The following is a 57,671-nucleotide window of genomic DNA, read 5'->3' as shown; positions in this document are numbered from 1 at the left end:
TTCGGGTTGCTCGATTTTTATCTTGATTCGGCCTTCTTTGGTTTGTACCCAGCGCAATGTCATTTCTAACGTTATGGTTACGGAGGCACTCAACATGACGAAAATAGCCAGCATAATTACTAACTGGTATTTAATCGCAACCATCGGGCTCGCGCCACCTAGAATTTGACCGGTCATCATACCCGGTAAGGTAACCAGTCCTGTAGTGGCCATAGAAGCTAAAGTCGGGGCAAGGGACTTTCTAAGAGCCTCTTGAATGAAGGGGAAGGATGCGTAGCGAGGAGAGGCTCCAAGTGAGATTGCAGCCTCATATTCTGCTTGTCTCTGCTCAAAAGCCGTAAACAAATTCTGAAGAGCGATGATATTACTACTCAAGCTGTTACCCAATAACATACCAGCAAGTGGGATCATGTACTGCGCATTGTAAATAGGGGATGGTTGCACTAGGCCTGCTGTAATTGCTATCAGAAGTGGTATTAGACCACAGGTAAGGCCCGTTAGTAGCGGAAGCATAAGTGGCTTTTTAGGTAAGTGAGCTTTTCCCGCAATTGAGCTGGCACCAATCAGTAGCATGATGGCAAGCCAAAGTATATTGACAAGTAAGCTGTTTAATTGAAAAAGATATTCTAAATACACGCCAATCAATATGAGCTGAAGTGTCATTCGGATAACACTGATTATGGTGTCTTTTGCTATCCCTAATTTGTAGCGGGCATTGATAAAGAAGGGGACCAATAAAATCAAACCAAACAGTGCCAGTTTGACCCAGCTTATATCCACCACGTTATCCATAATCGCTCCTTGAAAATACGCGAATAATTGTATCTAAGCCTCCCCTTTATATGAACCACTATGTGCACTTTTTGCTGTTCTTAAAGTAAACCTTGAGTGCTATTTTAGACATTAATACGCAGCATTCTGTTTACAAGTGGATATCTTTTTCGGAGTTTTTAAGTCGATTTATGGCATGGTAATTACGATTTAAATGTGATCGATGTTTCTTAAATGTTGGTTATTTAACAACTCCTTAAAAGACTTATTTTGTCACATCTGTTCATGTTTTTTAATAAATAACATCAATCCATCATATCTCTGGATGAGCTCAAAAAAGTGTTGAATTACAAGGTCTGAGGTCGCTTATTTGATTGAACCCTACTATTAGTATGGTCTAACATTTTCCATTAGAGATTGTAAAAAACTTAAGCTTGGTTACGCGGGCTTTTCAATAACACTAGATACAAAATAGGCAAATGTATGAGTGATGTTAATAAAATTGAGAGTGGTGAAAAACGCTCCCTGGAGTGGAAGTCGTTCCTCTTCATTGCAGTTGTTCTCTTCCCAATTCTGAGTGTGGCCTTTGTTGGCGGCTACGGGTTCATCGTTTGGATGTTGCAAGTCTTCTTCTTTGGGCCTCCAGGCGCGCACGGCATGTAAGCCAGTGAGCTCATAACCACACTTTTGAAAAGATTTTAAGAGAGCAAATAATGAAATCATTAATCATTAAACTGTGGCGTACCATGACGCGCCCAGCTGTACATATCAGCCTAGGTGTGCTGACTATGGGCGGCTTTATTGCTGGTGTTATCTTTTGGGGTGGCTTTAACACCGCTCTAGAAGCAACCAACACAGAAGAATTCTGTATTAGTTGTCACACAATGCGTGACAACGTGTACGTTGAGCTACAAGAAACGGTGCACTGGAAAAACCACTCTGGTGTTCGTGCTACCTGTCCTGATTGTCACGTTCCACATAACTGGACAGATAAGATCGCTCGTAAGATGCAAGCTTCTAAAGAAGTATTTGCACAAGTATTTGGCAACTACGACGAACCGGGTGTGTTCGAAGAGCGTCGTATCGAACTTGCTAAACACGAATGGGATCGTTTCTCGGCAAACAAATCTCTGGAGTGTAAAAACTGTCACAACTACGAATCGATGGATTTCGAGCAAATGTCTCCTACGGCTCGTATCCAAATGAAGCAAGCCGCTGAGAAAGATCAAAGCTGTGTTGACTGTCACAAGGGTATTGCGCACAACCTACCAGCAGGCATGGACAGCATTGGCGGTATCGTGGGTGATCTAGAGGGTATGACTTCTAACACAGATTACGGCGTTGGTCAGCAACTCGTGAGCGTTCGTCACCTACCAATTTACTTTGATGCGCAAGGCAGTAAAGAAGCTGGTCTTCTTAATCCAGCATCGACCGTTAAAGTTCTTGAAGACAAAGGCGAGTTTGTTGAGATCGAAATTGACGGTTGGCGCAAAGCAAAAGGTTTTGGTCGTGTAATTCAAGAAGACTTCGGTAAGAACATTGCGACTGCGTCTCTGATGAAAGAAGCAGCAACAGACAGCAGCATTGTGACGACTGGTGAGAAAAAAGTGGATGAGTTAACAGGCCTTCCTTGGGAAAAAGTAGCGGCGAAAGTATGGATTAAGAAAGAGTCTATGCTGAACGACATCAATCCTGTTTGGGAAAAATCTCGTGAAGCCTACAAGACCAATTGTTCTGTATGTCACACTCAACCTGCGGAAGCGCACTTCGACGCGAACACCTGGCCAGGTATGTTCGACGGTATGTTGGCGTTCGTTAACCTAGATACAGACAGTGAAGCACTGATCTTGAAGTATCTACAGAAACACTCTTCAGATTATGCTGAAGGTCACCACTAATAAGCGTCGGATTGGAGTAATTTTAAATGGCTATTACACGAAGAAGTTTTCTTAAAGGTGTAGCAACCACAAGTGCAGCGTCAGTAATTGGTCCTAGCTTATTGGCGTCCGCCTCTGCAAATGCCGTTGAGACGACAGGTACTTGGAAAGTAACCGGTTCTCACTGGGGCGCGTTCCGCGCCCACATCTACGCGGGTAAAGTTCAAGAGATCAAGCCGCTAGAGCTAGACAAAAACCCAACAGAAATGTTGAACGGCATTAAGGGTATTATCTACAGCCCTTCACGTGTTCGTTACCCAATGGTTCGTCTAGATTGGTTGAAGAAACATAAATACAGCGCAGATACTCGCGGTAACAACCGTTTCATCCGAGTAACTTGGGATGAAGCGCTAGATTTGTTTTATCGCGAACTAGAACGTATTCAAAAAGACTACGGCCCATGGGCGCTGCATGCAGGTCAAACAGGTTGGAACCAAACGGGTTCATTTAACAACTGTACTGCGCACATGCAACGTGCAGTAGGTATGCATGGCAACTTCATCACTAAAGTAGGTGACTACTCGACGGGTGCAGGTCAAACCATTATGCCGTACGTGCTAGGCTCAACCGAAGTTTATGCACAAGGTACGTCTTGGTCTGAGATCCTAGAAAACTCTGACAACATCGTTCTTTGGGCTAACGACCCAGTGAAAAACCTTCAAGTAGGTTGGAACTGTGAAACGCATGAGTCGTTTAAGTACCTTGCACAACTAAAAGAAAAAGTGGCAAAAGGTGAGATCAACGTTCTATCTGTAGACCCAGTGAAGAACAAAACTCAGCGCTACTTAGAGAACGATCACTTGTACATCAACCCGCTGACAGACGTAGCGTTCATGCTCGCTGTGGCACACGTGTTGTACAACGAAAACCTGTACGATAAGAAATTCATTGATACTTACTGTCTAGGCTTTGAAGAGTTCATTCAATACGTTCAAGGTAAGACAAAAGACAAAGTAGAGAAGACGCCCGAATGGGCAGCAGCGATTTGTGGCGTGAAAGCGGACAAGATCCGTGAATTCGCACGCATGCTAGTCAGCGGTCGTACACAGATCCTGATGGGTTGGTGTATCCAGCGTCAAGAGCACGGTGAGCAGCCATACTGGGCAGCGGCTGTGGTTGCTGCAATGGTTGGTCAAATCGGTCTACCTGGCGGTGGTATCTCTTACGGTCACCACTATTCAAGTATCGGTGTGCCTTCTACTGGTTTCGCGGGCCCTGGTGGTTTCCCTCGTAACCTTGACCAAGGTATGAAACCGAAGTGGGACAACAACGACTTTAACGGCTACAGTCGTACTATCCCAGTTGCACGTTGGATCGACTGTCTGCTAGAACCTGGCAAAGAGATCAACTACAACGGCGGTAAAGTGAAACTGCCAGACTTCAAGATGATGGTTATCTCGGGTTGTAACCCATGGCACCACCATCAAGATCGTAACCGCATGAAGAAAGCGTTCCGCAAACTTCAAACGGTTGTAACGATCGAGTTTGCTTGGACTGCGACATGTCGTTTCTCAGATATCGTTCTACCGGCGTGTACGCAATGGGAACGTAACGACATCGACGTATACGGTTCATACTCGAACAAAGGTCTGATTGCGATGCATCGCCTCGTTGATCCATTGTTCCAATCTAAGCCTGATTTCCAAATCATGAGTGAACTTACTCAGCGTTTTGGTCGCCGCGAAGAATACACTCGTGGTATGAGCGAGATGGAATGGATCGAAAGCCTTTACAACGATTGTAAAAAAGCGAACGAAGGTAAGTTCGAAATGCCAGAGTTCAATGAGTTCTGGGAGAAGAGCGTACTAGACTTCGGTGAAGGTAAACCTTGGGTTCGTCATGCGGACTTCCGTAAAGACCCTGAGCTTAACCCACTAGGTACGCCGTCTGGCTTCATCGAGATCACGTCTCGTAAGATCGGCCGTTACGGTTACGAACACTGTCAAGAGCACCCAATGTGGTTCGAAAAATCAGAGCGTTCACACGGTGGTCCTGGTTCAGATAAATACCCATTCTGGTTGCAGTCTTGCCACCCAGATAAGCGTCTTCACTCTCAAATGTGTGAGTCTGAAGAGTTCCGCGCGACTTACGCGGTACAAGGTCGTGAGCCGGTTTACATCAACCCAGCGGATGCCAAAGCAAAAGGCATCAAAGATGGTGATTTGGTACGTGTATTCAACGGTCGTGGTCAGCTGTTAGCTGGTGCTGTTTTGACTGACAGCTACCCACGTGGCGTTATTCGTATCGAAGAAGGTGCATGGTACGGTCCTCTAAACGAGAAAGAGGGCGCAATCTGTACCTACGGTGATCCTAACACGCTAACGCAAGACATCGGTTCTTCTGAGCTTGCACAGGCGACTTCTGCGAACACATGTATCGTAGACTTCGAGAAGTTCACAGGTAAAGTGCCACCAGTCACTTCATTTGGTGGTCCGATCGAAGTTGCTTAATTAGTGCAGTTTGCATAAATCGAAATACCAGCCTCAGGGCTGGTATTTTTTTATCAAAATTTCAGTGAGCGTTGTCTCAATAGTAACTTCATAACGTTAAACGAGACTGGTATTCGTGATGATGGTAACGAATTGGGTGAGACAAGCAGGAGATAATGCGCCAAGCTAAACAATAATAATTAAGTGAGTAGACCCATTATGGCTCAGAGCATTCAATTAGCAAATCACACTGAGATCACTGTGAATAACAATGACTTCCAAGTTGAAGTCGAGGGTAATCAATTACATTTTTCTTTTGCTGGTCTTCACAATAAAACCTTTACCGACCGTGAAGTGTTATTCGAAATGTCGTTTTTGTACGAGCACGAGGCCAACGTAATTGGGGATGGTTTTCAAATGTTGGCGCAAACGGCGGGAACGATCAATCACCCCGTTGATATTGGTCGCTGCCCAGACAATAATCCTTCTTATCGAATCTACCCTAAAGATGCCCCTAAGCGTTATTACAACTATTTAGTGGTGGAAGGTTCAGCGGGCTACACATTATTTGGCTTCACATCATGTCATCGCTTTGCAGGCTATTTTGATGTTGTGCTGCGTGATGGGCATTGGGTTTTATCAGCCGCAATTGATGGTGAGTTGACTCAAGTGGCGGATTGGGAAAGTAATCAACTTGAGTCCGTGGCGGTACTCTGCGGTCAATCACTGTCCGAGCTTTATCAAACCTATGGCGAGATGATTGCTGAGCATCATCCTGTTCGCCAAGGTGTGACACAAGATGCGCCTGTTGGTTGGTGTTCGTGGTACGCGTACTACGCAGACGTGACAGAGCAAAACATCATGCAGAACGTAGATTGTATGCAAGATAAGCTCGAAGACCTAGAGTGGGTACTTCTGGATGATGGTTATCAAGCCTTTATGGGCGATTGGTTAACCCCATCAGATAAGTTTTCTGGTGGCGTAAAAGAGCTCATTCATAACATCCGTGCAAAAGGAAAAAAGCCGGCAATTTGGATGGCGCCTTTCATTGCACAGCCTGAGTCGGAGATCTTCAAACAGCATCCAGAGTGGTTTGTTCGCCACAAGGATGGTGGCTTACTTAAAGCAGAAGATGTCACATACGGTGGTTGGCGATGCACGCCTTGGTACATACTCGATACCTCAAACCCAGAAGTACAAGACCATCTGACGAATGTAGTCTCTGTCATGAGACAAGAGTGGGGCGTTGAGTTGTTCAAGCTAGACGCGAACTATTGGGGCACCTTAAAAGGTGTTCGCAAACAATCTGGTATTACAGGCGTTGAGGCGTATCGCTTAGGAATAGAAGCGATTGCTAAAGGCGCTGGTGATGCGTGGCTTTTAGGTTGCAACGCGCCAATGTGGCCATCTCTGGGACTTGTGGATGCAATGCGTGTTTCTGACGATGTAGAGCGTCATAGTCGTCGATTCGAACAGATAGCCAAAGAAACCTTTTACCGTAGTTGGCAGCACCGAAAACTGTGGCAAATTGACCCGGATTGCGCGACATTCACTTCATTAGCTAATCAAGCCGCATCCAGAGAAGAGTATGAATTTCATCGCACGGTGTTATTAGCTAGTGGTGGTTTGCTGCTGTCTGGTGACCCGCTCCCTGAGATTACACCGTTTGCTAAGAAGACACTGTCTAAGCTCATGTTACGTCAACAACGTAACCAACAATCTGCAAAGTTTACCGCTTTGAGTTTAAATCACGCGTTTTTAAAACTAACGACGAAGAATGACCTCCATTGTTTGTTTAATTATGCGAGTTACGGAGCGATGGAATTTACGCTGACGTCTGATCAACCGGTGGACTGGTATGATTACTGGACAGGGGAAAAGCTAAACCAAGAACCTTGCCAGTTGTTAATGGTGAGCGTGGATAAAGGGCTCAATGCGAAAGCGATCGTTACAGCATAGCGTGAAGTAAATCGCCCAATACCGAGATCAAGAAAGGAGCCTATTGCGGCTCCTTTCTCGTTTTGATGCTCTGGGCGTTAGAACTCGAATAAAAAGTAATACCCGTATCCAACAATAAACGCAGGAATGGACGAATAAATTGTCGCGACCAAAGCAGCTTTCGGTGCCATTGCAATGGCGGGGAATAGGGCGTCACCATCGTTAGAAATCGCATTGGCCAGTTGCGCAGAAAGTGGCGCTGCACCAGAAATGTATAGGCTAGTGACTAAAATTTGCGGTCCGCAACCAGGCAACATACCAATGGCTAGGCCAGCTAATGGCATCCAAATTCCCCAATGAGAAAAGGTTTCTACAAGGTCGAGTCCAGAAAAATAGGTTGTCAGCTCAAACGCCAGAAAAGCAACGATCACCCAAGCACTGACGAAATTCGTATCTTGTGCTGCTTTTTGAATCGGATGTGAGTCCACGATTTTTTCATCTTCAGAGACCGTTGACTGATAATCGCCGAGCTCTTTTGTCATCGCCCATAATGACATTGTGATCACCGCGAAGATAGCGCCTAGCCATTCAATGGTATTGGTCTGCAAAGACAACAGCTGATTAATATCTATTTGGAAAGACATTAACACAGCAACGACACTAGCAGGCACAATAAGCCATTTCCAAAATGCGCCTTGTAGATTGATTGCACGTTGTTCAAGGGGTGTGTGTCGGTCTGTCTGGTGTTGGCAACAAGCATGTGTCTGAGGTGCTTCTTTTGGTTCTGGTCGCAGAAAGTTATCAGCATGAAAAGCATTAACGACTAACCCTGAAAGAGTACCCACGATAATGCCTAATCCAACCACGCCTAATCCAACACTTGGCTTGGCGGCCAGAAGTAAAAAGGCAGCGTCACCCATTGTTGAAGTAAGTACCGCGACAATCGCACCAAATCCCACTCGGCCACTAATAAATTGCGTTGTCACAACAATAGCGCCACCACAGCCAGGCAAAGCACCCAATAAAGAAGCAAAGAAAACCTGATGATTACGCGAGCGATGATATAGCTCGGTAATTCGATTGGTTTTCGACATAAAGTTTGAAAGATAATGATAAATAGCCAATGTGGCAGCAACATAGCATGACACTGCCCAGAATGAGTCGGATAGCGTCTGTACGGCTACGTCACGTGTATTTTCATTGCCTAGCAAAATGAGCATGACGATAGGGATCAGCAATCGCTTATAAGCTAAACGAAACTGAGTAGGCTGAAACAACTGTTGTGCAGAGTGTAATAATTGGGTCGCGTTCATCGTTTACTCAAATGCAAATAGGAATAATTATCATTATATGTAAATGAGATTTATTCGCAATAGCATTGTGAACTTTTCTTCGTGTCAAACTCTCTGAAATCAGGTAAAGTATCGGCCTTTGTGAGCAAACACGCCCTAATTAACTGTATTAGGCGGCGTATAAAATTGACTTGAATAGGAAGAAACATGATTCTAGTTGTAGGTCATAAGAACCCAGACAGTGACAGTATTTGTAGTGCACTCGTTGCAACTGAACTTCTAAAAGCGCGTGGCGTTGAAGCTATGCCAATTCGCCAAGGCGAAATCAACCGTGAAACTCAGCACATCCTAGAAGTTGCTGGCGCTGAAGTTCCTGAGCTTCGCACATCAGTTGCGGGTGAGACCGTTTGGCTAGTAGATTACTCAGATCTAGCACAAGCACCAGACGATATCGCAGAAGCTGAAATTGCGGGTATTGTTGACCACCACCGCCTAGGTGACGTGATGACAGTAAACCCAATGGAAGCATGGATCTGGCCTGTTGGTTGTACCAACACTGTTCTATTCAACATGTTCAAGATTGAAGGTCACGCGATTACTCCACAAATTGCTAAGCTAATGATGTCAGCAATTCTATCTGACACAGTAGGTTTTGCTTCTCCAACTTGTACACAAAAAGACAAAGATGCCGTTGCTGAACTAGCGGCAATCGCAGACGTACAAGATGTTGACGCGTTCACTAAAGATCTTCTAATTGCTAAAACAAACATCGAAGGTCTATCAGCGGCTGAGCTTGTTGAGAAAGACCTTAAAGGTTACCCATTCAACGGTCGTGACGTAGTGGTTGGTCAGGTTGAACTTGCAACTCTTGAGCAAGTTGACGGTATGATCGAAGCACTAGAAGCAGACCTAGAATCTCGTTGTGAGAAAGATAACCTAGCGTTCGCTGCTGTAATGCTAACAGACATCACGACTGCTCAAACTCGTCTTCTATACAAAGGTGAGTGGGCTGAGAAGCTTGTTAAGCACGAAAAAGACGGCATGCTAATGATGGAAAACACGCTAAGCCGTAAGAAGCAAGGTTGGCCTTGGCTTCAAACTGAGCTAGCTTAATTTTCTAGCATATACTTTAAATGCCCGCCTAGCTGCGGGCATTTTTCTATGGGAAATAGGAGACGAATATGTCTGAGCAACTGACCCAAGAGCAGATGGATACCATTAATCGCTACAACGAAGAGCAACGTTTAAAGTACTGCGTAAAAGAGATTGTGGCGAATCGTAAGGTTTGGATTCTGAAAGACGAACATGGCTGTGTCATGTTAAATACAGAAGATGATGATTGTGTACCAGTATGGCCAAACGAAGAATTTGCTTTGCAATGGGCGAATGGTGATTGGGAAGATTGCGAGCCTGAGGCGATCTCTTTAAACAAGTGGCACAGCCGTTGGACCTCTGGTCTAGAGGATGACGAGCTATCGATTGTTGTATTCCCAAATCAAAATGAAGAAGGGGTCGTATTGTTTCCTGACGAGTTTGATTTTGAACTGCGCAAACAAGCGAGCCGCCGTTAGTTTTTTGATTAGTACCCATGCAATAAAGAAGCCTGCGTTAAAGCAGGCTTCTTTACATTTGCACGATCACATCTTTGATAAGCTATTTTGTTTGATGGCTTGGCGCTTTATAAAAGTGGCTTTCGACTAGTCGTTGAGTAATAGGATGCTCGGGATGAGTCAGTACTTGGTTGGTCTCGCCAAACTCGACCACTTCACCTTCATGCATCACCATCACTTTATCAGTAATATGCTTAACAATGCCAATGTGCTGAGACACGTACACAAATGACAATCCCATCTCTTCTTGCAACTCGAGGAATAAGTTAATGATCTGTGAGCGCATTGCCATATCCAAACCGTTTAACGCCTCATCAGCGACAATGATGGAAGGTTGAAGAATAAGCGCACGAGCTAAACACACACGCTGTTTTTGACCTGCCGCTAGCATTTGTGGGTAAAAATAGGCGTGTTCAGGCAACAATCCGACTCGGAGCAGGGTGTTCTTTACACGCTGCATGCGTGCATCTGGCGGCATGTTGGTGTTTCGCTTTAATGGGCCTTCCAAAATACGGCCAATCTGGATACGCGGGTTGAGCGATGTGTTTGGATCTTGGAAAATCATGCGAATGAGCTTACAGCGTGTCGCGTAATCTTTGTGCTCCAATCGTTCGCCATTTACACGGATCTCTCCGGAGCTTGGTTCAACAACGCCAGCAAGCATACGAGCTAGTGTGGATTTTCCTGACCCGTTTTGACCAATAAAACCAATAGTTTGTCCTGGCTCTAAAGTAAAGCTTACCGGTTTAACTGCCTCATTAACCTGACGTTTGAACAGACGGGAGCGCGTAACAAATTGCTTCGATAAATTATCGACTTCAAGTAACGCACTCATGACTTTTTCTCCGTGTTCAATGGAAAGTGGCAGTTAAATTTATGATTCTTAATTCGTCTGGTGTGTGGAATTTCTACACATTGTTTCTGCGCATATGGGCAACGTGGTCCGAGGCGACAACCGATAGGCAGATGCTGCAATGGCGGAATCGAGCCCGGTAGGGATTGGAGTTTTTGCTTGTGTGGTACCCAATCATTAAAGTCTGGCATCGCTTTAAGCAAGGCATCTGTATACGGGTGCTTGGGTGCCGCAATGATTTTACTGGTATCGGCAGACTCCACCGACTGACCACAATACATTACCGTAATACGTCCTGCCCACTGTGTTATGGTCGCTAAGTCGTGGCCGATAAGCAGAATGGTTGTGTTATTAAGTTGGTTCATGCGGCTCAACAGACGCAAAATTTGCGATTGGGTAATCGGGTCTAAGTCGTTGGTTGGCTCATCTGCGATCAGCAACTTTGGTTTGGTCGCTATCGCCATGGCAATCATGACTTTTTGACACTCACCATCAGTCAGTTCATAAGGGTAGCTACCCATTAAACGCTTGTGATCTTTAATACCCACTTTATGCAAAAGCGCGATGGCCTGTTTTTTACGCCATTTAAATCGCTCCCACCATTTCCCTTCAAATGCGCGAGATGGAATGGATTCAATCAATTGACGCCCGACTTCCTCTGAAGGGTCAAGACAAGTTGAAGGTTCTTGGAAAATCATCGCAATATCACGAGCAATGACGCGCCGACGCTCTTTTGGTGTAAGCTGAAGCAAGTCAATATTGCCAAGGCGCATACGGTCTGCGGTGATGCGCCAGTTATCTTTACTTACCCCGACAATCGCTTTTGCAACTAAGCTTTTTCCAGAGCCAGACTCACCTACAAGACCACGAATTTCGCCTTCGTTCAAAGTTAGGCTCATTCGGTCAACGGCTTTGACCAACCCTTGAGGTGTTTCGATCTCAATGGTCAAATGTCGAATATCTAACAACGGCATTATTCGATCCCCGCATTAAGCGCTTGACGTACACCTTCACCTACTAAGTTTAGGGTAATAACAGTAAACATGATGGTCAGGCCGGGTAGGGTCACTGTCCAAGGTGCAATATAAATAAGCTCGACAGAGTCACCTAATATTGCTCCCCACTCGGTGCTTGGGGCCTGTGCGCCTAGGCCAAGAAAACCCAGTGCCGTAATATCTAAAATCGCAGCAGAGAGCGCGAGTGTGATTTCAGCGGCAATGACCGTCAGAATGTTAGGAAGAATTGAACTCCACAGTAAGTAGAAATCATTAGCGCCATCAAGGCGTGCTGCCATTATGTAGTCTTTTTCAACTTCGGTGTGGACTGCGATATAAACGGAGCGAATAAAACGCGGAATCAAAGCCAAGCAGATTGCGAGTAAAATATTGAACCCACCAAAGCCTAGAAATGCCACAAAAATGATTGCTAATAAGAGCGACGGGATCGACATGACGGTATCGAGCAAGTGGTTGAGAGTACTCGACAGTAAGCCTTTCGTCATACCTGCCAATACGCCAATTAAACAGCCTACAACGGCAGCAATTGCGGTGATGGCGACAGCAGCGCCAAATGTCAGCTGAGAGCCCATAATCAGGCGCGAAAGAATATCTCTACCTAAGTCATCGGTCCCCAAAAAGTAATCAACCGTTCCTGCTGGGGCCCATGATGGCGGCACAAGCAACTCACCTGACTGTGCTTGGGCGTCAAATGGTGCAAGTAGGGGGGCAAAAATGGTAATAAGGACGATAAACACCAAGCACCACAAGCCAAACATGGCTAGTCCGTTGGCGCGGTAGCTTCGCCAAAAACGCTCAAACTGTGTTGGAATGCGCTCTTCCTGATAAACGTTATTTGTTAGCATACCATTCCTTTCGAACTAAAGGGTTAATCATCGCGCCAATCAAATCCGAGAGTATGTTAGCGGTAAGAACCAAAGTCGCAAGTACCATCACGCCAGCTTGGATAGATGCATAGTCTTGGCTTGCCAGCGCATCTAAAAGCCAACGACCAATACCTGGCCAGTTAAAAATAGACTCCGTGATGATAGCTAAGGTAATCATACTCGAAAGTTGAACACCAACTTTGGGAATGATAGGCGGTATCGCATTCCGCAATACATGTTGAGTTACGATTTCGCGGTTAGAAAGACCTTTGATTCTCGCTGCACGGATGTAGTTTTGGCTCATCACTTCCGCTACCGAGGAACGCATTAGTCCGACAACCTGGGTGGTTGGAGCCAAAGCGAGCACCAAACATGGCAGCACCATATGCTCAATAACGCTTTGCAGTGCATGAGCGCGGTATTCGCCTTTCGCCATGAATGCGTCGATAATGGCAAACCCGGTTACATGATCAATTTCGTAAAGTAAATCATACCGTCCCGCAACGGGAAAGAGTTGGTATTCCAATGAAAAGACCATGATAAGTAACAGAGCTACCCAAAAGATTGGGGCGGAATAACCAGACATTGACATGAATGAAATGCTGGTATCGAGCCATTTACCTTGCTTCATCCCAGCCACGGTTCCAAGTGGAATGCCGATCAAAAGGGACACCAAAAAGGCAAAGAAACACAATTCCAAAGTGGCTGGGAATACAACGGCGAGCTCGTCGTAAATCGCATTGCCGTTTTTACTTATGCCAAAATCGAGTTGAGAAAGGTTGATCAAGTAAGTTTGCCAGCCAGACCAAAAATCAACGTTTGCCCAGTGCGAGAGAGGGTCAAGGCGCAGCAGAGAAAAACCCATTAATGTAAGGATCATCAAAGTGATGATAAATAGGTTAAAGCGTCGAACGGTATACCAAAACATCAGTGAATTCTCTCAACTCTATCAAACGGTTGGGCATTGAAAGGGCTTGATTTGAAGCCTGTCAGCGATTTGTCGTGCACACGGAACTGCACGCCATGCGCCAGAGGAATAACCGGGAACTCTTGATTCAAAATGTTCTGTGCTTGGCGATATAGGTTCAAACGGTAACGCGGTTCTTGAGTTTCTAAAGCCAAATCGAGCAAGAAATCGAAGTCATCGTTACACCACATGGACACGTTAAGGCCAACGCGGTCAGACTCGCAAGATAATAAAGGGCGGAAAAAGTTGTCAGGATCCCCGGTATCACCAATCCAACCAGTTAAAAGTAAATCGATATCGTTGATGTTCTCCAAATCCACACGTTCAAACCTATCATCGGTAAGTAGCGTTAATTTAACCCCAATATCGGCAAAATTCGCTTGGATTAGCTCTGCGGTCTTGCGAGGGCTTGGGTTAAAAGCACGTGGTTCAAGTGGTACCCACATGGTCAATTCTATGCCGTCTTCGTAGCCTGCATCTCGAAGTAGTGCCAATGCATAATTCCGGTCATAACGAATTTTTACGCTGTCTTTTTGATAAGCCCATGAATTAGGTGGTAGCAAGGTATAAGCTTGGGAGCCAGTTCCGTAGTAAACCGAATCTAAAATATTTTGACGGTTGATCGCTAAGTTAAGAGCTTGGCGAACTCGAGTATCACTCAGCGCGGTGGTTTCTGTGTTTATCGCAATAAAGGAAACGTTGTTAGCTGGTGTAGCCGTCAGCTCAAGGTTGTCATTTTCTTGAATGACAGGTATTTGGCTCGAAATAGGTGAAGAGAGTACGTCACACTCGTTTCTTAAAAGTTTAGCTAATGTACCCGTCCCTCTGTGAGAGATATCGAACACCACTTGTTCCATTTTTGCTGGTGACTTCCAGTAATTAGAATGACGCTCTAATCGAATCAAGTCGTTCACTTGGTACTCTTTTAATTGATAAGGGCCGGTACCGATAGGAAGTTGGTCGATTTCTTCTTTATGATCTTTTGCAGCCAATTGCTGTCCATACTCCGCAGACAAGATAACCGCATGGCTGGTGGCAATATTGGCCAAGAAAGAAAAGTTTGGCTGAGATAACGTAAACCTTACCGTATGCTCATCTATTGCAACCACGTCTTGGAGTAGGTTTTGAAAATCTAACCCTGCAAACCATGGATAAAAACCACCACCTACTTGGTGAAAAGGATGGTCTACATCGATGATTCGCTTGAAGCTAAATACCACATCTTTTGCATTCAATGGGCGAGTGGGTGTGAACCAAGGTGTGGTTTGGAATTTAACACCACGTTTAAGCTTAAACGTGTATTCCGTCCCTGATTCATTTACTGACCAACTCTCGGCGATGCTTGCCACGGGCTGATGTGATTTAGGATCGAGCGTGAGCAGCGTATCGTACAGCTGCGGGCTCAGAGCCTCTGCGGTAATACCGCTATCAATAAGCTGAGGGTTAAACGTGGTCGGCTTACCTTGTCCGCAAAACACAAAGCCAGCTTTGCGAATATCATTGTGGTCAATTTCATCGCCACAAGCGGTCAGTAGGCTAATCCCAATAAGGCTCAGCGATAATCTTATAAAAGCATTCATAATATGAAATGTTCATTGGATCTTGCTCGTTTCGTTTGATCTTACTCTTTCAAAGCTAACAAGCGAAAATGATCTCGCTAATTTATCACCTTTGTGAACTCGCTCCAAACATAAAATCCATACACTGTAAGGTGTTATGCCATAAATGCATGCGAATTAGAGCGCAGTCACGAGCTCGTGTATTGATTGAGTTCTCTCGGTCAAGTTAGCTTTGTCCGACCAAACCATATTTTCTAACCATCCCTCGTAATTGGTGATAGCTCAAGCCAAGTAGCTCGGCTGCTTGTCGTTGATTAAACTTGGCTTCTTCCAATGCACGATTGAGTAAATGGATATCTTGTTCCTCTTGCCATTGTTTATAGTCTAGAGGGAATTGGATGGTGTTGCTTGATGCTTCCTCTTCTTGTTGTTCTGCTTGTTTTGCACTATGGCCAAGCGCGCTGTGCCAAACCGTTTCAAAGGGATTGAAAACCAGTTCATCAATTGGGTGAGCATTCAGACCATGTTGGTAAATCGCACGTTCAATCACGTTTTTTAGTTCGCGGACGTTACCGGGCCATTCATATTCAATAAGCGACTGCTGCGCTTTTGGGGTAAAACCGACAAAGTATTCCAGTTGCAGTTCACGACACATTTTCATCGCGTAGTGCTCTGCTAAAGAGAGAATGTCTTCTTTGCGCTCGCGAAGAGGCGGCAACATAATGACATCGAAGGCTAGCCTGTCGAGCAGATCTGCACGAAAATCACCTTGCTCTGCCAATTTTGGTAGGTCGGCATTGGTTGCACAAACAAGTCGAACATCCGCATTGAGAGCGGTATGACCGCCAACTCGCTCATATTCACCATATTCAATGACACGTAATAGCTTTTCTTGAACTAAAAGTGGTGCGGTTGCCAGTTCGTCAAGAAACAAAGTACCGCCCTCGGCGCGCTCGAAACGCCCTTTATGCTTACCTTTAGAGCCCGTGAAGGAGCCGGATTCATGTCCAAACAATTCGGAATCTATTAGCCCTTCGCTTAATGTCGCACAGTTGAGTGATAGTAGTGGTTTATCCCAACGTCTTGATAAATAATGCAAACGCTGAGCGATGAGTTCTTTACCCGTACCTCGTTCACCAATGATGAGGACAGGGCGCTCAATGGGTGCAAGTTGTGATACTTTATCTAGTACAGCGAGAAAAGCAGGTGATTCACCAATCAGGTTTTGCTTCATAAAGTCCTTCTTATTTAACAGCCGAGCCATGATTCAGGGATAGAGTTGGTAAATTTCACCAACAGTTGGTGAAAAACATCATAGCACAATAGTGTGTAACGACAACAAAATGAATAACACTTTGATTTGAAAGAAAATTATAAGTTGGCACGTTACTTGTTATATATTCAGGGAGACACAAGGTTAATCACCACCTTGTCGAGTTTTAATAGGAAAAAAGAGGAGTTCCGTTATGGGTATTTTTTCTCGATTTGCAGATATCGTTAACTCAAACATCAGTGCATTACTGGACAAGGCGGAAGATCCTGAAAAAATGATCCGTCTTATCATTCAAGAAATGGAAGACACACTTGTTGAAGTGCGTACTAACTCGGCTAAAGCGATTGCAGACAAGAAAGAGTTGGCTCGTAAGGTTGAAACGTTAGAAGAGCAAATTGGCGAATGGGGTCAAAAAGCGAGCTTAGCATTAGTTAAAGAGCGCGAAGATCTAGCTCGTGCAGCATTAATTGAAAAGCAAAAGCTAGAGCAAGTAATTAAAGGCCTCCACACTGAGCAAACCTTAGTGGAAGAAACGATCGATAAGCTTACTGGCGAGATTGGTAAGTTGGAAAGCAAAATTGCTGAAACGCGCGCAAAACAGCAAGCACTAGCAATTCGTAACCAAACTGCATCTAACCGTCGTGATGTGCAAAAACACCTGCACACTAGCCGTACTAATGAAGCGATGGCGAAATTTGAGCAGTACTCACGTAAAGTGGATGAAATGGAAGCGGAAGCAGACCTGTATGCTCAAACTGGTAATGCTAAATCGCTAGAACAAGAGTTTGCAGAGTTGCAGGCACAAGACGAAATTGAAAAAGAGTTGGCAAAGCTGAAAGAACAGATGTCATCGAAAGATAAATAAGAAAGGAGCCATTTATGTCGGCATTTTTTATAGCAGGACCAGTGATTGTCTTTTTAATCTTTGTCGCTCCACTATGGCTCTTCTTACACTATCGCAGCAAACGCAAAACAGATAGTGCACTGTCGAGCCAAGATTTAGAGCGGCTTCAGGTACTATCTGAAAAAGCGGAAGCGATGCAGTCCCGAGTTGATACATTGGAGCGCATCTTGGATGCTGAGTCACCAACATGGAGACGCAAGTATGAATAATCGAGAACTGTATCGTGATCCAGTAAATGGCAAAATCTCCGGTGTTTGCGCCGGAATTGCCAACTACTTTGGTGCAGAAGTTTGGTTGATTCGTATTGTAGTGATTTCTGCAGCGCTGTTAGGTGGTACGTTTTTGGTATTGTTAGCGTACATCGCGATGGCGTTTATGTTAGAAAAGCAACCAGTAACGTATTCTGAAAATATCAGAGCGCAGCAAGAGCATACGCTCAAAAGTAAGCCTTGGCAGAAAGGGCAAAGCCCTGATCAACTGCTCAGTGTGTTGGAAAGGGATTTTGACCGTCTTGATGGCAAAATTCGTAACATGGAAGCTTATGTTACGTCTGATACATATAGGGTGAACAGAGAATTCAGTAAGCTCTAGGCATTTTGTATCCAAAGAAGATTTAACTGAAGCAGGCATAAAGCCTGCTTTTTTATCACAAATTACTAATTTTAAAGCACTATTAATCTTTTCTGCTCTGGAAGTTCGTTCAAAATTCATCTACTTTAAAAATAATCCCCCAATTTTTATGGATGAATGTAATGAGAAAATTGCTCATTCCTATTGCCATCTCGGCTGTCTTGTCGGGGTGCGGTAAAGAACTTCCTCCTGTTCCTGAACCTGAATCGCGCCCTGCGAAGCTATTTACAGTATCTGTTGGCAATGCCCAGTTTGAGCGACATTTTCCTGCCACTACGGAAGCTGGCGATAGAGCAGTACTGACATTTCGAGTTCCTGGGCTTCTTCAAACGATAGAAGTGAATGAAGGTCAAGTCGTCAGTAAAGGTGATGTTTTGGCGTCATTAAACCCAGATGAATATTCTCTGCTCGAACAGCAAGCTCGGGCAAATTTTTTGCTCGCAGATGTGCAATACAAGCGATACCAAAAGCTACGTAAAGACCAAGTAGTATCTGAGCAAGATTTTGATGAGGCAAAAGCGAACCACAACTCGGCAAAAGCTCAATGGAATCAAGCAAAGGCAAACTTAAGGTATACCAAACTTTTCGCGCCATATGATGGCACCATTTCGTACATTCCAGCAGAAAACCATGAATATGTTGCCGCGAAAGAAGGGGTGATGAATATTCAGTCCAACCAACTCCTCAAAGTGATATTCCAAATCCCAGACTATCTTCTAAATCGTTACACGCAGGGGAGCGATGTCTCTGCCAGAATGATATTTGATGCGTTCCCCGAGCGAGCCTTTGATTTAACCTTTCAGGAAATCGATACAGAGGCCGATCCTAAAACGGGCAGTTACAAAGTCACGATGGTTATGGAGCGACCAGCAGAAATTGGCCTTTTGCCGGGAATGTCTGGCAATGCTTACCTCCTGTCCAAAAGTGCAGGAGCGACAAAGATTCCTAACTCCGCGTTGCTAGAAGAGAACGGCAAAACATACGTTTGGCGTGTCGATGAGCAAGGCATTGTATCCAAAGCCGCAATTGAGATGAATGACAAAAATCAAGTGTTAGCCGGGCTTAACGATGGCGACCAAATCATTATCTCGGGTGTCAGTGTAATTGAACCCGGAATTAAGGTAAGAGCGTGGATTAAGGAAAGAGGGTTGTAATATGAAAGGAATCATCTCTCTAGCGACTTTACTTTCAACGCTTTTTCTCGTTGGCTGTGGGGATAAGGCGCCAGAAAAAGAGCTCGAAACGCCACGAGTTAGGGTTACGTCATTAGCGGGAAACAAGGTGGACGACAACTTGTACTTCCCTGCGGTTGCGAATGCAGCGGATCGCTCTCATTTGAGCTTCAGAGTGGCAGGAGAAGTCAGCCGCATCATGGTAAAAGAGGGCGACAAAGTCACGAAGGGTGATGTTATTGCAACGCTAGATCCCACGGACTATGAGTTGGATGTAGATAATGCGAGTGCGCGTTTTTCTGTTGTCGACAGTCAGTATCGCCGCTCACGCCCTTTGGTTGATAAAGGCCTATTAGCTAAGTCTCAGTTTGATGAAATTGCAGCACAACGACAAATCGCCTTAGCTGAGCTTCAGTTAGCCAAACTTCGTCTATCATTTACTGCCTTAAAAGCGCCCGTGGATGGGATTATTTCGCGAGTTAATATCGACCAATTCGAAAATGTTCAAGTCGGACAGCATATCGTTAATATTCACAGCTTGGAGCGAGTCGAAGTGTTGATTCAGCTTCCAGACCGCCTCTATGTGAACCAACCGCCAACGGAAGAAAGGCTTACCGCGATCAAAGCATTAGTGCGCGTGCCCAGCGGTAACGAATATAACGCGACGGTAAAAGAATTTACGACTGAGCCCGATCCAACAACAGGTACGTTTACTGTCACACTGTCGCTTCCTATGCCGGAAGAAGAGTACATCCTAGATGGGATGGCTGTTGAAGTAACGTCTAAAGACGAGAATGTTGGGCTTGATCTCAACCTAGGAATTAATGTCCCTATCGAAGCCATTTTTAATGCGGATGGTGACGAGCTGGGGCGCGAAAACAAATTTGTTTGGGTACTGAATGACGACAATACGGTATCGCGCAAACAGGTGCGAGCAGGTAAGGCATCTAAAACGTCCATTCAAATCCTTGATGGTCTCATGCTCAAAGACAAAGTTGTGATTGCCGGTGTTTCTCGATTAAGGGATGGCATGAAAGTGGAAGTGATACAGGAAATGGCTACGCAGGAGGCCGGTCTATGAGCGATCTTAATAAATCAGTGCCTCAAAGTGATGATGATGTGACCGGTATTGCTGCGTACTTCATCCGAAATCGCGTCATCAGTTGGATGGTCGCACTGATATTTTTGATTGGTGGTATCGCCGCATTCTTTGGTTTAGGGCGTCTTGAGGACCCTGCTTTTACTATTAAAGATGCGATGGTAGTGACCTCTTACCCTGGTGCGACACCGCAACAAGTCGAAGAAGAAGTGACGTATCCAATCGAAAAAGCGATTCAGCAGCTTACTTATGTTGATGAAGTAAATTCGATTTCTAGCCGAGGCTTATCTCAAATCACGGTCACGATGAAGAACAATTATGGCCCTGATGATCTACCACAAATTTGGGATGAGTTGCGCCGTAAAGTGAACGACCTTAAAGGGACGTTGCCTCCAGGTGTGAATGAACCTCAAGTGATCGATGATTTTGGTGATGTTTACGGGATTTTGTTAGCGGTGACTGGCGACGGTTATAGCTATAAAGAGCTACTGGATTACGTCGATTACTTACGCCGAGAGCTCGAACTGGTTGATGGCGTGAGTAAAGTTTCGGTATCCGGGCAACAGCAAGAGCAAGTTTTCATCGAAGTATCAATGAAAAAGCTGAGCAGTATAGGTCTTGCTCCGGATACCGTGTTTAATCTTCTTTCGACGCAAAACGTGGTTTCTGACGCAGGAGCGATCAGAATTGGTGACGAGTACATCAGAATTCAGCCGACTGGCGAGTTCCAGAGTGTGGAGGAGCTGGGTGATTTGTTGATTACTGAGTCGGGCGCTCAGGGGCTCATTTTCTTGAAAGATGTGGCGGAAATAAAACGCGGGTACGTAGAAGTACCGAGTAATATTATTAATTTTAACGGAAGTCTTGCACTAAACGTGGGTGTTTCTTTTGCTGAAGGCGTCAACGTCGTTGAAGTCGGAAAAGCGTTTGATCATCGCCTTGCCGAGCTAAAGTACCAACAACCTGTCGGTATCGAAATCTCGGAAATTTACAGTCAGCCTAAAGAGGTGGATAAATCGGTTAGCGGTTTTGTTGTCAGCTTGGCTCAAGCTGTCGGTATCGTCATTATCGTACTTCTGTTCTTTATGGGGCTACGTTCGGGGCTGCTTATCGGTTTAATTTTACTGCTGACGGTGTTGGGTACGTTCATTTTCATGAAGTATCTCGCGATAGATTTGCAGCGGATTTCATTAGGTGCCTTGGTTATCGCGTTAGGTATGCTGGTGGACAATGCCATCGTTGTGGTTGAGGGGATTTTGATTGGTACTCAAAAAGGGCGAACTCGACTCCAAGCAGCGACCGACATTGTTACCCAAACAAAGTGGCCATTACTTGGGGCAACTGTGATTGCGGTAACTGCATTTGCGCCAATTGGACTGTCTGAAGACTCGACGGGCGAATACTGTGGCACTTTATTTACGGTTCTGCTGCTCTCTTTAATGTTGAGCTGGTTTACCGCTATCTCGTTGACACCATTCTTTGCTGACATCTTCTTTAAAGGCCAGAAGATTAAACAAGGTGAAGGGGAAGAAAATGATCCATATAACGGGGTTATTTTCGTTATTTATAAAAAGTTTCTTCAGTTTTGTATGCGTCGTGCTTGGTTTACCGTTGTGGTGCTGATTGCGGGATTAGCGGCAAGTGTTTACGGGTTCACCTTTGTGAAGCAAGCGTTTTTCCCATCTTCGACAACGCCGATTTTTCAGTTAGATGTATGGATGCCAGAAGGAACTGATATTCGAGCAACTAACACAACGCTTAAAGAGTTAGAAAGTTGGTTAGCTAAGCAAGAGCATGTTGACCATATCACGACGACCGCGGGTAAAGGCTTACAGCGCTTCATGTTAACGTACGCGCCAGAGAAAAGTTATGCGGCTTATGGTGAGATAACCACTCGTATGGAAAACTACGAAGCGTTAAAACCATTAATGGCGAAGTTTCGAGAGTATTTAAAAGCCAACTACCCAGAAATCAATTACAAGCTCAAACAGATTGAGTTAGGCCCTGGTGGTGGTGCAAAAATTGAAGCGCGTATTATTGGCTCAGATCCAACCGTCCTTCGTACGATAGCCGCTCAGGTCAAGGACATCATGTACGCCGACCCTCAGGCAACAAATATCAGGCATGATTGGCGTGAACGAACCCAAGTTCTTGAACCTCAGTTTAACGAGAGTCAGGCACGTCGCTATGGCATTACCAAATCGGACGTCGATGATTTCTTGTCCATGTCATTCTCTGGAATGACGATAGGCTTATACCGAGACGGCACGACGCTCATGCCTATCGTGGCTCGCTTACCTGAAGATGAACGTATTGATATTCGTAACATCGAAGGCATGAAAATATGGAGTCCAGCACAGAGTGAGTTTATCCCACTTCAACAAGTCACAATGGGTTACGACATGCGTTGGGAGGACCCTATTATTGTACGTAAGAACCGTAAGCGTATGCTCACTGTGATGGCAGACCCTGATATTCTAGGTGAAGAAACCGCATCGACATTGCAAAAACGCTTACAGCCCCAAATCGAAGCGATTCAATTACCACCAGGTTATTCCTTAGAGTGGGGTGGTGAATACGAATCTTCTGGTGATGCTCAAGAGTCGCTGTTTACTACCATGCCAATGGGGTACTTGTTCATGTTCTTGATCACTGTATTCCTATTTAACTCTATCAAAGAGCCACTCATTGTTTGGCTTACCGTACCGCTGGCGTTAATTGGCGTCACCACTGGTTTGTTGGCACTCAACACGCCGTTTGGTTTTATGGCATTGCTCGGCTTCTTAAGCTTATCGGGAATGGTGCTCAAAAATGGCATCGTATTACTGGACCAAATTGAAATTGAAATGAAGTCCGGTAAAGAGGCTTATGACGCGGTCGTTGATGCTGCGGTAAGTCGCGTCCGTCCCGTTTGTATGGCTGCTATCACGACGATCCTTGGTATGATCCCACTGTTGCCAGATATTTTCTTCAAACCAATGGCGGTTACGATTATGTTTGGTTTGGGTTTTGCGACAGTCCTGACACTGATTGTCGTGCCAGTGTTGTATCGTTTGTTCCATAAAGTGGCAGTACCGAAACAGGCTTAGTGCTACTGATATAACGATGAAAAATATCGCGCCTCTAGCTCATCAGTTAGAGGCGCTTTTTAAGGAAGAATAATGACAGAACAAAAAACGTGTGCGTGGGCGATGAATCACCCATTAGAGCGCGAATATCATGATTCCGAATGGGGCGTGCCAGTATATGACGACCAAGTCCTGTTTGAATTTATTACTTTGGAAGGTGCGCAAGCTGGTCTTAGTTGGATCACCATCCTTAAAAAGCGCGAAGGTTACAGAGAAGCGTTCGAGAATTACGATCTAGATGCGTTGGAACAAAGAAATGAAGAACGCGCTGAATACATCGTGGAAAACTTCGATGTTGTAAGGCATCGCGGAAAGATTAACTCGGTTTTCAGTAATGCCAAAGCGGCCAAAGCGTTAATTGCTGAATACGGAAGTTTATCAGACGCGTTGTGGCAGTTCGTGGACGGCGAACCAATCATTAATCAATGGCAACATATGAGTGACGTGCCAGTTTCGACAGAGCAATCCAAAGCCATGAGTAAATTCCTAAAAAAGAAAGGCTTCAAGTTTGTCGGTGAAACCATCTGTTATGCTTTCATGCAAGCCGTCGGCATGGTGGATGACCATATCGTTGGATGTCCTAAAAAGCAGAATAAGTAACGTTTGGCTATTAAGCTAATGTTGTTAGTTCTGGCTATCATGAATACGTTCCAAAGCTTCGATTCGACGCCATTGAGTGGCATCGAAGCTTTGTTTTCTTAAAGCAATGATTTCTGCCTGTTTTTCGTCTTGCCCTAGAAAATCTCTATTCAGAATATTTTGACGCTGCTTTAAATAAGTGGCGAGTTGAGTCTCAAATGATGCTCTTTGCTCATCAAGCTTTTGCAGCCTCTGCGCTCCGGCATCTCCTACCAGAGCAACACGGGCGATGTACTTGTCTTGTGAATCAAGCTGAGAAGCTTGCTCGAGCTGCTTTGCTAATGCGTTATTGCGTTCACTTTCTCGTATGTAATCCGGTTGTTCTGATAACGCTTGATTGAGAAGGTGGATCTGACTCTCGATATCCGATGCCTGTGTTTTAATCGTCAGCTTTTCTAAAGCAAGTTGGCGAAGTCGGTTTTCTTCGTCAAACAATTGGGTTATCTGCGCCTCGCTAAAGTATTGAAGCTGTAAGTTCAGTATTGCTTCATTCAGCATGGTTAACTGTTCAAGCGTTAGGTGATTGTGCTCAAAAGGCTCTAATGCAGAGAGTGCTTGCTTGTAGGAAAGGTAGGTTTGAAAAAGTTTGGCATCAATATTCAGAGTTTGCTTTGCTAAAGTGTCATCATTGACTTCCGCTTTGATCGTATCGAGATCTTCTTCGCCCAGCCGGCTAAGAGAATATTCGAAGAAATCTTTTGGAGAAGAGACATCGGCGGCTATATCTTGCTGAGATTGCGAATGGTTAGAGGTTATCTCTTGTTGTTTGTCGCTTTGCAACAGAGAAAGCGCTCCCACGCCAAATATCGAGAGCAGGATAAAAGTGGTGAGAGCGACTTTCTTCATTGTGATGACCTCTTATAAACCTTGAAGTTTGAGACGATTTGCATGTTGGCGATAAAGCGTGACTGGATCGGTTTCAAAAAGATGATGAATACCGAGTAGACCGTTAATTTCATCCAAATGGTTCATTTGATAATCATCACGTATGACTTTGCCTAAATGTGTGCTGCACGCACCAACTAAGCCATCATTCGGCCCATCAAAGGCTAAGCCAAGTACCATCATGGCAGCGTCAGTCGGATCGAAAACGTTTGTAAAAGTGGATGATCCGGTCCATGAGTAGTAATAAACGCCATTTGAAGCTAGCAAGTCGCCATTACCACATTCACTGGTAGGGACTCCCTCCGGGTAGCGTTGGTTAAACGCTAATGATCCTTCCGTGGTTAATGCTGCTAGTGAGGCTAAAGGGTCTTGGTCGAGAGCAGAACCACCTGATAGAAGATTAATAAGAGTAGTTAAGCCTTGCGCCAGTTTTACCGCGAGCTGCTCACTACCCGAACCCTCAGATACGGTGCCACGAACTAAATCTGCCACTTTAGACCCTTTATTAACGCCACCTATACTCGTAACTGATGCGACTAGGTCAGGACGGACAGAGGCAACATAGCGCGTTGTTGGACCACCATGACTGTGACCAATGAGATTGACTTTCTCTGCGCCTGTTGCTGCAAGTAAGGTTTCTACTTGAGCAAGCAGTTGCTCCCCTCGAACTTCGCTGCTATTGGTCGCGGATACCTGTGCAACATAAACCGTAGCGCCATCTTTTGTTAAGGAATGTGGTATTCCGAAAAAGTAATCTACGCCTGCGAGGGTATCAAAACCAAATAATCCATGAACCAGAACAATCGGATACTTGGTTTGGGTATAACCTGTTGCAGCGGATACGGAGGTTATTGGGACGGTAATTAAGGTAAAAAGCATTAGCGCTATAAATTTGAGTTTCAAAACTATCTCCTTGTGGTATGACCTCTTATGAATGATAAAAAGTAGGAGAGAAACTCTAAATTTGGAAAGCCTATTTGTGGCACATTATTTCATTCTGTGACTGCTCAATTGAAAAACAACACAAATGATTAACATTAATTAATGGTTCGGGTGAATGTTAGTTAATTCTAATTAAGTCAGGGAGTTATAAAAACGCCCCGCAATGCAGGGCGATTCAATCATTGTTATAGGGAGACTTCTTTTTCAAGCATTAAGGCGTTATAACGCGCAAAACCAGCCTCTAAATCAGCGATCAAGTCATTTACGTCTTCTAAGCCAATATGAATACGAACCAAAGTACCTTCAAAGTGTGGGTGAGCTACGGTTCTTAGGCTGTTAAAACTCTTAGGTTCGTTAGCTAGAATGAGGCTTTCATAACCGCCCCAAGAGTAACCCATACTGAAGTGTTTCATACCATCAAGCAGAGCCGTCGTCGCTTTTGGATAAGACGTTTTGAGAACAAATGAAAACAAGCCGTTTCCACCTGTGAAGTCTCGTTTGAAAAACTCATGGCCAGGGCTTGTTTCTAAAGCTGGATGGCGGACATGATCAACTTCTGGGCGAGAAGCGAGCCACTGAGCGACTTTTAAACTGCTTTCTGCGTGCTGTCTTAGGCGAACATCCAACGTGCGAATACCTCGAAGACCTAGGTATGCGTCGTCAGGAGAAACGCACTGACCCATCAGGTAGCTTTGTTCACGAAGCTGATCCCAATAGTTTTCAGAAGCCACAGCAGTACCTAGCATGACATCTGAATGTCCAACGATATACTTAGTTGCCGCTTGAATGGAAATGTCTACGCCATGCTCGAAAGGAGAGAAGTTCACGCCAGCTCCCCATGTATTGTCTAGCATCACGATGATATCTTGCTCATGGGCAATGCGTGCTAATGTAGGTACATCTTGGACTTCCATGGTTATTGAACCAGGAGACTCCAAGAAAAGGACTTTGGTATTCGGCTGAATCAAGTCTCGGATACCTTCACCGATCATTGGGTCATAATAGGTGGTTTCGATGCCCATTTTCTTCATGATGGTGTTACAAAAGTCACGAGTTGGTTCGTAACAAGTGTCCACCATTAGAATGTGATCGCCAGTTTCAACGAAAGAGAGGATGGCATTTGAAATTGCTGCCGTTCCACAAGGGTAAAGCGCGCAACCAGCTCCACCTTCAATCTCAACCATTGCGTCTTGGAAAGCAAAGTGCGTGTTGGTGCCTCGGCGACCATAAAACAATGTTTTGTTTGCACGATTAATGGTGGCTTGGTTCTTTTCTGCAACGGTATTGAATACCACGGTTGAAGCGCGTTGAACGGGTGGGTTTACAACACCATTTGTCCACTTTTTATCGCGGCCAGCGGTAATGAGTTTGGTTTTTTTTCCCTCTGACATAAAAGTTCCCTGTCTTAAATATTGCGGTTTTGAATATTTAAAACATGGACGACGTAGGTTATGCAAGGGAAAAGTCAACTATCAGCCAATAACAGCCAAGATGAACAGGTAATGATGTCGAGAGGTATCGTGTAGATAGGGAGCTAAAAGAACAAACCTCCAGCAGGATGCATGTAGCGCTGGAGGTTTTTAGTCGGTGTATTTGAGGTATTAGAGGAGTGGATTGAAGAGATAGAACACTCGCTCTAAGAACCGAGAAAATAGGCTCCTTTTCTCCCATTCTTCCAATACAACAGTGTGAGATTGCTTAATATAGCTATCTTGTAACCAAGACATTTGCTTGGTGAACTCTTCGTCATCAACGGCGAGGGTCACTTCGAAGTTCAGCCACAAGCTGCGCATATCCATGTTTACGGTGCCAACTAAACAGAATTGGTCGTCAATTACGACAGATTTTGTATGCAGCAAACCACCATAAAACTCATAAATCTTGACCCCTGCACTCAAGAGCTCACTATAAAAAGCGCGTGACGCCCATTGCACCATCATAGAGTCATTTTTATGGGGAATAATGAGTTCAACGTCAATGCCTCGTTGTGCTGTCATCTTTAACGTTTCGAGTAAATCAGCATTGGGCACGAAATATGGTGTTGTGATTCGTACCGAGCGATTGGCTTGGTTTATTGCCAATGTTAATACTTGATAGATCAGATATTCCGGCATACCTGGGCCAGAAGGCACAACCTGAATAGGGTGTTGGAATTCACTCTCATCGATCTTGCATTCAGGTAGTCTTGGTAAATGACGTTCGCCAGTTTCGACTTCCCAATCCCAACAGTGGATGGCACTCAATACGTTTACCGTTGGTCCCGTAATGCGAACCATGATGTCCACCCAATGCCCGACGCCACTGTTTTGCTTGAAGTAAGCCGGGTCAACCAGGTTCATTGAACCGGTATAAGCAATTTCATCATCAATTACGATGATCTTGCGATGTTGGCGAAGATCAAGACGACGTAAGAAAATACGCCACATCTTCACTTCTAGCGCTTGAATAACTTCAATTCCAGCATCCTGCATCATTCGATACCAAGGACTTCTGAAAAAACGTGGACTACCTGCTGAATCGAGCAATAGTTTGACATCTACGCCGCGTTTAGCCGCTTGAATAAGCGCAGAAGCGACAGAGTCAGCCAAACCACCCGGATGCCAAATGTAGAATACCATTCGAATACTGCTCTGCGCGTTTTCGATGTCTTCAATAATGGAATGCAAAATCTCATTAGGTGACTGTTGCAGCGACAATGTATTACCGCTCAATGCGGGAAGACCAAGGCGGTTGTTACAAAGTTCATCAATTCGGTAGATGTGCCTTCCCATCGTTTCTGGGTTGTGCGCGTTACAGTCGTTAAGCTGACTGAACCACTTCTCGAATGGTGTAAACATCTCTTTCGCACGTTCGGCTCGCTTTCTGCCTAAGTTCAGTTCACCGAAGAGGAAATAACATGCGACACCCAGAACGGGAAGGATATAAATGATCATTAGCCAAGCTAAAGACACGCTCACTGCACGGCGCTTTAAAACGACACGAATGGTCACACCTGCGACCAGTAACCAATATAGCCCGATGCCAGCTAAAGTAAGAAAGTGATAAAACTTGTCCATATACGCTCAGAGTAATATGCCCTTCTAGGATATTAAGCATAAAAGTGGGTTGGGGGAATAGATTTCCCATTTAGACGTGGGATTGACCTTATATGAGGAACGAATTTCATAACAGCTGATTCTGTTATTTTAATGTGAAAAATAAGGTCATTCTTTAACTTTTGAACAAAAAAGCAGCATTTAACCTGCGTAACTCGACACTTGTGCGATAAATGTACTTTTTTGGGGTTCCAATTTTAAAGGGGAGCTGCTTTACTTTCTAGATATAGTGCGTCGAACGCTTATTTTATAAGTGTACAATAATTTTTACATAAACTTTTTAGACGCCTATCTCTATGCATACACAACAAACTAATTTTGGAGAAAAAGCGTGGCTACAACTAATACAGCAGCACCACGTGATACGTGGGGGTCTAAACTAGGCTTCGTAATGGCAGCAGCGGGTTCCGCTGTCGGTTTAGGCAATATATGGAAATTCCCTTACACAGCAGGTGAGAGTGGCGGCGGTGTATTCGTTGCTATCTATCTTATCTTTGTAATTTTTATCGGCTTTAGCGTGATGCTGACAGAGTTCGCTATTGGTCGTAAGACAGGTCTTTCTGCCGTAGGTGCATTCAAAACAACTGACCGACGCTGGACGTTCACTGGCGTTATGGGAGTTTTCAGTGGTCTTTTGATCATGGGCTTCTACCCTGTGGTTGGTGGTTGGGCATTGGCCTACATCTTTAAAGTGGGTGGTGGTCTACTCAGCGCGCCAGAAGCAATTGGCGACAGTTTTGGCGGTTTCATCTCAGATCCGATTCAACCTTTAATGTGGATGGGTGTTTACCTGTTCCTTAACGTCATGATCGTGATGAAAGGGATTTCGGGTGGTATTGAGAAAGCCGGTAAGGTTCTGATGCCGCTTCTGTTCTTAATCCTAATCGTTGTTTCTGTTAAGGGCTTAATGCTGCCAGGTGCAATGGCTGGCCTTGAGTTCTTATTCATGCCGGACTTTTCTAAAGTCGACAGCAACGTGGTTCTTGCTGCACTAGGACAGGCGTTCTTCTCACTTAGCTTAGGTATGGGTTGTATGATGACGTACGGTTCTTACCTGAAGAAGAAAGAGAACCTAGTTCAAACAACCGGTATGGTTACAGCGATGGATACTGGTGTCGCGATTCTTGCTGGTGTTGCTATGTTCCCAGCAATGTTTGCCTTTGGCATGGAGCCTGCAGCAGGCCCTGGTCTTGTATTCGTTGTCGTTCCTCAGCTATTTGCTGAAATGGGCGGAGTGATTGGGTTGCTATTCGCGTTGCTATTTTTCATCGGTTTGACGGTGGCGGCATTAACTTCTTCAGTATCACTATTGGAAGTTGTCGTGTCTTACCTAATCGACGAGAAAGGCATGAAGCGCTCTAACGCAGTTCTGTCTGCAAGCGCAGTTATGGCGGCATTATGTATTTTTGCGTCACTATCGTTAGGTGGAATGGGACCAACGCTGTTTGGTACCGGTGCCTTTGATATCTTCGACTTGCTAACGGACAAAATCTTCCTAGCGGTTGGTGGTATGTTGGTTTGTATCTTTGCTGGATGGCGCCTAAGCCGTGCTGAGCTAGAAAAAGAGATCACTAATGACGGCGAAGTATCCTTCCCGTTATTTGGATTGTGGTACAACCTAGTTAAATACCTGATTCCTGTTGCGATTGCTATTGTTGCCTTCATGGGGATTAAGTCTGGCTTTGATAGTGGTAAAGGTGAAATCATGCTGCTGGGTATCGCAATCATTGGTCTTGCTGGTATTTTCTCTAGAAAGCTCTAGCTCAGGCCTTAGGGCAAGCCTCGATAGCTTTGTCCGATAACTTATGTATACTGCTGGCTCCAAACGTGGAGCCAGTTTTTTTATGTTCGATATTCTACATACCCATCCCGATTTTCTGATCATCAATAAGCATCCCAACGTCTCTGTTCATAAAGACGATGGCGACACAATGCTGCTGCAAGAAGTGGCTAAGCAGAGTGGTGATCAGCAGCTCTATCTTATCCATCGCTTGGATAAAATGACATCGGGTATTCTGCTCCTCGGACGCAACGCCAAAGCGGCCAGTGCGTTATCGCAAGCCTTCGCTGACCGCCAAGTAGAAAAGTTCTACCTAGCGATTGGCTCTAAAAAGCCGAAAAAGAAACAAGGTTTGGTCGTTGGTGATATGGAGCGTTCGCGCCGTTCATCATGGAAGCTGGTCAACAGCAAAAATAACCCAGCCGTCACCCAGTTTTTCTCTCTTGCGGCAGAGCCCGGAGAGCGCCTATTTTTATGTAAGCCACACACTGGTAAAACGCATCAAATCCGCGTGGCATTAAAATCGGTTGGCTCAGGTATTGTTGGCGACCCGATTTACAATGCAGGCAATGAGGCTGATCGCGGTTACCTGCATGCATTTTCACTTTGCTTCCAATACCGAGATGAGCAATATCGCTTTGTTTGCGATCCACGAGAATACCAAGTGCTGGGTAACAAATGGCACAATGAAATCGTCTCTCAGGGTTTGGATACTTGGCTTTCCCCTTGGGAACTGAGCTGGCCTACGATCAAATAACCGTCACAAAGAAAACTAATAAGAGAACTCGATGCAAGTATCACAACTTCCGCTGTTTTTTCAGCATCTAGAAACCGAGCTCGCGCAAGCTCCGAACGAAATTCGTCGACTGTTTCATGGTCGTGGTCGTCGTTTTGAGGGCCTAGAGCAAATCACCTGTGACTGGTTACAAGGTCAGTTGATCATCAACTTGTTTAAAGAAGTCGACGACGCGTTTCTCGCTGAGCTGAAAAGCGGCCTCAATGCGTTGGCACAATCACAACTGTGGGCAGATAAGCAAGGTCGCACTATGGTTCTTCAGCACCGTTATGCCGATGGTGCGCCTTCAGAAGTGCTTGTCGGTGAATTAGACGCTCGCCCTGTCGTTGAAGAAAGCGGTTTGAAATACCAATTGGATATTGGCCGCAACCAAAACTTCGGTCTGTTTTTGGACATGCGCTACGGTCGTGATTGGGTACGCGAAAATGCGAAGCATAAGAACGTGCTTAACTTGTTTGCTTACACCTGTGGCTTTTCTGTCGCTGCCATTGCGGGTGGCGCAGATAAAGTGGTTAACGTCGACATGGCGAAAGCGTCGCTGTCTAAAGGTCGTGAGAACCACAAGCTAAATGGTCATAACATCAACCAGGTAAGCTTTATGGGGCACGATATCTTTAAATCTTGGGGTAAGATTAAGAAATCTGGTCAGTATGACTTGATCATTATCGATCCGCCTTCATTCCAGAAAGGCAGCTTTGCGCTGACTAAAGATTACAAAAAGATTCTACGTCGATTACCGGATTTGTTGGCAGACGGCGGTCAAGTGATGGCATGTGTGAACTCGCCATCTGTGACAAGCGACTTCTTGATTGAAAGCATGAAAGACGAAGCGCCAGAGTTGACATACCGTGAGCGTCTGGATAACCCACCAGAGTTTATGGACGTAGACAGCGAAGCAGCATTGAAAGTGTTGCTGTTTAGCGAGAAGCAATGACGACGAAACGAAAGTTGTACCTATCTATAATACCAGCCGTTTGAGTACGGCTGGCATTTCCACGATACCCCGTTAATCTGAATAGCGAGACGCGAGTGTGATTCAGAGTCTATTATCAGAGTGAGTTATTCCTAACACGCTGATATTAGATTCCTGACCTCGCCTAGGCTCGTCGGAATGACGGGAAACAATAAAAGATCGATACCAGCAGCATTAACCGATCTGCACTTCAAGATCCGCTTCGATGGTTGATGAGCAGGCGAGCACATAGCCTTGTTCAATTTCTTCTGGCGTCAATGTTTCTAGGCTAGTGGAAGAGACGTTGCCTTTACGAACCTTGCATTTGCACGAGCCACAAATCCCGCTTCGACAAGCGACGATTAATGGTAAACCTGCGCCTTCGAGCACATCGGCCAGTACCTGACCTTTTTGAGCATCGATGCTTTGAGCAAAATCAGGAACAGAAACGTTAACCGTCTCATCGGAGACCGATGATTCTGCGCCAGTCGCTGGCGTAAAACTCTCTTGGTAGAAGTTCGTCATGTCAAAACCAAGGTCATTCAAATAGCCGTGAACATCTTGCATAAACTGGCTTGGACCACACAGGTAAACGGTGCGCTGTTTGAAATCAGGAACAAGCTCTTTAAGCCAGTCGGCATTCAAACGACCTTGTGGGTGCGATGTTCCTTCTCGGTTTTTCAGCAACAGCTTTAAATGGAAGGTGGGATACACAGCGTCGAACGTTTCTAGCTGGTCGTAGTAAATCGTCTCTTCTGGGCTGCGTGCGATATGAAGAAATGCGATGTCCACATCGTTGTCGTTTTCATCTTGATTACTCAGCCAGTGTTTTGCCATCGAAAATACGGGCGTGACGCCGCAACCTGCACTGATAAGCAAGGCTTTTGTTTCGCCATCACGTAAAACGGGTGGATGGTCAATGCAGTTAAATTCGCCCGCTGGTGGTAATGCTTGAACGGTATCACCAAGCAGCAGCGAGTCAACGATGTAGTTCGATACTTTACCGCCAGATACTCGTTTGATGGTGAGTTGAAGGTGATCGTCTTCATTGATAGAGCTGATTGAATAGGCGCGAAACTCCATTTTTCCATCAATTTCCACGCCTAAGTTAATAAACTGGCCAGGCTTAAACTGAAACAGAAGTGACTCGGTTAGTTCAGCCAATTTGATGCTGACGGTGTCGTGTGTTTCGAAGTATTTGTCGATGCAACGGAGTGTGACGGGTTGGTTACCTTGCCATTCAAAAAACATAACAATCTCTTTGGTTGTGGCTATTTTTAGTTCGAAATAGATAGCGCCTCCACGTAAGGAGGCGCGTAACAAGCAGGTTTATTAAGCTGCCAGGATGGCTTTTAGATCATCCTGAACATTGCCAATACTGCGCATATCGAACTTCTCTTGGATGATGGCGATTAGGTTTGGCGTTAGGAATACCGGTGCAGTAGGGCCTGTGTAAATGCCTTTCACGCCCAATGCAAATAGCGTTAGCAAGATAACGATCGCTTTTTGCTCGAACCAAGAAAGCACAAGCGTGAGTGGCAGTTCATTGATGTCACAGTCAAACTCTTTCGCCAGTGCAAGTGCAAGCTGGATTGCAGAGTAAGCATCGTTACATTGGCCCACATCCAATAGGCGAGGAATGCCGTTGATATCGCCAAACGTATTCTTGTTGAAGCGGAACTTACCACACGCCAAGGTCAGGATTAGCGTGTCTTCTGGTGCTTCAGCCGTAAAATCGGTGTAGTAGCTACGTTCCGCTTTATCGCCGTCACAACCGCCGACTAGGAAGAAGTGCTTGATGTTGCCTTGCTTCACTTGGTCGATAACCGCAGGGGCGGCGTTCATCAGTGCATTTCGACCAAAACCAACCGTGATGTGGTGTTCGATTTCATCGTGTTGGAAACCATCTTGCGCTAGAGCACATTCAATCACTTGGCTAAAATCATCGCCTTCGATGTGAGCCACACCAGGCCAGCCAACAATACTACGAGTGAATAAACGGTCTGCGTATTGACCCACATTTGGATTCAACAAGCAGTTTGACGTCATTACGATTGCGCCAGGGAAGTTTGCGAATTCTTTCTGTTGGTTTTGCCATGCGCTGCCGTAGTTGCCGACAAGATGAGGATATTTCTTCAGCTCAGGGTAGCCGTGTGCAGGCAGCATTTCACCGTTGGTATAAACGTTAATGCCTTTGCCTTCAGTCTGTTGCAGGATTTTTTCTAGGTCATGTAAATCATGGCCAGAAACAAGAATACATTTGCCTTTTACTGGCTTGACGTTCACCGTGGTTGGTTCTGGATGGCCGAAGGTCATTGTTTCACCTTGGTCGAGCATTTCCATCACTTTGTAGTTCATCAGGCCGATGCGCATTGAGCAATCAAGTAGTTCGCCTAGATCTTCAGGGTCTGTGCCCAACCACGCCATGATTTCATGGTATTCGGCATAGATATCGTTGTTGGTTTGCTCAAGAACACGTGCGTGCTCCATGTATGCTGCGGCACCCTTAAGGCCGTATAGGCAAAGTAGGCGTAGGCCAATAACATCTTCATGTACTTGGTCCTTACCACGGTTAACCGCGACTTGAGGAGCAAAAGCTAAGATTGCTTCTGCGCTTTTTGGTAGCTCAAAGTGAGCAACAACAGGGATGTCAGCAACTTCGGTATCGGCGAGTGTTGCAGCAGACATTACTTGCTCTTTTAGCAATGCTTTGTACGTTGCCGCTTGAGAAGTTAGCTCTAGGACACGTTCAGGGTCAAAGTTTACGTTCGTCAATGTAGAGAAAAATGCCTTTGGTGCCCATTGGTTGATTTCATCGTTAATGATGTTGAATTCAAGTGCTTTTGATGCCCAAAAAGAAACCCCTTGCAGTGTGTAAACCAACACGTCTTGAAGGTCAGATACTTCAGAAGTTTTACCACACATACCTTGTGCAAAAGAACAACCTTTAACAGCAGGGGTTTGAATTGTCTGTTCACATTGAATACAGAACATATTGGGTTCTCCAGTGATTGTTTTAATAGTCGTGATGTTGACCACTAGAGAGCAGAATGTGTGCCAATTATTATCTTGTTGATTTGTATTGAATTTTATCAGATTTAGGAGAGTGGTTGATGTAATTAAGACAACGCAGTTGATGTCTTAATCACATCGACTTCTTGTGGTCGGTTATTTATTGATCCCGAGCTTTTTACCCATCCGATATAAGTTCCCGCGATCCATTTGTAAAAACTCCGCTGCTTTTGCCCAAACGCCACCAGTTTGGCTCAAAGCATGTTCAATTAAATCACGTTGATAGCTTTCTATTAGCTCTCGCATTGGCTGGCTTTCTTTAGGCAGATAATGCGATGTGTTTTTTACATCATCGAGAGCCAATGAGGTGTCGAAATGGTTAAGCATGATCGTGCTTGCGCCTTGTTGAATGGCGTGTAAAGCCGCGCGAGTTAACGTATGTTCGAGCTCGCGTACGTTTCCGTACCAAGGTGAAGACTCCAGTTGAGCCAACACCTTAGGGTGAACGTGCAGGTTGGGCGCATTAAATTGTTGGCGTACTTTTTCTAACAGGTATCCTGCTAAAACGGGAATATCCCCGTCACGGGCACGCAGTGGGGGGACTTGGATTGGGAACACGTTTAAACGGTGGAAAAGGTCTGCTCGAAACGTGCCAGCTTCGACCTCTTTTTCTAATTGTCGATTGGTCGCGGCGATGATGCGCACATTGACCATCAAATGCTGATCGCTACCCACACGTTGCAGCTCGCCTTGCTGAATTACGCGCAGCAATTTTGCTTGCAAAATCAAAGGCAGTTCGCCCACTTCATCAAGGAAAATCGTTCCACCGTCTGCCAGTTCAAACTTACCGGCACGGTGGCTATTAGCACCTGTAAATGCGCCTTTGACATGGCCAAACAGTTCACTCTCAGCCAGACCTTCAGGCAGGGCCGCACAGTTGACGTAAATCATCGGCTTATCGCTACGATGAGATTGCGCGTGTACCGAGTGCGCGACCAGTTCTTTACCAGTACCGGTCTCTCCTGTGATAAGTACCGCGTAATCTGATTGAGCAACAGTCGCAATGTTGTTTCGTAACTGGTTGATCTGTGGACTCAAACCCACCATTTCACCATGTTGAGAACGGGCTTGCTGGATAAGGGTTTGAGTGACGCTTTTTTGCTTCTGGTTTTGCGCTTTGAGCGCTTTTAATTGAGCAATGTTACGCAATGTCGCAGCGGTCAAAGCTGCAAAGGTTTCGATAGCGACAGGATCGATGTCATCAAACGCGCCCACCGTTAGGGCATCCATCGTTAGTGCGCCAACAAGTTGGCCTTCGACATACAAGCTAAAGCCCATGCAATCGTGAACATCAATGCATTGGTCTTCAGTTAATAGTGTGCCGTCGAAAGGATCCGGCAGTGAACAATCGGCATCGAAACGCACCGGTTCACGGCTATGAATAATGGCATCTAAGCGAGGGTGCGCCTTGGGGAAATAGCGACGACCTAAGACCGAGCTGGATAAGCCTTTTACCGCGACAGGAGTTAGAAACCCATCCTCATCGAAGATAAACAGGCAGCTCGCATCACATGGGAATACTTGCGCGACCCCATCAATGAGATTTTGATATTGCTGCTCGTGAGAGCGATTTGAGCTGAGGTTTAGCGCGATATTAAGGAGTACGTGGTCAACAGTCGGAGTCATAACAAGCCCAAAGTTATCTGGAATGGGCTCATGCTAGCAACTTGATGTCATTTGAACATCGAAAGGTGTGGGAGATTGATGTTCCATTGACGACGATCAAGTTTGATACGAAAAGAAACGCGCAAGTTAACAAGCCAGTGATGTAAGCTTGCGCGGGTTAGGTGTTTGAATTAAAGCAGGCCAAAGGTTTGGTTCGTCCGAATTAACGAGGAACGACTCTAGCGTCATTACCAGAAACATTGATTTGGACCGCTTGGCCTGGTTGGAAAATCATGTTTGGATTTGCTTCTTGAACAATAGAGATAATCTTTCCGTCCTCTAAACGAATGGTCAGATTCACGCCATTTCTTTTCGCGGTTGCTTCAGCCGCTTTGCTGCCTGCATAGCCACCCAATAGACCACCACCAATGGCAGCGATATCCGAGCCAGAACCGCCCCCAACTTTTGAGCCTAAGATCCCGCCCACGGCAGCACCAGCGATGGTGCCAATGGCATTGGATTGGGTAGAGGCATCAATGGTTACGGGTTCTACTTTTTCTACTGTGCCGTAGTAAACCTGCTGAACTTTGCGAGTGTCGGATGAGCCGTATGCATCTCCGTACGGGTTAGGTGAGCTACAGCCGCCAAGCACGAGCACACAAGTAATGGTGAGCAACATGCCTAAATTGATCTGTTTTTTCATATAGCCTCCGAATGGTTTCTTCATTCAAAGAGTATATACCCCAATTTAACCTGCGTTTTGGTGCTTTATAAAACAGTGGCTTAGCGGCCTGTCCCTTAAGGAAACGCGATTGTCTAAGCAGTATTAATGATCGTTAAGCGTATGAAACCCTGAATAAATACGTGTAAAAGTAGTAAACCAGCATGCCGCGCCAAAGATATACGCGATGACGGCAAAGTGTTGCGGTAGCAAACAAAATAAAACCAAGCAGCCAATGGTTTCTGTACCTTCGGTTAAGCCGCTCATGTAGTAAAGCGATTTGTTTTTATATACCGGATTATCGATGCCTTGTTTTCCTGCCATGATGGCAAAAGCCAAAAAGCTACTACCAGTGCCGATGAAGGAAAAAATCAAAAATGCGCCTGCAACGGCATTGTGTTCTGGGTTGGCAAGCACAAAGCCAAAAGGAATCAACGAATAGAACAAAAAATCTAAGCTGATATCAAGAAAGCCACCCGCATCGGTAATGCCTTGAATCCTTGCCAGTGCACCGTCTAACCCATCACAGATTCTGTTCAGCAAAATAAACAGCAACGCCAACAAGTACTGTTCGGCGATCAAAGCAGGCAGGGCAAAACAGCCAAGCACAAAACCAAATATTGTCGTCTGATTTGCGGTGATGCCACATTTATCGATATATGTCGCACTGAGTGCCAGCGGTTTGCGGATGAGCTTTATACTCAGGCTATCAAGCATGATTTGTCTCCCACGGCCAGTTTAGGCAGCGGCTGCCATCAGGAATATCATCTTCATCGTGCGTTACCATCAAAGTAGGAATGTTCGCTTGCTGCAATTGTTCGACCACCCAATTGCGAAATTGTACACGCAGGTCTTTATCCAACTTGCTATAGGGCTCATCAAGTAGCGCAACTTTCGGCTTTGCTAGCAGCATACGAGTCAATGAAATACGGGCGCGTTGCCCTCCCGAAATTTGGTCAGGAAAGGACTCTGCTAGTTTGGTCAATGAAATGTTCTTCAGCGCTTGCATAGCGTGAGCTTTACGCTCTTCACCTTTGATTGAGTTTGGTAGCGCGAAGGCAAGGTTCTCCCACACCGTTAAATGAGGGAAGAGCAAATCTTCTTGGAATAGAATACCGACCTGACGCTTATGGGCAGGGAGGGCATCCAACTTTTCGTTATCAAGCGTAATGGATCCAGAGTAGTTGAACTCGGCGGATAGGTGCCCGGCAATGGCATCCAACAAAGTGGATTTACCACAACCACTTGGTCCCATCAGAGTAACAATTTCACCTTTCTCTACGGTCATGTTGAACGCTGAAAAAAGCGCGTCACCATTGGTTTTACGGATGGCGAGGTTTTCGAGACAAAGACTCATTCAGTAGTAAACCTTTTATAGACAAGCGGCGATACTTCCTGTGCAAGTGGCTAAGCAGTATCGCAAAAGAGAAGAACAAGAATGGCAGCAGAGCTTGCCAAATGGCGTAAATAGCGGTGACACGTCGGTCAAAACCACTGGATAGTGCAACGGCTTCGGTTGTGATGGTGCTAATGCGCCCAGCCCCTAGAACTAATGTAGGTAGGTATTGCGCTAGGCTGACACTAATACCGACAGCCCACGCGAATGCAATTGCAGGCAGGAGGATTGGCAGTTTCACTTTTAACCAAGCTTGCATCGGTGTTTTACCCAAGCTGAGTGCGACGCGAGTTAAGCTGTTATCGAAGCTGCGCCACGGCCCGTCTAGCGAGAGGTAAATAAATGGGAATGCGAAGAACACATGCGCCCAGCATACCCAAAAGAAATACGCGTTACTGTTTAAGTACAGCGTCACTACTTGCATACCGAATAGCACGGATAGCTGAGGAATCAGCATTGGGATGGCGATGATGTAACCGGGCACCTGCCAGCGATAACGAAGGCGATACTCATGTGCGATCAAGGCAAGGGCTAGAGCGACAGTCGCGCTGATAACGGCAATCAGCATGCTCTGTTCCAGCGTGCCAAGAATACTGTGCCATTCGTATTCCCAAAAACGCAGGCTGTAACGGCTTGGGAGCAAATCTGGAAAGCGCCAACGTTGAGCAAAGCTCCACACCACCATGAGTGGAATCATTAGAAGTGCAAGTAGCGCGACCAGTGAAAATAGGGTTTTACCGGGTAAACGAAAACCGTTTCGACCAGAGTACTGCCAGCGTTTGAAGCCTTTGGTAATACACCATTCCATTAAGCGTGCAAATCCAATCAAAAGGCTAGCGATCGCAAACAGTATTACTGCGCCAGCGGCAGCTCTTGGTAGGAGCGATAAATCTGGATCGTTAAACCATTGCCATACCAAAACCGCAAACGTGGGTGGGTTGGTAGGGCCAATAATCAGGGCGACATCGACAACGGACAAACTGTAAGCCAATACCGCCAGCATTGGGAAACGAAGTTTTGCTAACCATTGCGGAAATACGCATTTCCACCACGCTTGCGCGGAACTGTAGCCCATCGAGTGACTGACTTTTTCAACCTTATCGACTTTCAATTGCTGAAGGATCGGAATACTCATCAACAATAAAAACGGCACTTCTTTAATCGCAAGCATGATGACCAAACCGAGTGCATGTGGGTCTTTAATCAGCAATGCTAAGTCATTCACCGTTTGTGCATTCGGGTCGTAACCAAACAGTTGGTTGAGAACACGAACGCCCATACCAGTTGGGGCAAACAAGAACGCAAAGCCAATTGCAAACGCGACGTGCGGCATAGCGAGAAGTGGGGAAAGGCTAACTTCAATTTTTCGCCAAAACTTGCTGCCCCAAGACGCCTGTAGAATGGCAAACGTGATGAAGCAAGCCAAGTAGCTACTGAAAATGGCGGAGTAGAAAGTAAGCCCGATGGATGTCCAAACACCTTCCCAATCAAAGACGGCATTGAAGCCATCAAAAGAAAAGTGGTGTAGACCGATAGGAGGTACATAACCGAGCGCAGAGACCACCACTCCAAATAGTCCCGGAATGGTAGGCAAAATACAAACTGCGATAATGACTAAATACAGCGCTCTTAACATGGATTCTTACTAATTCCCGTAGCGTTTCAACCATTCTTTTTCTAACGCCGCTTGCCAACTTGGATGTGGCTCAGCGATAGATTTGAATTGTTGAGTGTTTTTGGCCGAACCAGTTAGGTATTGGTTGCTTAGTACCGAAGGGTCGCCCCAGATGTTTAGGTTACCTTTGCGAGACTGTGCTTCAGGGCTCAATAAAAAGTTTATCGCAACTTGTGCACCAGCACTGGCATTTGCGTTCCAAGGAATCGCTAAAAAGTGGATATTTGAGAGTGCTCCTGCGTCCATTGCGTACGCTTTGGTGCTCTCTGCAAGATTACCGCTCGACTGCGCAGAGAAAACCGCGTTCGGGTTAAAGGTAATCGCCAGGTCAGTCTGACCATCATCTAGTAGCTGAAGGGTTTCTGCTGTACCGCCTGGAAACTGCTTACCACCGCGCCAAGCGACTTTATGGAACTCATCTAGATAAGACCACAGCGGTTGAGTGACTTGCTCAAACGTGTCATCGGTAACTGGTTGTTGCAGCTCAGGGGCGTTGTTAGACAGTTCAATGAGTAATGCTTTGATAAAGCTTGTGCCATGAAACTCTGGTGGTCGAGGGTAAGTCAGGCGGTTCGGGAACGCTTTTGCATAGCTCAGCATTTCTGCGAATGATTTTGGAGGGTTATGGAGGGTTTGCTCGTCATGGATAAACACTAATTGTCCTACTCCCCAAGGTGCTTCTAGACCTTCTGTTGGCTCGGAGAAGTCCACATCAATTGGTAGAGATTTATCCACATATTGCCAGCTTGGCAAACCTTCGACAAAAGGACCAAATAGCAATTGGTTATCCTTCATTGATTTGAAGTTTTCGCCATTGATCCAAACCATATCAACACTGCCACCGCTGTTTTTGCCTGCCGCTTTTTCTGCGATAAGTCGAGTAGTGGTCTCAGAAATATCAGTTACTTTAACGTGGTTTAGCGTCACGTTATAACGTGATTTTAGCTCTCTACTCGCCCACTGTATGTAGCGATTAATTTCTTGGCTTCCGCCCCAAGCATGAAAGTAGACGGATTGCCCGTCGGCTTGTTGTTCGATTTTTTGCCATTCGCTATTCACTGATGAATCGGCAAAAGAAGGTGTCGCAAAAGTCGTGGCTAAAATGCCAATGCTGCTGAGTAGCTTTTTCATATCTATTCCGTGTTATGTCTTTTGGTGCTTGCTTTCGTTTCTATTGACGTTTTCGCAAGTCGTTCCGCTCTGTTACAAGGATAGTAATTCATCTCTCTCTATTATCAATGCCAATCCCAAACGGAATCACTCATTGATTCAAAGAATTACTCTCAATGTGAAGCAAAACGAAGAAAGGACAAATTTGGTGTCATTTTAGGAGCGGACCGTTTGTTTGAGGATATTCTTTCAAGTAATTGAAAATTATTGTTCCCAGAGATATGAATAGGTTGTTTTACAGAGCAAAATTGATGTCTAAAGCATGGAATTGATGGCGAAAAGAGAAAGAAAGTTGGCCATTTAAATGACTTTAGCATGCATGACTAACGATTCATCGATATAAAAAAAGCAGCCGTTTGGCTGCTTTAAGATACTATCTGGTTTACTTAGTTGGGATTAGTTTACCCAGTCACGTAGTGTAAACGTCAATTCGTGATCGGCACTTTTCAGAACAAGACCATCTTTAGTTAGCGTGATATCGCTCCAGTTAGATAGTGTTTGTGTCATTGCGTTTTCGATCTTCATTTGATCTTCCATACACATCTTCATGGTCATGCCCATTTTTTCGATGCGTAGTTGGTTGTTTTTCAGCTCGGCTTGACCGAAGAAGTTGTTACAACCTGCGTTGCCGTTTGCGGTTAGATTTTCACCGATTTCTAGGCGAGCAGCTTTTTGGTGTTCGTCTAGAACGATATTTTTGCCATCAACTTGAACAAGTTCCCAGTTGTGGTGCTGCAAATCTTGAGCCGTTATTTCTTTCACATCATCACCGTTGCTAGCACAAGCAGTCATAAGAACAGGGAGAGAGATTGCTGTAACTAACGTTTTTAGGCTAAGCTTCATTTTATAGACTCCGTTTTTATAAACGCGGTAAGTATAAGTAATAAAACACTGTTTTTGTCAGCATAAGGTTATGGTTTCGTATGTTTTTGACATAACGAAGTATATAGCAGGTTTTGTTGCTGACTAATCTTCTCATTATTTAAACTAGGCCAATACGCCCTAATATGGAAAGAGCGGTTTTAGTATGGAGCAACTGGAGTTTTTTACTGTCCCAAGCCCTTGTGTTGGAGTATGTACCTCCGATGAAAAAGGGTATTGCAAGGGGTGTATGAGAAAGAGAGAGGAAAGGTTTAATTGGCTTAACTTAACCCCCGCTCAGCAGTTGCACGTTATTAAGTTGTGTCGTCAAAGGTACAGAAGAAAGATGTTGGCGGGGAAGACGAAGCCAGAACAGCTTCAAGATGAGTCATCGCCTCAACAAGACTTATTCTAGAACCGTTGTTCAATCAATGGGTTTACGCTTTCGGTTCTGATTAGGCTTTTACATATTCCCGGTCCGGCAAGGTGTCCTTTAAGAACCGGGAATCTCCTATCCATTTTCCCTATAGAGCGGTAATTGGCGTTATTTCATCGACCAACGGTCGCTAACCCAGCCTCCCGCTTGTTCGTCGAAGTGATTTCCTGAAAATCGATGATTGAATTCAACATCTAATTTACTTGTTGGGCGTTCATCCATCAGTTGATGAATATATCTCGCCATAGGATCCGTACAAGCTTCACGCTCTCTACGGGTAACTACTTCTTTGATCATTTGGAGTCTGTAGCTATTGCTGGCTCGTTTCATTTTTGACCTCCAGAACTCGATGGCAGCAGTTTGAACACATTGACGTCCAGATCGCTGCTCATTAGTGTGCGCGTGGAGGCACATCACCATCGTTTGAAGTCCAAAGACAAATTGTTTGAGAGCAGTGTTTGTAACGCCATTCACATCTTTCTCAGAATCATTGACTGTGCGATTGAAAATGTTTCGCGAAATTTAGCCGATGAACCTGCATATTTAAAAGACCTTATCAAACATAGAAGCCCAACACAGGGGCGTCAATAACACAAATGAACAATTTTTGAACATATTGTGAAGGTGGAGAGTTTTCAGTAATTTATCGAAAATAAAAAACCGAAGCACAAAGCTTCGGTTTTAAGGAAAGCCCTGACGAAATTGCTTGTAAAAGCTCTTAGCGCCAGGGGTAAGGTGTTGAGTATTAGCTACCAGTTGCAGGACAACCTTTTACTGGTTGGCCATTACTGAAGTACTTGATGTTCTCTAAGTTCTTGTTGTAGTTATCCGCAGAGATTTGTGGGTTGTTTACGAAGAACTCGCGCAAAACGTATGCATCGGTTAGCTGTGTAGATTGAACATCGATGATTGGATAGTTATCGCCACCAGCAGCACTGAAGCTGATTACAGAGAATGTGTACGTTGCGTCTAGATCGAAGCCTTTATTGTTAATATCGGTAATGGTTACTGAGCCAGCATCACAATTTACATCTAAAGTGATGTTATCTAGTTGAGCGTAAGCACCAGACCCTGCAGATTTCGTCGCAACCACGTCTAGGTATTCTTTAACTTCTTTACCTGTCATAGTTGCTTTAGTCACGAAGTTACCGAATGGCTGAACCGTTAGTACGTCACGGTAAGTGATATCACCATCTTGGATTGAATCACGCACGCCGCCAGAGTTCATCACACCAAAGTCAGCATTTACCGTTTTGTAAGTACGGTATGCCTCGCCGAGTAGGTGACCTAGGTTAGTTTGTTGAGAGCGAACTACGTTACGATCACCTTCTAACTTACCCGTCGTATTAGAAATCTTCTCATCTAATAACTCTTGACCTTGTTGTTGGTATGGCAGTAGTAACGCTTTTACTGTTGCATCTTGTTGAATTCGTTCACCGATAACTTCATCGTTTTCGTCTAGAAGGTTTACAGGAATCAGTGCGTAATTCGCTAAATGAAGCTTGCCGTCGTAGTATTCGAAGTCAGCACGACCCACATATTTACCCCACTCATGCGCTTGCATAATCCAAGTGCCTTTTTGTTGGTCTGGGGCACAATCATCCCCAGGTTTGAAATCTGCATACTCATTGGTACCTGGTTCCATACATACAGGGTTTTGTGAGTGACCACCGATGATAGCGTTTAGCTGTCCTTCTTCAAGAGAGCGAGCGAGTTTAACGTCACCTGGTGCTTCACTACCGTTTTTGCCATCTTCGTAGTGACCCATGTGCGTCGTTGCAAATACTAGGTCTACCTTTTCGTTCTCTTCGATTTCCTTCAGTACCTTTTTGATTTCTACTTGAGGGTCTTCGAAGTGGATGTTTGATACGTTGTCTGGATTGACTAGCTTCGCAGTGTCTTGCGTTGTTAGACCAATAACAGCGATCTTAAGGCCGTTGATAGTAAATACTTTGTAAGGGTCGAAGTAACGCTCGTTTGTATCTTTTTTATAGATATTCGCAGCCAGCATAGGGAAGTCAGCTAGCTCGGCTTGCATATCGAGAATATCTAGTGAGTTATCAAATTCGTGGTTACCGACAGCCATTGCATCGTAACCAAGTAGGTTCATCCCTACGAAGTCTGGAACCGCATCTTGCATGTCTGATTCTGGTACACCGGTATTAATATCACCGCCAGATAGCAGAATGGTTTCACCGCCTTTTGCTTCGACTTCTGCGCGGATAGATTCGATTAAAGTGTGACGCGCAGCCATGCCGTATTCGCCGTCGCTGTTATGCCAAAAGCGACCATGGTTATCGTTAGTGTGGAGAACGGTGAACTTAGTACAAGAATCTGCAGTCTCGCAGGTTACTGGAGAATTGTCGCTGTCTGAGCCGCATCCTGCTAGCGCAGCGCCCACTGCCACTACCAAAAGAGATTTGGAAAACGTCATAAGGGATCCTTTCTTTGTGATTTTGTTATTGTTACGGCGTGAAATATACGGAATTAATGTGAAACTTTAGTGATCTATCTCTTATTTATACTTCTATCGGAGAAATGAATTAATAAGCCTGCAAACTACGTCTATAAATAAACAGAATTGGTATTTAGTATTTATTTTATATCGCTAGCTCTATTTTTTGTGAGGTAGTTAATTGAATGTGTGTTGTTTGTGTGAATCAATGCGCATTTTTGCGAAGTATTACGCTGATTTTGGTGATTATTTTGCCAAGTTTATGTTTTTCCTAATAGGTATGACACAAATCGTTATAAATTTTCGCTCTGATGATGAGGGGGGGCGGTTTGTATGCATAATGAACAGCACAGAGCTTAAACTCATTTGATCATGGCTTTATTCTGCCAAACTCTATCAAAAATTGTATTTATCTCTTTACTATAATTGCGATCGTTTAGAAACCTTATGCTTTAAGCATCGTTTATTTATCCTCATCCGATACCTTATCGTGCTTATTCCGCATTTGACACTCGAATGTTTAAACAAATAGATTCAACCTAATGAGTCAAAATGAAAAGTAAATAATGGATCGTTCTTCTTCGAATATTATGATGTGAACTATCATTTAATTAATGAAAATGAAATGGATTAATGTAAAGCGTTGCGACTGTAACTGTTATCTTTGAGCTTTGGTTTAAAGGGTAGGGTTAAAAGAATTTGTAAGTGGTGAACGCTAATAAAGGATGCTTATGAGATACACAGTAAGGGACGCACTCAAAAAGGAAGCAGCCCAAATCGCCAAGATACACGTTGATTCTTGGCAGGTGGCGTATAAAGGATTAATGCCAAAGAGCTACATAGAGCAGTTTACGATTGAGCGTCGAGAAAGGATGTGGGCGCGAGTGATGACGGAGCAACTGGCCCAATTGACCGTAGTTGAGAGGCAAGGAGAAATTGTTGGCTTTTTAAGTTACGAGTTACCTAACCACACCAGCGAAGATAAAACGGCATTAGTGACATGTTGCTACGTTACGCCGCTACATTATGGGCAAGGAGCAGGAAGTGCACTGTTAGATGAGTTAGAGACACGTTTGCTCTCTACGTCAGTTATGCAGATCAGTTTGAAAGCACTGGATACTAATCAACAGGGGCTTAACTTTTACAAGAAGTGTGGTTTTGCGCGTACTGGAGAGGAAGAGTCGGAAGTGATTGAGAATATGACGCTGACCGATCTCACTTTAGTGAAGTATATTGCCCGTTCATAAATCAAATGCTATATGCCAAATATAGTAAAACCCCGGAGGTGGTAAGACTCCGGGGTTTGAAATTTTGTAGATGTCTCGGTTGGTAAATCCGATTATCTTTTATGCAAAAGGTTTGGATTTAATCCGATTAATTCCTTGGTAGGGAATTAGATACGGATGAAGTCCATGTGTTCAACTTTTGGCTTGAACGCGTGACGTTGAACGTCTTGTGGCTTAACTTTAACTTCTTTGCCATCGATAACTAGAACGATGCCTTCATAGAATTCAGGCTTGTCCATTTGGTTTACGATGTCGTCGTGGTTAAGAACGATAGCTACTGCTGCTTCTTCACCGCCGTATACAACTGCAGGGAATTTGCCAGCGTGACGTAGGCGGCGGCTCGCACCTTTACCTAGTTCAGTACGTACTACTGCTTCGAATTTCATAGTATTTACTCTCAAATTAGTAAAAATCAAATGTTCACAATCAACAATGCGACCTTGTTGTTCGTGGTAAAGCTTGAAACAGGAACTGTTCAAGCGAGCGCGGATACTATCATTCCACTTATAAATGGGCAACCCAAATCGTATCCAAATCAACAAAAAGGTATGATTTAGCGGGGTGGAAGGCTATCCCTTTTAACGCTTTGCTTGGATTTTGTTCACATCGACTTCATTTTCATCGGTTTACTGATCATGGTCCGAAAAACAAAGTTTATGTGTTATATGCTTTATGTTCGGCTGAGATGTAACACTAAAGATGCTTTTAATCCACCTAAAGCGCTTGTATCCAATGTTAATTGACCTCGGTAACTGTGTGCCATTTCACTGACTATGTTTAGACCAAGACCTGAGCCAGGGGTTGTTTCATCCAATCTAACTCCTCTCTTGATTACTTGACTCAGTTTCTCTTTAGGGATGCCTGGCCCATCATCTTCAATAATGATGTGTATATTTTCCTTATCCTGAGAGGAGTGCACACGAATCATGCTGTTGGCCCACTTATAGCCATTTTCTAGCAAGTTACCTAGCATTTCATCGAGATCGGTCTGCTCTACTGCTACATTCAGCTCTGAATCAAGTTCATTAATTAAGGTAATGCTTCGGCTCGCATACACTTTATCAAACGCCATTGAGATAGCATCCACACGATCTGCTGGGTTCGACTTCACTGATAATATGTTCATCGACCCGGCCATACGGGCACGACCCAAATGGTAATCGATATGGTCTTGTATTTGATTGATTGGAGCTCGGAGACGGGATTGTGCCTCAGGTTCTAACGTCTGAACTTCATTTTTTAGAACAGAAAGTGGCGTTTTAAGTGCATGAGATAGGTTACCTGCATGATTGCGAGCTCTCTCTAGTAATTCTTGGTAATGGAACAGCAGAGCGTTGAGGTCGAAGATTAGAGGAGAAATCTCTTTTGGGTAGGTTTCTTCTAGACTCTTTTTATTACCAGACTTCAGCTCGGCTAATTCTTTTTGTAGCTTTGTAAGCGGACTCAATGACCAAGCAATTTGCAGTAAAATGACGGTAAGCACGCCCGCGAATAATAAACCCAAAATAAGCCAAAGTTGGCCGATTAACGTTTGAAGGGTATTTTTAATGGGCTCTTCGTCAATACCAATAATAATGTGAATAGGACCATCGTAATCAGGAAGATACAGCGCTTTTTCTAGCGTAATTAGTTTTTCGCCTCTTGCTCCATACGCATCTTTATCCAAACCTTTGTATTCGATTTTTTTGTCCCACAACGAACGAGAACGTTCGAGGCTTGCCTCTGTAGAGGCACTCCAATACAAACCACTGTAAGGTCGGTTAAATCGAGGGTCTGATAGCTGAGCTGCGAGTGAAAGATGCCCGGTGTTATCGACTTCTAACTGTGCGGCGACTTCATCCATAAAAATGCTGAGCTGTGAGCGAGTGTCATCAACCATATAGTTGTAGACCTGCGTCGGTATCGTCACACCAGCGGCGAGGATCATTGCCGTTAACCAAACGATCGCCGCTAAAACGAGGCGACTTTTGATACTCAGTCGTTTTATTGCGTTCAACGGTAGCCTGTTTCTATTCGGCATTTAATTGGTATCCCAACCCTCGGACAGTTTTGATGATCTTTGGTGCGATTTTTTTGCGAATTCGGCCGATAAAAACTTCGATTGTGTTGGAGTCACGATCAAAGTCTTGTTTGTAAATGTGCTCGACGAGTTCGGTTCGAGAAATCACTTTTTCCGGGTTATGCATAAAGTAAGCGACCACTTTATACTCTAGCGCCGTCAAGCTTACCGCTTGCCCTTGCCACATGACTTTAGAAGTGCGTGTATCCAAGCTCAAGTCGCCAATTTGCATCACAGGAGAGGCATTACCAGAGGCTCTTCGTAGCTGTGCACGAATACGAGCGATAAGCTCAACCATTTCAAATGGTTTAGTTAGGTAATCGTCTGCACCTGCGTTTAAGCCTTCAACTCGCTGCGTTAGGGTGTCGCGAGCGCTTAGAATCACGACAGGAGTATTAATGTTTTCATCTCGGATGCCTTTTAGGACGGTAAGACCATCCAGTTTTGGCAAGCCGAGGTCAAGAACAATGGCGTCCCATTCTTCCGAAGTCGCGCGATACAGAGCGTCTATGCCATCTTGGGACAATTCTGGTACCCAGCCGGTACTTTCTAATGTTTCGATGATTTGCTCGCCTAAACGAGGATCATCTTCAACAACAAGTATTTTCATATTGATGATTCTTATTATGTTTGGATTTTTATCGAAGTAAGCTACGCATCGTGTCTGGATTACGCATTAGACAAGTTTAGTTGTTTTGCGGCTTTAACGCTTTGTTAAAGCTGCGACCTTTGATCTCAAGCATTTCCAGCGTGGCGGCGTCGTACTCAACTTTCAGGACGCTATTGTTGTACAGAATTTTCAATTCATACACCCAAGCATCATCATCTTCTTCAAGCTCGACCTTGATGATGCGGCCGTATAGGTCGTTTTCTACTGCGGCGTAAAGTTCCGAAAATGGTCGTATATATCCTTGTTGAACCGCGCGGTAGACCTCATCTTGATCTTCATCGAATTCGATGCGTGTTCCTGGCTTTTCGACATCTTGCACGATGGCGTGGCCATTTTGTGATGTGTACTCGTTGTCATGCTTGGCAAAACTTGGTGCACACATGAATGTCGCAATAAGGCCGAAAAGTAACGCAGAATGTAGAGAAGTCGTTGCTTTATACATAGTCAAACCTTTTCTGGAGCGTTAGCCGCAGTATATCGGATATAGATGAACAGAGAGTGAATCAGCTAATTAAGTTTTGCCATGTGTTGTGGATGTTATTTCAACTCATCTTCAAAAATTTTATCTCGCAGCTTCCAAAAGCGACCAGATTTTCTAGCAATAACAAACTGAGGCAAACGGAAACGATGTTGATTAGCGACAACGCGTGTCGGTGAAGCCTCTTCAAAAGGGCGATGCTTGTCTGCTAAGTGGGGGCGTACGAACTGATCTTTAAACGTTTGTTTTTGTTTTTTGGTACTCAATGACCAAAACTCATGAACTAACGCATTGCCTTCGCCTTGGTATGGTTCACCAGAATACGTCACCTTTAGCTGAGATTTACCATCACTGGACTTAAATACAGATAGGTCCATTTCTGTGCATTCAAAGATCAATGCATCTTTGAGATTAAGGGCTTCTTTTAGCTTTTTATCTGGGTCAACGAGCGTCGCGTCACACTCATGACAAATTCGTGCAGCGATATCGTTGTCCGCACCACATTCACCGCAGTATTTGGCACGAAAACGGTAGCCACAGTGTTCACGTTCGCCTGTGTCTTCATCTTCAAAGTAACCTTGGCAACGTCTGCCAAAATGTTCAACCAAGAAACCGTTACTATCCAACTTACCCCAGAAGTTGTTATTGAATCCGCAAGCCGGGCAAGGAATCGTGATAATTTCACTGTCAGAGTCTGGTTTGGGATCACCGACTTCAGGTTGGTATAAATCGTAGCTGTTGCCTGCGTAATCAAGCACTAAACATTCTGATTTTCCGTCTGATAAGCGTAATCCTCGTCCTACTATCTGTTGGTACAGACTGACTGACTCTGTTGGTCGCAAAATCGCGATTAAATCGACATGCGGCGCATCAAAACCGGTTGTCAGTACCGAAACATTGACCAAGTATTTTATTTGGCGATTCTTGAACGCTTGGATGATCGCATCGCGCTCCGGCGTAGGTGTATCACCAATGACGATTTCAGTTTCGCCTTCTGGCAATAAACTGTGTATCTCCTGTGCGTGTCGAACAGTTGCAGCGAAGATCATGACACCTTGACGCTCTTTCGCATATTGCATGATTTGCTCAACAATTTGTGGAGTCGCACGTTTGGCTTTATCGATCACCATGTCCATTTCTGCTTCTTTGTAGCGTCCGGTGTTAGCGGGCTTCAGCTGAGAGAAGTCGTAAGACAAAACGGGGGCATCCATCATGCGGGCTGGAGTGAGGAAGTTTTCGTCGAGCAAGTAACGGATCGGCAGTTCGAAAATACAATCGCGGAAGAATCGAGGCTCTTCGGTTCGCACTTGACCTCGGGTGTGATACTGATAAATCCAGCCCATTCCTAAACGATAGGGCGTTGCAGTTAGTCCCAGCACCTTAATGCCAGGGTTCAGTTCTCGTAAGTGAGTAATAACTTTTTGGTAGCTGCTGTTTTTGTCATCTGGCACACGATGGCACTCATCAATAACGAGCAGAGAAAACTGGTTTTTGAACGAATCTAAGTTACGTACGACCGATTGAACCGAAGCAAACACGACTTGCTGGTCAGTTTCTTTTCGTCCCAATCCTGCTGAGAAGATAGAACCTTTTAAACCATAACCTTCATACTTCGCGTGGTTTTGCTCGACCAGTTCTTTTACGTGGGCGAGGACTAACACTCGTCCTTTCGCAAGGCGAGCAAGTTCTGCGATCACCAAGCTTTTTCCTGCACCGGTTGGCAGCACGATCACTGCTGGTGTCGAGTGTTTACGAAAGTAATGAATAACGGCTTTAACCGAGTCGGCTTGATAAGGACGAAGTGTGTACATGAAAATATGTGAAATTGCTCAACTATTCGAACGAGGAACGCTATAATACCTGACTTTTATACCCAAGTGACCTTTAAACCAAGATTTAGAGATCACTTGGGTATAATTCAATGAGGTATTCATGCGTTTAGATAAATATTTGTGTGACGCTCTGGGTGCAACACGCAAACAGGCAACAAAGATCATCAAAAGTGGAGACATCACCGTTGACGGTGAGGTTCAAAAAAGTGGTGCATTTAAAGTACCTGAAGGTGCGGAAGTGATGTGGGAAGACCGTGTTATTGGTGCTCCTGGTCCTCGTTACATTATGTTGTATAAGCCTGCTGACTTTGTTTGTTCACATGAAGATGGCTACAACCAAACTGCATTCGCATTGCTTGATGAGCCTAAAATTGAAAACCTTCACTTTGCGGGCCGATTAGATGTCGACACAACTGGTTTAGTATTGATTACGGATGATGGTAAGTGGTCTCATCGTATTACCTCACCTAAGCATAAGTGTGAGAAAACGTACCGTGTTTGGCTCGTCGATGCTATTCAGCCAGATTACGCGGAAAAGCTCGAACAAGGCATCATTTTGCGCAATGAATCAGAAGCAACATTGCCCGCTCGTTTGGAAATCGTGAACGAGGCCGAGAATGAAGTATTGTTAACTATCGTGGAAGGTAAGTATCACCAAGTGAAACGTATGTTCGCGGCGTTAGGAAATAAAGTTGAGTACTTACATCGTGAGCGTATTGGTTCTATCGAACTTGATGAGGCACTAGAACCAGGTGATTATCGCTACCTCACGCAAGAAGAAATTGATTCTATTTGGAATTAATTGTCGGCATGGGAAATTCTTTAGTTCCTAATAGGAACTAGTCTTTTGGTAGGAATTGGCTCAAAATAAATTTTCCTACCAAAATTAGTGCCTAGACAATTCCGGTGTGCTTACTCATCTCAGTGATATGCCTTTGCATTTAGCTGATGCATGCATACTCTTATTGCAAAGCCTTCGGCTACGGTGAATGGAATGATGGTGTCAACGCCATCATTTTTACTGCATTGTGTTTGTTTCCCATAAACACATTTCGCTTTCACATGCTTTTCTATGTCGAGTTCGTCAAGGTCACACCTTGGTACATATTTGCCCTTATGATTCTCGAACGTTGGATAGAACAGGTTTTTGGCTTCTACATTCAGCGATATGAGAACTTCCGTTATTTTCCTTTGTTCTGCAAGTATTGACGGTAGGGCTCCAACAAGAGGTAAAAGAATGACAGAAAAAGCTCAAAGTGCTCCGCAATCCCAAATCAGTTTTCTATTGTTTCTGGTACTAGGAGCGATTGGTGCTTTGACGCCTTTGGCGATCGATATGTATTTGCCTGCGATGCCGACAATAGCGAAAGATTTGGGGGTCGCGCCTGGCGCGGTTCAGATTACGTTGACGGCTTATACCGCGGGTTTTGCGATCGGCCAGTTAATTCACGGGCCGCTTGCCGATAGCTTTGGTCGCAGACCTGTGTTGATTTTAGGCGTACTTTTCTTCGGCTTGGCTGCTGTTGTGAGTGCGACCACAAACGGCATTGATGCGCTGACCTATGTACGTACGGCACAAGGTTTTGCTGGCGCGGCAGCGGCGGTCATTATCCAAGCCGTCGTGCGTGACATGTTTGACCGTGAAGACTTTGCACGCGCAATGTCCTTCGTTACTCTGGTCATTACTATTGCGCCGTTGGTGGCACCGATGATCGGTGGCCATCTCGCGATTTGGTTTGGTTGGCGTTCCATTTTTTGGGTACTAGCTATTTTCGCTGTAGTTGTGATTTTTCTCGTACTTTGGAAAATCCCTGAAACGTTACAGCCTGAAAATCGTCAGCCTCTTCGTTTCCGCACGACGCTGAGAAACTACGCCAGATTATGCTCCAATCCTGAAGCGATCGGTTTGATGCTCTCAGGTGCGTTTTCATTTTCCGGAATGTTTGCATTTTTGACGGCGGGTTCGTTTGTTTATATTGATTTATATGGTGTTCGACCAGACCACTTTGGTTACCTGTTTGGTTTGAACATTGTGGCGATGATCATCATGACCAGTATTAATGGTCGCTTGGTGAAGAAAGTTGGTTCCCATGCCATGCTTCGTTTTGGGTTGTTCGTGCAACTTTTGGCGGGGATTGGTTTATTCGTAAGTTGGTTAATGGACTTCGGATTATGGGGCATTGTACCTTTTGTTGTGCTGTTTATCGGTACATTGTCGACGATAGGTAGTAACGCGATGGCGCTGCTTTTAAGTGGTTACCCATCAATGGCGGGTACGGCGTCGTCTCTAGCGGGGACATTAAGATTCGGTATCGGTTCATTGGTTGGTGCGCTGGTGGCATCACTGCCCGGGAATGTTGCTTGGCCGATGATCATCGTAATGTTTGCTTGTTCTGTGCTTTCAGCACTGTTTTATTGGACTTTAGGAAGAAAGGCGTAATGTCGAATTACACCAAAGAAATTCAAAACTTGGTTAACTCAGCACTTGAAGAGTTAGATCAAGAGCATCGCTCAGGTAAGTTAGCCAATGCCCCTGTTGCGAATAACCATTATTTAGTGCGTTGGGTAACAAAGGCGCTAAAATCACAACGTTTCGGACGTACGGTAGGCGATGACTTAACGCGTTGGCAAAAAGCAGGTCGCTCAAAGGGGAACGATGCTGGTTTGTTGTTTATCTTTAAACGTATTTCTTCTTTTTATGCGCAATTCTTCCCTGAAGGTGAAGACTCCAAAGTGTTCAAAGATTCAGATATTGAGTCTTTTCTTGATTTGATGGAGCAAGCAGGCTGGGAAGTCTCAACATCTGAGCAACTGATTGGGTGCGGCAAAGTACAAATCTTCACTGAAGGTCAAAACTCTTTAGCGTTATGTGCAGACCAATGCGAAAGCTGTTTTGATGGCGAGTTGCTCGTAAAGCCAATGAGTTGGTTTGTGCGTGGCAATCATGCTGAGTTTGTTGAGAAAGCAGCGCAAGCGGGCTTTATGGTTCATAAGGTAACAGACTACAAATCGATGGTGAAATACCATGGCGAGTACCTTATTTTTCCAGCAAACGAAGGCAACCAGTTAGCCGAAATTCCACTCTCGTTCAAAGCTGACTAAAGTGACATTTTGAGTGTTTAGAAGCCCCTGTTATTGGGGCTTTTTGTTTTCTAAACGGTTTGCTTCTTTCGCGATGGCTTTGACCATGCCTTTAAATATGAAAAGATGGGCTGGCATCATTGCAAACCAATAAAGCAGCCCAAGAAACCCTTGCGGGTGCCACCAGGCGGTAATATCCAGCTCTCGTTCGTCACCGAGATCTTTGATGGTAATTTCTAAACGCCCAAGGCCTGGGCCTTTCATACCAAAAAACAGTGAAAGAAACTGATTATTATCGCAGCGAATCACTTTCCAAGAGTCAATAAAATCACCGACTTTAAGCTCTGGTCCAGGAGGAGAAACGCGAATCGGTTTTCCGCCACCAAAAAAGATATCGAGCCATTCACGTGTACGCCACAAGATGTTGGCAAAGTAATAGCCTTTTTCGCGACTCCCGATCTTTTGCGCCACTTTCCATAATGCCGCAGCGGAGGCATGAGTTTTAATGCTCGCTCCAGCTTGTTTTGGGTAATAACCATATCCTGGTTGCCATCGACGAAGCGCTGCGGGTTCAAACCCCCAGACATTACTGCGTACAAATGTGCCTTCATCTTGAATGGTATCAGTTACCGCTTGCTCGTAGCTGATCAGCGTTTGAGGAAATCGTTCTTCAATCGCTTTGGAGTTTGCAATGTAGTCGTGCTCTAAGCCAGCAAGTAATGCTTTACCGATACTAGTTGGCACTGAGGTAACTAAACCTAGCCAGTACGATGCCATTTTCGGAGTAAGTAGCGGGGTCGACCACAGTCGATACGGCTTGTTCGTGATTCGGCAAATGACTTTGAACTGTTCGCGGTAGCTAAGTGTATCTGGCCCACCAACTTCATAAATTTGACTTTCTTCTGGAGAGGGAGCTTCTGCTAACTTCAACAAATAGTGGTTGAGATTGGGCAAGGCAATAGGGTTCGCTTTTGAGTCGACCCATTTAGGCGCGATCAAAATAGGTAAGTTGTAGACAAAGTCACGCATGATTTCGAAAGCGGCAGAGCCGGGGCCGATGATAACGCCAGCACGCAATTCAGTTACTGGAACACCAGACTGTCGAATTATTTTTCCCGTGGCTTTACGAGCGGCTAAATGGCGAGAGTTTCCGGTTTGAGGTTGAATGGCACTCAAATATACAACATGCTCGACGGAGCTTTGTTCCAACGCATATTTGAAGTTCAAAGCAAGGTTTAGTTCGTACTCAACAAAGTCATCACCTTGAGCCATCCCGTGCACGAGAAAAAAGACTAAATCAAAATCGTTCACTACAGCCTTCGTGGTCTCTGCGTCAGCCAAGTCGAGATACCTTAACGTTAAATTAGGGTGAGGCTGAGTTCTTGACTCTAAATAATCAATATGTCGCGCCGCTGCTGTGACGGCGTAACCTTTATCTAAAAGTAACGGAAGAAGTTGAGAGCCAATGTAACCCGAGGCGCCTAGCACCAACACCTTTTTCATTATCTGTCCTTTTATCGTTGGTGGAATAAACACCACAGAGTATAATCATGAGACACTTTCCCCATTCTATCAATAAGTTGTCGTTGGAGCGCTTGTGACTTTTCTTTCTCAACTCTCAATACACGCAGATAAAGCATTCTTACGTCGTTTATTTGCAATCGCGTTACCAATTACACTGCAAAGCATGATGTTTTCTAGCCGAAGCCTCGTCGATGTTCTTATGCTTGGTCAGCTTGGTGAAGCAGAAATTGCCGCTGTTGGAGTTGCTGCGCGCGCGACTTTCGTCACCACCATCATGTTAGTTGGGGTGACAACGGGCGGTGCGTTGTTAACCGCTCAATATTGGGGGGCTGGCGATAAAGTTGGGGTGCGTCGCAGTACCGCTTTGACATGGATGATCGCAATGATGTTTGCTGCGATTGCTGTTGCTTTGTTTGTTGTTTTTCCACAACTCATCATGAGCTTGACTACCGATTCACAAGAAGTGATTGAATTAGGGGCCAGCTATCTCATTATTTCGTCGGTTAGCATGTTTGCTGTTGCATGTGTGGCCAGTATGTCGGTGGGCCTAAGGGCGATGCACCAACCAGGCCTAAGCACTTTTTTTAGTGGTATAGGCATTTTATCTAATGTGTTTCTTAACTGGGTTTTAATTTTTGGTCAATTAGGCTTTCCTGCTCTGGGTATTACGGGAGCAGCGATCGCAACGGTAATCAGTGGCGCGATCGAAGTAGGTTGCTTGTTTGGTTATCTATGGTTGAAAAAACACATAATCGCATTTGGTTGGGATGATATACGCGCAGGATTGGTCTTAGATAAAATTACGCGTTTCTTGAGC

At 44.9% G+C, this 57,671-nt stretch carries 51 protein-coding genes (2 of these 51 running past the window's edge); 22 read left to right on the top strand and 29 right to left on the bottom strand.

Going from position 1 to position 57,671, the window contains the following annotated elements; genetic code table 11:
• Positions 1-792, bottom strand: partial view of an ABC transporter permease gene (locus tag R7E38_RS03140; protein ID WP_017634681.1) — the 5' portion only. Its footprint begins 21 nt before the window's first position; 792 of the gene's 813 nt are visible here — the first part of the coding sequence; its start codon is at positions 790-792; the stop codon falls past the left edge of the window.
• 462 nt (positions 793-1,254) lie between these two features.
• Here R7E38_RS03140 and torE point away from each other — a divergent pair, with 462 nt between their 5' ends.
• From torE to R7E38_RS03120, 4 genes are all read left to right on the top strand, one after another.
• Complete coding sequence (torE, locus tag R7E38_RS03135) at positions 1,255-1,434, top strand: trimethylamine N-oxide reductase system protein TorE (protein WP_005378141.1); 180 nt, start codon at positions 1,255-1,257, stop codon at positions 1,432-1,434.
• A 50-nt stretch (positions 1,435-1,484) separates the two neighbouring features.
• Positions 1,485-2,669, top strand: coding sequence for a pentaheme c-type cytochrome TorC (gene torC / locus R7E38_RS03130; protein ID WP_033905099.1), 1,185 nt, complete (start codon positions 1,485-1,487; stop codon positions 2,667-2,669).
• A gap of 26 nt (positions 2,670-2,695) precedes the next feature.
• Entirely contained in the window at positions 2,696-5,158 is a 2,463-nt protein-coding gene (gene torA / locus R7E38_RS03125; RefSeq protein WP_005378138.1) for a trimethylamine-N-oxide reductase TorA, read from the top strand.
• 198 nt (positions 5,159-5,356) lie between these two features.
• Entirely contained in the window at positions 5,357-7,096 is a 1,740-nt protein-coding gene (locus R7E38_RS03120) for a glycoside hydrolase family 36 protein (protein ID WP_213915701.1), read from the top strand.
• A 77-nt stretch (positions 7,097-7,173) separates the two neighbouring features.
• Here R7E38_RS03120 and R7E38_RS03115 read toward each other — a convergent pair whose 3' ends face one another.
• Positions 7,174-8,388: a putative manganese transporter gene (locus R7E38_RS03115; RefSeq protein WP_171344588.1), complete on the bottom strand. Its 1,215-nt coding sequence runs from the start codon at positions 8,386-8,388 to the stop codon at positions 7,174-7,176.
• A gap of 186 nt (positions 8,389-8,574) precedes the next feature.
• Between R7E38_RS03115 and R7E38_RS03110 the strand changes: the two genes are divergently transcribed.
• Together R7E38_RS03110 and R7E38_RS03105 are read left to right on the top strand one after the other, a co-directional pair.
• Positions 8,575-9,480, top strand: a complete 906-nt coding sequence (locus tag R7E38_RS03110; RefSeq protein ID WP_017634678.1) for a manganese-dependent inorganic pyrophosphatase — start codon at positions 8,575-8,577, stop codon at positions 9,478-9,480.
• A gap of 68 nt (positions 9,481-9,548) precedes the next feature.
• Entirely contained in the window at positions 9,549-9,938 is a 390-nt protein-coding gene (locus R7E38_RS03105) for a DUF2750 domain-containing protein (protein ID WP_005378129.1), read from the top strand.
• An 82-nt stretch (positions 9,939-10,020) separates the two neighbouring features.
• Here R7E38_RS03105 and R7E38_RS03100 read toward each other — a convergent pair whose 3' ends face one another.
• The 6 genes from R7E38_RS03100 to pspF all read right to left on the bottom strand — a co-directional run bounded on the left by R7E38_RS03100 (position 10,021) and on the right by pspF (position 16,472).
• On the bottom strand, positions 10,021-10,812 hold the full coding sequence (locus R7E38_RS03100) for an ATP-binding cassette domain-containing protein (protein ID WP_005393308.1): 792 nt from the start codon (positions 10,810-10,812) through the stop codon (positions 10,021-10,023).
• Positions 10,809-11,804 carry an oligopeptide/dipeptide ABC transporter ATP-binding protein gene (locus R7E38_RS03095; RefSeq protein WP_005378126.1) on the bottom strand — a complete coding sequence of 332 codons (996 nt, stop codon included), beginning with the start codon at positions 11,802-11,804 and terminating at the stop codon, positions 10,809-10,811. Before R7E38_RS03095 ends, R7E38_RS03100 begins: the two co-directional genes overlap by 4 nt.
• Positions 11,804-12,691: an ABC transporter permease subunit gene (locus tag R7E38_RS03090; RefSeq protein WP_005378123.1), complete on the bottom strand. Its 888-nt coding sequence runs from the start codon at positions 12,689-12,691 to the stop codon at positions 11,804-11,806. Before R7E38_RS03090 ends, R7E38_RS03095 begins: the two co-directional genes overlap by 1 nt.
• Positions 12,678-13,640 (bottom strand): ABC transporter permease, encoded by a 963-nt coding sequence (locus R7E38_RS03085; protein WP_226082870.1) that lies wholly within the window; start codon positions 13,638-13,640, stop codon positions 12,678-12,680. Before R7E38_RS03085 ends, R7E38_RS03090 begins: the two co-directional genes overlap by 14 nt.
• Entirely contained in the window at positions 13,640-15,259 is a 1,620-nt protein-coding gene (gene sapA, locus R7E38_RS03080) for an ABC transporter substrate-binding protein SapA (RefSeq protein ID WP_226082871.1), read from the bottom strand. Before sapA ends, R7E38_RS03085 begins: the two co-directional genes overlap by 1 nt.
• A gap of 205 nt (positions 15,260-15,464) precedes the next feature.
• Positions 15,465-16,472 (bottom strand): phage shock protein operon transcriptional activator, encoded by a 1,008-nt coding sequence (pspF, locus tag R7E38_RS03075; RefSeq protein ID WP_017820869.1) that lies wholly within the window; start codon positions 16,470-16,472, stop codon positions 15,465-15,467.
• 232 nt (positions 16,473-16,704) lie between these two features.
• On the opposite strand from pspF, the gene pspA reads away from it, so the two are divergent.
• The 7 genes from pspA to R7E38_RS03040 all read left to right on the top strand — a co-directional run bounded on the left by pspA (position 16,705) and on the right by R7E38_RS03040 (position 24,044).
• Positions 16,705-17,376, top strand: coding sequence for a phage shock protein PspA (gene pspA, locus R7E38_RS03070; RefSeq protein WP_005378119.1), 672 nt, complete (start codon positions 16,705-16,707; stop codon positions 17,374-17,376).
• A gap of 14 nt (positions 17,377-17,390) precedes the next feature.
• The gene (gene pspB, locus R7E38_RS03065) at positions 17,391-17,624 is read left to right on the top strand and encodes an envelope stress response membrane protein PspB (protein ID WP_005378117.1); all 234 of its coding nucleotides are present in this window, start codon (positions 17,391-17,393) and stop codon (positions 17,622-17,624) included.
• Positions 17,617-18,006, top strand: a complete 390-nt coding sequence (gene pspC, locus R7E38_RS03060) for an envelope stress response membrane protein PspC (protein ID WP_025766867.1) — start codon at positions 17,617-17,619, stop codon at positions 18,004-18,006. Before pspB ends, pspC begins: the two co-directional genes overlap by 8 nt.
• A gap of 161 nt (positions 18,007-18,167) precedes the next feature.
• On the top strand, positions 18,168-19,199 hold the full coding sequence (locus R7E38_RS03055) for an efflux RND transporter periplasmic adaptor subunit (RefSeq protein WP_042522033.1): 1,032 nt from the start codon (positions 18,168-18,170) through the stop codon (positions 19,197-19,199).
• 1 nt (position 19,200) lies between these two features.
• The gene (locus tag R7E38_RS03050) at positions 19,201-20,298 is read left to right on the top strand and encodes an efflux RND transporter periplasmic adaptor subunit (protein ID WP_005378112.1); all 1,098 of its coding nucleotides are present in this window, start codon (positions 19,201-19,203) and stop codon (positions 20,296-20,298) included.
• Positions 20,295-23,405, top strand: a complete 3,111-nt coding sequence (vmeI, locus tag R7E38_RS03045) for an efflux RND transporter permease subunit VmeI (RefSeq protein WP_226082872.1) — start codon at positions 20,295-20,297, stop codon at positions 23,403-23,405. Before R7E38_RS03050 ends, vmeI begins: the two co-directional genes overlap by 4 nt.
• A 72-nt stretch (positions 23,406-23,477) precedes the next feature.
• Positions 23,478-24,044, top strand: a complete 567-nt coding sequence (locus R7E38_RS03040) for a DNA-3-methyladenine glycosylase I (protein ID WP_017634671.1) — start codon at positions 23,478-23,480, stop codon at positions 24,042-24,044.
• A 24-nt stretch (positions 24,045-24,068) separates the two neighbouring features.
• Here R7E38_RS03040 and R7E38_RS03035 read toward each other — a convergent pair whose 3' ends face one another.
• The 4 genes from R7E38_RS03035 to cls all read right to left on the bottom strand — a co-directional run bounded on the left by R7E38_RS03035 (position 24,069) and on the right by cls (position 28,966).
• The gene (locus tag R7E38_RS03035; RefSeq protein ID WP_226082873.1) at positions 24,069-24,929 is read right to left on the bottom strand and encodes a lipase secretion chaperone; all 861 of its coding nucleotides are present in this window, start codon (positions 24,927-24,929) and stop codon (positions 24,069-24,071) included.
• A gap of 12 nt (positions 24,930-24,941) precedes the next feature.
• Positions 24,942-25,847 (bottom strand): esterase/lipase family protein, encoded by a 906-nt coding sequence (locus R7E38_RS03030; RefSeq protein ID WP_226082945.1) that lies wholly within the window; start codon positions 25,845-25,847, stop codon positions 24,942-24,944.
• 248 nt (positions 25,848-26,095) lie between these two features.
• Positions 26,096-27,301, bottom strand: coding sequence for a cystathionine beta-lyase (locus R7E38_RS03025; RefSeq protein ID WP_318081673.1), 1,206 nt, complete (start codon positions 27,299-27,301; stop codon positions 26,096-26,098).
• 210 nt (positions 27,302-27,511) lie between these two features.
• On the bottom strand, positions 27,512-28,966 hold the full coding sequence (gene cls / locus R7E38_RS03020) for a cardiolipin synthase (protein WP_005378105.1): 1,455 nt from the start codon (positions 28,964-28,966) through the stop codon (positions 27,512-27,514).
• 430 nt (positions 28,967-29,396) lie between these two features.
• Here cls and R7E38_RS03015 point away from each other — a divergent pair, with 430 nt between their 5' ends.
• From R7E38_RS03015 to R7E38_RS03005, 3 genes are all read left to right on the top strand, one after another.
• Entirely contained in the window at positions 29,397-30,767 is a 1,371-nt protein-coding gene (locus tag R7E38_RS03015) for a sodium-dependent transporter (RefSeq protein ID WP_238853030.1), read from the top strand.
• Positions 30,768-30,849: 82 nt separating this feature from the next.
• Positions 30,850-31,542, top strand: coding sequence for a TIGR01621 family pseudouridine synthase (locus R7E38_RS03010; RefSeq protein ID WP_086046635.1), 693 nt, complete (start codon positions 30,850-30,852; stop codon positions 31,540-31,542).
• 31 nt (positions 31,543-31,573) lie between these two features.
• A complete protein-coding gene (locus R7E38_RS03005) occupies positions 31,574-32,515 on the top strand; it encodes a class I SAM-dependent methyltransferase (RefSeq protein WP_226082877.1) in 942 nt (313 codons plus the stop codon).
• 213 nt (positions 32,516-32,728) lie between these two features.
• Here the strand turns inward: R7E38_RS03005 and R7E38_RS03000 are convergent, their stop codons facing one another.
• The 9 genes from R7E38_RS03000 to R7E38_RS02960 all read right to left on the bottom strand — a co-directional run bounded on the left by R7E38_RS03000 (position 32,729) and on the right by R7E38_RS02960 (position 43,015).
• On the bottom strand, positions 32,729-33,784 hold the full coding sequence (locus R7E38_RS03000; RefSeq protein ID WP_226082884.1) for a hybrid-cluster NAD(P)-dependent oxidoreductase: 1,056 nt from the start codon (positions 33,782-33,784) through the stop codon (positions 32,729-32,731).
• A gap of 81 nt (positions 33,785-33,865) precedes the next feature.
• On the bottom strand, positions 33,866-35,527 hold the full coding sequence (gene hcp / locus R7E38_RS02995) for a hydroxylamine reductase (protein WP_226082885.1): 1,662 nt from the start codon (positions 35,525-35,527) through the stop codon (positions 33,866-33,868).
• A 174-nt stretch (positions 35,528-35,701) separates the two neighbouring features.
• On the bottom strand, positions 35,702-37,231 hold the full coding sequence (gene norR / locus R7E38_RS02990) for a nitric oxide reductase transcriptional regulator NorR (protein ID WP_226082886.1): 1,530 nt from the start codon (positions 37,229-37,231) through the stop codon (positions 35,702-35,704).
• A 202-nt stretch (positions 37,232-37,433) separates the two neighbouring features.
• Positions 37,434-37,913, bottom strand: coding sequence for a glycine zipper 2TM domain-containing protein (locus R7E38_RS02985; protein WP_031778989.1), 480 nt, complete (start codon positions 37,911-37,913; stop codon positions 37,434-37,436).
• Between the two features lie 123 nt (positions 37,914-38,036).
• Positions 38,037-38,648, bottom strand: a complete 612-nt coding sequence (locus R7E38_RS02980) for a CDP-alcohol phosphatidyltransferase family protein (RefSeq protein WP_005378090.1) — start codon at positions 38,646-38,648, stop codon at positions 38,037-38,039.
• Positions 38,641-39,288: an ATP-binding cassette domain-containing protein gene (locus R7E38_RS02975; protein ID WP_042522013.1), complete on the bottom strand. Its 648-nt coding sequence runs from the start codon at positions 39,286-39,288 to the stop codon at positions 38,641-38,643. The genes R7E38_RS02980 and R7E38_RS02975 overlap by 8 nt, the downstream gene beginning before the upstream one ends.
• Complete coding sequence (locus R7E38_RS02970; protein ID WP_226082887.1) at positions 39,254-40,963, bottom strand: ABC transporter permease; 1,710 nt, start codon at positions 40,961-40,963, stop codon at positions 39,254-39,256. The genes R7E38_RS02975 and R7E38_RS02970 overlap by 35 nt, the downstream gene beginning before the upstream one ends.
• A gap of 9 nt (positions 40,964-40,972) precedes the next feature.
• On the bottom strand, positions 40,973-42,133 hold the full coding sequence (locus tag R7E38_RS02965) for an ABC transporter substrate-binding protein (RefSeq protein ID WP_042522009.1): 1,161 nt from the start codon (positions 42,131-42,133) through the stop codon (positions 40,973-40,975).
• 435 nt (positions 42,134-42,568) lie between these two features.
• A complete protein-coding gene (locus R7E38_RS02960; protein ID WP_005378077.1) occupies positions 42,569-43,015 on the bottom strand; it encodes an META domain-containing protein in 447 nt (148 codons plus the stop codon).
• A gap of 184 nt (positions 43,016-43,199) precedes the next feature.
• On the opposite strand from R7E38_RS02960, the gene R7E38_RS02955 reads away from it, so the two are divergent.
• Entirely contained in the window at positions 43,200-43,448 is a 249-nt protein-coding gene (locus R7E38_RS02955; RefSeq protein WP_005378062.1) for a DUF1289 domain-containing protein, read from the top strand.
• Positions 43,449-43,577: 129 nt separating this feature from the next.
• Here the strand turns inward: R7E38_RS02955 and R7E38_RS02950 are convergent, their stop codons facing one another.
• Together R7E38_RS02950 and ushA are read right to left on the bottom strand one after the other, a co-directional pair.
• Positions 43,578-43,799: a hypothetical protein gene (locus tag R7E38_RS02950; protein WP_005386686.1), complete on the bottom strand. Its 222-nt coding sequence runs from the start codon at positions 43,797-43,799 to the stop codon at positions 43,578-43,580.
• A gap of 415 nt (positions 43,800-44,214) precedes the next feature.
• Positions 44,215-45,903 (bottom strand): bifunctional UDP-sugar hydrolase/5'-nucleotidase UshA, encoded by a 1,689-nt coding sequence (gene ushA, locus R7E38_RS02945; protein WP_226082890.1) that lies wholly within the window; start codon positions 45,901-45,903, stop codon positions 44,215-44,217.
• Between the two features lie 752 nt (positions 45,904-46,655).
• Between ushA and R7E38_RS02940 the strand changes: the two genes are divergently transcribed.
• Positions 46,656-47,171, top strand: coding sequence for a GNAT family N-acetyltransferase (locus tag R7E38_RS02940; RefSeq protein ID WP_318081672.1), 516 nt, complete (start codon positions 46,656-46,658; stop codon positions 47,169-47,171).
• Between the two features lie 146 nt (positions 47,172-47,317).
• Here R7E38_RS02940 and rplY read toward each other — a convergent pair whose 3' ends face one another.
• The 5 genes from rplY to R7E38_RS02915 all read right to left on the bottom strand — a co-directional run bounded on the left by rplY (position 47,318) and on the right by R7E38_RS02915 (position 52,228).
• A complete protein-coding gene (gene rplY, locus R7E38_RS02935; RefSeq protein WP_005378066.1) occupies positions 47,318-47,596 on the bottom strand; it encodes a 50S ribosomal protein L25 in 279 nt (92 codons plus the stop codon).
• Positions 47,597-47,880: 284 nt separating this feature from the next.
• Positions 47,881-49,230 carry an ATP-binding protein gene (locus R7E38_RS02930; RefSeq protein ID WP_005378071.1) on the bottom strand — a complete coding sequence of 450 codons (1,350 nt, stop codon included), beginning with the start codon at positions 49,228-49,230 and terminating at the stop codon, positions 47,881-47,883.
• Positions 49,220-49,879, bottom strand: coding sequence for a response regulator transcription factor (locus tag R7E38_RS02925; RefSeq protein ID WP_005378073.1), 660 nt, complete (start codon positions 49,877-49,879; stop codon positions 49,220-49,222). Before R7E38_RS02925 ends, R7E38_RS02930 begins: the two co-directional genes overlap by 11 nt.
• 76 nt (positions 49,880-49,955) lie before the next feature.
• A complete protein-coding gene (locus R7E38_RS02920) occupies positions 49,956-50,321 on the bottom strand; it encodes a PepSY domain-containing protein (RefSeq protein ID WP_372036143.1) in 366 nt (121 codons plus the stop codon).
• A 155-nt stretch (positions 50,322-50,476) separates the two neighbouring features.
• Entirely contained in the window at positions 50,477-52,228 is a 1,752-nt protein-coding gene (locus R7E38_RS02915) for a DEAD/DEAH box helicase (protein WP_021707635.1), read from the bottom strand.
• Between the two features lie 121 nt (positions 52,229-52,349).
• On the opposite strand from R7E38_RS02915, the gene rsuA reads away from it, so the two are divergent.
• From rsuA to R7E38_RS02900, 3 genes are all read left to right on the top strand, one after another.
• Complete coding sequence (gene rsuA / locus R7E38_RS02910) at positions 52,350-53,051, top strand: 16S rRNA pseudouridine(516) synthase RsuA (RefSeq protein ID WP_033905117.1); 702 nt, start codon at positions 52,350-52,352, stop codon at positions 53,049-53,051.
• Positions 53,052-53,486: 435 nt separating this feature from the next.
• On the top strand, positions 53,487-54,689 hold the full coding sequence (locus R7E38_RS02905; protein ID WP_017820848.1) for a Bcr/CflA family multidrug efflux MFS transporter: 1,203 nt from the start codon (positions 53,487-53,489) through the stop codon (positions 54,687-54,689).
• On the top strand, positions 54,689-55,351 hold the full coding sequence (locus R7E38_RS02900; RefSeq protein ID WP_017820847.1) for a DUF2913 family protein: 663 nt from the start codon (positions 54,689-54,691) through the stop codon (positions 55,349-55,351). The genes R7E38_RS02905 and R7E38_RS02900 overlap by 1 nt, the downstream gene beginning before the upstream one ends.
• 30 nt (positions 55,352-55,381) lie before the next feature.
• Here the strand turns inward: R7E38_RS02900 and R7E38_RS02895 are convergent, their stop codons facing one another.
• Positions 55,382-56,833: a DUF2867 domain-containing protein gene (locus R7E38_RS02895; protein ID WP_017634881.1), complete on the bottom strand. Its 1,452-nt coding sequence runs from the start codon at positions 56,831-56,833 to the stop codon at positions 55,382-55,384.
• A gap of 94 nt (positions 56,834-56,927) precedes the next feature.
• Between R7E38_RS02895 and R7E38_RS02890 the strand changes: the two genes are divergently transcribed.
• On the top strand, positions 56,928-57,671 hold the 5' portion of the coding sequence (locus tag R7E38_RS02890) for an MATE family efflux transporter (protein WP_017820846.1). The gene runs 633 nt beyond the window's last position; 744 of the gene's 1,377 nt are visible here — the first part of the coding sequence; the start codon lies at positions 56,928-56,930; its stop codon lies off the right edge, out of view.

This window comes from Vibrio sp. Vb2131 (genome assembly GCF_033338535.1).
Taxonomy (GTDB): Bacteria; Pseudomonadota; Gammaproteobacteria; order Enterobacterales; family Vibrionaceae; genus Vibrio; species Vibrio alginolyticus.
Note: the sequence above shows the minus strand (reverse complement) of the source record. Positions and strands in the feature narration are given on the sequence as shown.

Excerpts from the sequence above, each read along its gene's own strand:
- R7E38_RS03015 (WP_238853030.1), top strand. The coding sequence starts at position 29,397 with ATGGCAGCAGCGGGTTCCGCTGTCGGTTTAGGCAATATATGGAAATTC.
- R7E38_RS03095 (WP_005378126.1), bottom strand. The coding sequence starts at position 11,804 with ATGCCGTTGTTAGATATTCGACATTTGACCATTGAGATCGAAACACCT.
- R7E38_RS02900 (WP_017820847.1), top strand. The coding sequence starts at position 54,689 with ATGTCGAATTACACCAAAGAAATTCAAAACTTGGTTAACTCAGCACTT.
- torA (WP_005378138.1), top strand. The coding sequence starts at position 2,696 with ATGGCTATTACACGAAGAAGTTTTCTTAAAGGTGTAGCAACCACAAGT.
- norR (WP_226082886.1), bottom strand. The coding sequence starts at position 37,231 with ATGACTCCGACTGTTGACCACGTACTCCTTAATATCGCGCTAAACCTC.
- rplY (WP_005378066.1), bottom strand. The coding sequence starts at position 47,596 with ATGAAATTCGAAGCAGTAGTACGTACTGAACTAGGTAAAGGTGCGAGC.
- R7E38_RS02940 (WP_318081672.1), top strand. The coding sequence starts at position 46,656 with ATGAGATACACAGTAAGGGACGCACTCAAAAAGGAAGCAGCCCAAATC.
- R7E38_RS02955 (WP_005378062.1), top strand. The coding sequence starts at position 43,200 with ATGGAGCAACTGGAGTTTTTTACTGTCCCAAGCCCTTGTGTTGGAGTA.
- sapA (WP_226082871.1), bottom strand. The coding sequence starts at position 15,259 with ATGAATGCTTTTATAAGATTATCGCTGAGCCTTATTGGGATTAGCCTA.
- R7E38_RS02915 (WP_021707635.1), bottom strand. The coding sequence starts at position 52,228 with ATGTACACACTTCGTCCTTATCAAGCCGACTCGGTTAAAGCCGTTATT.
- R7E38_RS02980 (WP_005378090.1), bottom strand. The coding sequence starts at position 38,648 with ATGCTTGATAGCCTGAGTATAAAGCTCATCCGCAAACCGCTGGCACTC.
- hcp (WP_226082885.1), bottom strand. The coding sequence starts at position 35,527 with ATGTTCTGTATTCAATGTGAACAGACAATTCAAACCCCTGCTGTTAAA.
- R7E38_RS03105 (WP_005378129.1), top strand. The coding sequence starts at position 9,549 with ATGTCTGAGCAACTGACCCAAGAGCAGATGGATACCATTAATCGCTAC.
- R7E38_RS03010 (WP_086046635.1), top strand. The coding sequence starts at position 30,850 with ATGTTCGATATTCTACATACCCATCCCGATTTTCTGATCATCAATAAG.
- R7E38_RS03025 (WP_318081673.1), bottom strand. The coding sequence starts at position 27,301 with ATGTCAGAGGGAAAAAAAACCAAACTCATTACCGCTGGCCGCGATAAA.
- R7E38_RS02950 (WP_005386686.1), bottom strand. The coding sequence starts at position 43,799 with ATGAAACGAGCCAGCAATAGCTACAGACTCCAAATGATCAAAGAAGTA.
- R7E38_RS02920 (WP_372036143.1), bottom strand. The coding sequence starts at position 50,321 with ATGTGTGCACCAAGTTTTGCCAAGCATGACAACGAGTACACATCACAA.
- R7E38_RS03055 (WP_042522033.1), top strand. The coding sequence starts at position 18,168 with ATGAGAAAATTGCTCATTCCTATTGCCATCTCGGCTGTCTTGTCGGGG.
- torC (WP_033905099.1), top strand. The coding sequence starts at position 1,485 with ATGAAATCATTAATCATTAAACTGTGGCGTACCATGACGCGCCCAGCT.
- R7E38_RS03090 (WP_005378123.1), bottom strand. The coding sequence starts at position 12,691 with ATGCTAACAAATAACGTTTATCAGGAAGAGCGCATTCCAACACAGTTT.
- cls (WP_005378105.1), bottom strand. The coding sequence starts at position 28,966 with ATGGACAAGTTTTATCACTTTCTTACTTTAGCTGGCATCGGGCTATAT.
- R7E38_RS03100 (WP_005393308.1), bottom strand. The coding sequence starts at position 10,812 with ATGAGTGCGTTACTTGAAGTCGATAATTTATCGAAGCAATTTGTTACG.
- R7E38_RS02975 (WP_042522013.1), bottom strand. The coding sequence starts at position 39,288 with ATGAGTCTTTGTCTCGAAAACCTCGCCATCCGTAAAACCAATGGTGAC.
- R7E38_RS03050 (WP_005378112.1), top strand. The coding sequence starts at position 19,201 with ATGAAAGGAATCATCTCTCTAGCGACTTTACTTTCAACGCTTTTTCTC.
- R7E38_RS02960 (WP_005378077.1), bottom strand. The coding sequence starts at position 43,015 with ATGAAGCTTAGCCTAAAAACGTTAGTTACAGCAATCTCTCTCCCTGTT.
- R7E38_RS02895 (WP_017634881.1), bottom strand. The coding sequence starts at position 56,833 with ATGAAAAAGGTGTTGGTGCTAGGCGCCTCGGGTTACATTGGCTCTCAA.
- ushA (WP_226082890.1), bottom strand. The coding sequence starts at position 45,903 with ATGACGTTTTCCAAATCTCTTTTGGTAGTGGCAGTGGGCGCTGCGCTA.
- R7E38_RS02965 (WP_042522009.1), bottom strand. The coding sequence starts at position 42,133 with ATGAAAAAGCTACTCAGCAGCATTGGCATTTTAGCCACGACTTTTGCG.
- R7E38_RS03035 (WP_226082873.1), bottom strand. The coding sequence starts at position 24,929 with ATGAAGAAAGTCGCTCTCACCACTTTTATCCTGCTCTCGATATTTGGC.
- pspC (WP_025766867.1), top strand. The coding sequence starts at position 17,617 with ATGAATAATCGAGAACTGTATCGTGATCCAGTAAATGGCAAAATCTCC.
- rsuA (WP_033905117.1), top strand. The coding sequence starts at position 52,350 with ATGCGTTTAGATAAATATTTGTGTGACGCTCTGGGTGCAACACGCAAA.
- R7E38_RS02970 (WP_226082887.1), bottom strand. The coding sequence starts at position 40,963 with ATGTTAAGAGCGCTGTATTTAGTCATTATCGCAGTTTGTATTTTGCCT.
- R7E38_RS03110 (WP_017634678.1), top strand. The coding sequence starts at position 8,575 with ATGATTCTAGTTGTAGGTCATAAGAACCCAGACAGTGACAGTATTTGT.
- R7E38_RS02905 (WP_017820848.1), top strand. The coding sequence starts at position 53,487 with ATGACAGAAAAAGCTCAAAGTGCTCCGCAATCCCAAATCAGTTTTCTA.
- R7E38_RS03040 (WP_017634671.1), top strand. The coding sequence starts at position 23,478 with ATGACAGAACAAAAAACGTGTGCGTGGGCGATGAATCACCCATTAGAG.
- R7E38_RS02925 (WP_005378073.1), bottom strand. The coding sequence starts at position 49,879 with ATGAAAATACTTGTTGTTGAAGATGATCCTCGTTTAGGCGAGCAAATC.
- R7E38_RS03085 (WP_226082870.1), bottom strand. The coding sequence starts at position 13,640 with ATGTTTTGGTATACCGTTCGACGCTTTAACCTATTTATCATCACTTTG.
- R7E38_RS03005 (WP_226082877.1), top strand. The coding sequence starts at position 31,574 with ATGCAAGTATCACAACTTCCGCTGTTTTTTCAGCATCTAGAAACCGAG.
- pspB (WP_005378117.1), top strand. The coding sequence starts at position 17,391 with ATGTCGGCATTTTTTATAGCAGGACCAGTGATTGTCTTTTTAATCTTT.
- pspA (WP_005378119.1), top strand. The coding sequence starts at position 16,705 with ATGGGTATTTTTTCTCGATTTGCAGATATCGTTAACTCAAACATCAGT.
- pspF (WP_017820869.1), bottom strand. The coding sequence starts at position 16,472 with ATGAAGCAAAACCTGATTGGTGAATCACCTGCTTTTCTCGCTGTACTA.
- R7E38_RS03030 (WP_226082945.1), bottom strand. The coding sequence starts at position 25,847 with ATGCTTTTTACCTTAATTACCGTCCCAATAACCTCCGTATCCGCTGCA.
- vmeI (WP_226082872.1), top strand. The coding sequence starts at position 20,295 with ATGAGCGATCTTAATAAATCAGTGCCTCAAAGTGATGATGATGTGACC.
- torE (WP_005378141.1), top strand. The coding sequence starts at position 1,255 with ATGAGTGATGTTAATAAAATTGAGAGTGGTGAAAAACGCTCCCTGGAG.
- R7E38_RS03120 (WP_213915701.1), top strand. The coding sequence starts at position 5,357 with ATGGCTCAGAGCATTCAATTAGCAAATCACACTGAGATCACTGTGAAT.
- R7E38_RS03000 (WP_226082884.1), bottom strand. The coding sequence starts at position 33,784 with ATGTTTTTTGAATGGCAAGGTAACCAACCCGTCACACTCCGTTGCATC.
- R7E38_RS02930 (WP_005378071.1), bottom strand. The coding sequence starts at position 49,230 with ATGCCGAATAGAAACAGGCTACCGTTGAACGCAATAAAACGACTGAGT.
- R7E38_RS02985 (WP_031778989.1), bottom strand. The coding sequence starts at position 37,913 with ATGAAAAAACAGATCAATTTAGGCATGTTGCTCACCATTACTTGTGTG.
- R7E38_RS03115 (WP_171344588.1), bottom strand. The coding sequence starts at position 8,388 with ATGAACGCGACCCAATTATTACACTCTGCACAACAGTTGTTTCAGCCT.